The sequence below is a fragment of the Sulfuricurvum sp. genome, from assembly GCF_049587615.1.
Taxonomy (GTDB): Bacteria; Campylobacterota; Campylobacteria; order Campylobacterales; family Sulfurimonadaceae; genus Sulfuricurvum.
This window is the reverse complement of the sequence record NZ_JBAVEF010000053.1, coordinates 1-57671: the sequence shown is the minus strand read 5'-3', so window position 1 is coordinate 57671 and position 57671 is coordinate 1. Positions and strand designations below refer to the sequence as shown.

Sequence of the window (57671 nt, the reverse complement as noted above, 5' to 3'; positions counted from 1 at the left end):
CCTCTCGGCACTACTGCCTTCGGAACGGCTCTAGGTGTTGGATCACGGGGATTGTCTATTTATTTTCGCATTCTACGAAAATCATTCCATCAAATAATCTTTTGCCTTGCGACACCACACAGAGCAAGGTCGTTCCGCCATAGGGCGAAACGTACCGCCAGCGATTTGTCGCAAGGCGATTTTCTTTTCACAGAAACATTTTGCTTTGCAAAAGCGCTACGCTTGTTTTGGTACTTTTCTTATGAAAAAGAAAAGGACATCATTATTAATTATAAAGCCTCAATGTCTCCCCGACATTCACCCGCCCTGCTCTTTGTTCCATACTGATACTCTCACGCCACGGCATCGGACTCACTTCGGGAGACATAAGCCCTTTGCTCTTATGGACGCGGATAACATACTCGCCGCTTTGGACAAAATGGTCGTTGAATTCAGCGATATAGGGCATATCCCACACGATGCACCCCTCGCTAGGACACACATCGGCACATTTCGGTACGGCGGAGTCCACACACTCGATACATTTTTCGGGCTTGACATAGGTGTATTCCCCGCCGCTCAGCGGGGATTCATCGGCGCTGACGATAGCTGTCGCCGGGCACTCATCGATACAGGCGTCACAATTGATGCATAAATCCGTAATCAACACAGCCATAAATCACCTCTCCTATTTTGAGTTATAGTTGTCTTATACTATGCATAGTATGTTCTTATCTATATCAAAATTCCCGATCTAAAAAATCCGAATCGTTCAACACGTGCGCATTTGCGCTGTTCGGCATAGAGTGTTTCGGTACGGTTCCGAATCCTTCCAGCTTTCCGCAGTTAGGGCATTTCCCCCCGTCAAGTTCGGCTATCATCTCCACATCGATCACAAAATCACACGCTTGGCAAAAAAAATCCATCATAAACTCCTATACGGTTTTCTAACGTATACAATGCATTCCCTATTCTTATGGACTACATAAACGTAACGTTCTGTGCCTTTATCCTCTTCAAATCTTCTTCATCCAGCCCGTCGATGGCGTGGACGAAACAGCACGGTTTCTCTTTGATCTGTTTGTGAATCTCCCAAAACAACTCTCTATTCTCTACGACATAGACATTTTCAGCATACAGCGCTTTGAGAGGCAGACCGATACATCCGTGGGCAAGGGTGATCGTCAGCAGCTCCATCATCTCGTTGTTGATGGTGATCCCTCCGTTGCCTTTGAGTAAAATAATTTTTGGAGGAGCGCTTTTCTCTGCCATAATTTCCCTTTTACCCATATATATTCATTTAGTGTTCCAGCGATAGCACATCTTTTGCATTACACTCATAACCTTTTACCTGCCACGGGAGAGCACATGCACGAGATCGAAGATGTGGAATGGATTATCTGGAACAGCGCGATAGGGATTCGCGATTTTGTCACCATCGGATATATTAATGATGAGGAGAATGTCGCATGGCTCGAATCCCCCTATCAGATGGTGGGCCCTTTTTCGATCAAAGAACTGCTGGCTCAGGGTCAGATCAGCTTTGCCGAGTGTGTCGTCATGTCCAAACAAAAATGGCAGGAGGAACGCGAATCCCTCCTCACCATCTCGATGATGAGACGCCGTAAAGCCCAACAGGAATTTTTCGAAGAGCTCGAAAAACAAAACAAACGCAGGCAACATAACCATACTTATGAGCTAGAAGCGTATCGAACTGTGCTGGGTCTCCCCATAAGCGGTACACTGGAGATCACCCAGATTAAATCTGCCTACCGCAAAGCCGCCAAAAAAGCGCATCCCGACGCAGGAGGAACGCAAGAGATGTTTCTGCGGGTCAAAGAGGCTCATGATACTCTGCTGGAGTGGATCGAATCATAAAGTCATCTGTATCAAACTCTCTGCCCACATACTCAAATGATCTTTGGACAATGCACTGCTAAAACGGTTCATCTCTCTGCCGTTTTTAAAAGCAATAATCGTCGGAAGAGCATTCACTCCGTATTGACGTGCGATATCGGGATAATCCAAGGTGTTTATTTTAATAAAACGGACTTCGAGACCAAATGAAGATGCTGCATTTTCATAATCGGGAGCCATCTTCATGCACGGTGCACAATCAGGAGAATAAAAATCGACGAGAACGGGAATCTCATTTTCAGTAATATGTGCTGTGAATCCATCAAAATCGCACTCTATAGGGGTAGTGTCTGATAAAGATTTCTGACAGGTGTCGCACAAGACATCCACTTTTGTCACTTCGTTTTTAATACTGTTCACGCTATGGCAGTGCGGACAAACAATATGAAGAGCTTCCATATATATTCCTAATAATGATGATGTTCAACAAACTGCATAAATCATGCACAATATATGTTTCATTAGAATACTTTATGTATATTGCCCTAAAGAGTCACTCATTGGAGGAATTTTTTGGATCAATGTTTAGTACACATCTGCGAGAGATTTGAAAGATTAACCGATTTTCTCAGAGACAAATCGCCGGAAGAAGTGGAGATCGTTAGCAATCTTTTTTTGGATTTTATAGATTGTTTCTCCTCGTTGCGCTCAGAAAAGCTGGAGTATCCAAAAGAGTTTCAAAAAGATGTGAAATACTTTTCGCAAGATGAACCGATCATGAAAAAACAATTTGAAGACATAGAATTCCGCTATTTGATGCTAAGTGATTTTTACGATTTTTGTAAATTGACAAAAAGATATATTAAGTAATAGGGATCAGGTATTCAATCTTAACTTTTCGACTCCCCTTCCCGCACCCCACCTTTCAAAAACCAATAATTTACCCTACTTTTCTGTTTAGCCGAAAAGTAGCAAAACAAGCATAGCGCTCCCGAAGGGATGTTTCTCTGAAAAGAGCATACCGCGATCCAAGAACGCTCGTTCCTCTCGGCACTGCTGCCTTCGGAACGGCTCTTGGTATTGGATCACGGGAATTTTATAAAAACAATAATGCCATCACACCACACCAAGAGCAAGGCCGCGTGCCGCAGGGTGAAACATACCGCCAGCGATTTGTCGCAAGGCGATTTTCTTTTAGTACTTTTCTTATGAAAAAGAAAAGTATGATTAGACTTGCTAAAGAGATAACACCATAAACGCTATAATCTCCGTACAACATCAACCAAATACATATAGGTCCAGTATGAACAGTGATTATGATCAACGCGTATTAATCGATACCAATGCACTCTCCTGGGAACTTACGGAACAAACAGGAGTTTTCAAAAAACTCCTCTCTTCCCGCGATGACACCGAAACTGCCCTCATCGAACTAAAAGAGAATGCGGTGTTAAACCCCTCCTCCAAAATCAATAGTGTTGAATTGCTGGTACTCGAGGGGAGCTATATCAACGCATTCGGCGAGTTTCCGCAAGGCACCTATCTGCGTTTGGGCGCCGAAGACGAAGCCTCGGTACGAACCGATCATGGGTGTATCGTCTTTCGTAAAATCAACTATTTTGACACTGATAGCTCAGTGATGATCCACACCCCGACAACCGCATGGCTGAGCGGACAGGGAAACCTGCAGGTACTTCCGCTGCACGATCAAACCGCACTCGTCAAATGGCCCGCAAACGAACGCTTCCTCCCTCACAAACATTGGGGAGGGGAAGAGATATTGGTTCTCAGTGGAGTGTTTATGGATGAGCACGGAAAATACCCTCAAGGTTGCTGGATCCGCAGTCCGCACCTAAGCCACCATTATCCGTATGTTGAAGAAGAGACAATTATTTTAGTCAAGACAGGTCATCTGTAAATCGCCTCAATAATGTATACTTACACCTAAAAATAGAAGTGAGTTATCATGCAGTATATTGTTCAGGTAGATTTTCCCTATACGGGACCGTTTGGTGACGAGATGGCGCAAGCATTCACGGATCTGGCACACGATATCGCAAATGAATCGGGCCTGATCTGGAAAATTTGGACTGAAAATGCTCAAAACAACACAGCGGGAGGGATTTACCTCTTCGACAACGAAGCAGACGCCCGCCGCTATATCCAAAAACATACCCAGCGGCTCGAATCGTTCGGCCTCACCAACATCCGTGCCGCCCTCTTCGAAGCCAACCAAAAGCTGAGCCACATTACAAAAGCACCTCTCTAACCTACAGGGAAACGCTCCTTTGTGCTCAAAAGAGCGGGAGTTAATTGTATGCATTCCCAAGAGAAAAAGGGATAAAACATGAGCATAATCAATAAACGGCTATTTGCCCGTATAGGGTTGTACTCCGTGGCAGGAATCATTGCATTCACACTCTATGCCAGAGCCAACGTTCCCCCTGAGACGGATGCAGAGTATTGCCAAAGAACGGGAATGGTCAAAATACATAACCGGTTTTATCAATACAATGTGTATCAGCATGATGAAATGAAGCCTTTTGCGGATATGCTGACAAAAGGGTGCGAGGGTGATGCGTATTGCGAGGTTGATCGAGCGTATCAGTATGTTCTTAAAATCCCCTACAAAGAGAGCTCCGCCAACCGCAATCCATCCGACGTGATCAATCAAAACGGCGGTGATTGCGATGAAAAATCATTTTTACTGGCAACTTTACTCTTGCAAAATCACTATGAATGCCTTTTGATAACCACCAAAAATCATGGATTTATCGGCGTTCATATAGCCAACGAAAAAGAGATCACCCGCCCCTCCTCCTATGTGACATTTGAGGGAAAAAAATACTATTTTGCCGAGATAACCGTTCCGGCGGGATACATCGGTCAGGATAACGGCGTAAAAGAGCAAGAGATCGAAGGGGTATTTGACATGGTGGCAAAAAAAGAGATCCCGATGCAACAGGTAGATTTTTTCTTCGCTCCACGCACCTGAGAGGAGAATATAAGGCTGCTTCTGTTCATTCCCAAGCGAGAGCTTGGGAATCGGTGGGATGATTATTTAGATGCAGCCGCATACGCTTTTTCAAACGCTGCGAGATGGTTCACTGAACCCAATCTGAGATTTTCGAATACATCCACGACATCCGCAGGCATTCCTGCTTCATAGTCGAGAATATCTTTAATATCTTTTTCTTCAATCGCAATCCCGACACCCAGTCCATCCAAGAGGGATTTTGATCCCACCGCTACCAAATCATCGTACAGCTTTTGGAGTTCCGGCAAGACGAATACCCCCACTTCCCCTTCATTGACTCCTGAAATATTGACGCCGTATTTAATACACAGCTTTTCTACCGCATCCATGTGTTTTTGCTCCGAGAGCTGAATATTGGCAAACGTACTCGCACTCGGATACAGATTCCCCAGGGTGTAATAGACATCGCGTGCCACTTTCTCTTCCTGATACATAAAGAGCAGAGCCGCTTTCTGAGTGTCGCTCAGCACTGCCGTCGTTGTAGGTGTTGACGAGATGCTCGTCTGGATTTGTGCGATTTGGGTTGAGACATCCGTTGTATTGATATCTGTTACAAAATCAGTTTCATTATTTTCAGCATGGGTTTTGATAGCCTCTGCTTGTTCCCGAACCTGTTTGGCAGCTAGAAGACGAATCAATCGAGGCTCTGCATCGGTAGAAGCACTCAGATTCTGCTCCGTCTCTGCCAGTGAATGGGCAACGATTTTGGCCGCATTGTGCGCTTGCAGATTCCCTTTCACAATATAGTCATCTGTCACGGAGACGGTCATCCCCAATTCGTACTGCAGTGCTTCCATCGCCAACTCCGGTGTAAGCGACGGGTTCATCTCCATTTCCTGTGCAATCAGTGTGGTAAGTGGAGAAATAAAGCTGTGCTGAGCATTGATCGCTTTGAAATGCCATGCCTTCCCGATCGTTTGGTTGGTATCCAAATCGATGGTATCTGCGCCAGCTTCAACGATCACCGGAAAATTTTGAGCATCTGTACTGCTTACATTGAATGTATAGAGCCCTTTTTCATTGGTAAGAGCAAACGGCTCATCTGCATCACATACATCATTTTTATTTTTATCCAGACATACCTTCGCACCTACCAAATACCCATCGGCGACCATCCCGATCAGGGGGGTCGTCGCAGTAGAGGCAGTAGAGTCATCTCCTCCTCCGCATCCGTTCAATAACAATGTAGCCAAGAGTACAAACGGTACTGCAATTTGTTTGTAAGAGAGTCTCATTATATTCTTCCTTTTTATGTTTCATATAAGTATATTGTAACAATGAAGTATTAAGAGAGTGTTAAATGTCTTAGTAGATGTCGATTTTAGAGAAGATCTGATACTGATTTCATGTAGGAAACATAGACTAAAAATTGATGATTCTGCTACAATTCACTCAAAAACTGGATCATTTTAATCTATGCACGTTATCCCGATCACCGAAACCAATATCAATATCTATCACACCCTTGCACAGTATTATGAGGCGGAATTTTCACCTCTGACAGGGAAAAAACCGGATGCTTCAGGTATATTCGAACTCGATACCCATCTGGGGGAAGAGATCATGGGTTTTTTACTCAAAGTTGATCATCTCCCTGCCGGAACCGCTGCTATCGCGTTTAAAGGTAATAAAAGCTATGAAGTATGCGAGTTTTACGTACTCCCGTATTTTCGGAAAAACGCTATCGGAATGCGGTTCGCACACAAAATCTGGGAACTGTACCCTGGAGATTGGGAGATTAAACAGCTCCAAGGTGCCGAATATGCCACAAAGTTTTGGCGAAAAACGATAGAGCGATTCAATCAGACAGCCTATCGTGAAGAGCAATATCAAGATCCCTATTGGGGAACGGTTACCCGACAACAATTTACGGTAAGCTAATCAAGCTGAGTCATAGAAAAGTACGCTCATCTTTCCAACCTTCTCTTTAGACTGAGAACCTTAAAAGGGAACAGGCTATTTTTTCCCCTCCCTCATCATCACAGCGCCCCCCAAATCAATACTCAACCTGCGCGGTTTGAGAATAAAACGGTAATAAAGCAGATATAAAAACAACCCAAAATAGGTTAAGGCTCCCACCGAGATAAAAAGCACCCCGATATTGAAATGTTTTTTCTCGACGACGAGACCTGTATGTGAGCGCTCGATGCGGGTGTAGCCGTTTTTATAAAACATCTCATCGATACGATCCATTTTTGAGGTGTCCGGCAAATCCGTATGACTCATCTGCGAAATATAGTCCCGAAAAACCGTAAGGCTCTGGGCGTAATTACGGCGATCCCAGAAATAAATCAGTATCCCCAGCGGCAATATGAACATCATGATAATCGTGCTCATCCCTTACTCCTTACATCGGTATCAAAGCATTATAACATCGAAACAAGAACAGAAAAAAAAGCATAGCTATACAATCATTTATGAATATTTCTTATGTAAAACGGTGTAGAATCAATGATATGCTTTAAAGGGGAACGGATGCGTATTTTACTCACAGGGGCAAACGGATATATCGGACGACGCCTGAAACATGCCCTCATCCAAAAAGGGGATGTTACCCTCCGGTTGATGGTACGCAATCCCGACAGCCTCTCCGCAGCGGCCAAAGAAGCGTGCGAGATTGTCAAAGCCGACGTCATGCACCCCGAAACGCTCGATGAAGCGCTGTGGGATGTGGACGTCGCCTATTATCTCATTCACGGCCTTACCCATTCCAACTTCCGTGATTTGGATCGTCAAAGCGCCCAAAATTTTCTCGATGCGTGCATTCGCCAAAAGGTGAAAAAAATCATTTATCTGGGGGGACTGGGGGATAAACAGACGGGAAGCGAGCATCTGCTCAGCCGAATCGAGACGGGGGAGATCCTCAGTTCCCGGCCGGAGGAGGTTCAATGCATCTGGTTTCGTGCCGGAGTGATCATCGGTTCGGGAAGTGCCAGTTTTGAGATCATCCGAAATCTGGTTCAAAAACTGCCGGTGATGATCACCCCAAAATGGGTCTCGACCCTCATCACCCCTATCGGCGTAGAAGACATTGTCCGCTATCTGGTTGCGGCGCTTGAACTCGAAACGGGGGAAAACCGGATGATCGATTTGGGTGAAGAGGCGATGAGCTATGGCGATTTGATGCTCCGTGTGGCAGCGGGTATGGGGCTTAAACGGTATCTGATTCCGATCAATCTCCTGACGCCGAAACTCTCCTCCTACTGGCTGACGCTGTTTACTCCCGTACCCTACGGGGTGGCCAGCTCATTGATAGAAGGGCTGAAAAGTGAAGTGGTCACGACCAATACTCTTCGCCATGAGCTTTTTGATATCCGTCCCCATACGCTCGAAGAAGCGGTACATCATGCGGTTGAAGAGATCGAATCCAATCAGGTGATCAGCCGATGGAGCGACAGCGGTGCGGGCTCTGCACAGGCCGACTCTGCGGACAATATCGCCAATGCTATTTTCGTGGACCGCAGAATCGTCGATTTCGGCGAGATCCCGCCTCAGAACGTCTACCGCAGTTTCTGTATGATCGGCGGAGAATCGGGCTGGTTCGGATACGACTGGCTCTGGAAAATACGCGGAGTGATCGATAAACTCTTCGGAGGAGCCGGAATCAATCGGGGACGAAGGGATTCGCACCACCTTCGTATCGGAGACAGTGTCGATTTTTGGAAAGTCGTTGATCTGGTGGAGAATAAGAGGCTTCTCCTTTTTGCCCAGATGAAATTGCCCGGCAAAGCATGGCTGGAGTTTAAAATACAGGATCATCAGCTGATTCAAAGTGCCTATTTTTATCCCGACGGAGTCTCCGGACGGTTATACTGGTATGCACTGGTCCCTGTTCATCATCTCATTTTCGGCAATATGGCCTCGTCGATTCTTCAGCGCGCCAAAAATTTGAAAGATTAGCTATGTTGTCGATTGAATGAACCCTGCATCCCCGCAAATGGATACTGTACCAGCCGTATCGGCTGTTCAAGCGGATGTTCCGGAGATTGCGGGAGTGAATCAAACAGCGGAAGCCGTGGGGCTGCGACGGCGATTGATCTCACGCCGTTTTAAAATAAGAATGAGATCTTAACCGCGAGAATCGTACATCTCATGAAATATTTTCATGTGGGGATCTTTGTGGATAAACTGATTCGCTTCCAATACCCTCTCACAAACGGACTCAATCGTATCCCCTTTTTTAAATACGATCAGGCTCCCTCTCAAATGATAGTCCGGATAAAGGTTGACCAATTTTTCCAAAGCCGTGCGTGCGCCGACATAGTCCACAAATGTAAATAAAACAGCGATATAGTGTTCATTGATTTTTTTCCCGACATCGCTTTGGCGTACACTGTCTAAAAGATGCGCTTTATCCACATCGTAATCACTGCAGGCTACCAAGGCCAAATTGGCCTCAATATTATATCGCTCCAGTGTATAAAGAGCCATTTTAATATCTTGCTCGAACGCGAGTCTTAAATCAATTGCGTTCAACTCTTTCATATCATTCCTTGCATCGTATCATTTTTGAGTCTGTTAAAAAGATCGGTATTTTACCCAAAAACAGGGTATATCGGCATGTGGATATATGTTGCACAATAGTTAACAATAATAGGCTATAATGGTTTTATATCAAATCAAAAGGGGGAAATTATGAACCTGTTCAAACTAAAATCATCATCAGCTGCTCGAACGCTGGGGATGATCCTAATGGGTATGGCGGCCATCGTGATGTTTTCGGGCTTTTGGAGCGGTAAAACGCTCGATCAGCAACGCTCAGAACGTCTGCAATCCAGTAACGAGACGCTGCAGCTGCTGTACAAACACGCGCCGGAAGCCAAAGAGATGATTGCCAACTCCTACGGCTATGCGACATTCAGCAATGTCGGCGTAAACCTGGTCCTCCTCTCTGCGGAAGGGGGGATAGGGATGGCTCATGAGAACAAAACAGGAAAGAACACCTATATGAACATGGCTTCAGGCGGCGTGGGATTCGGTCTTGGAGTAAAAGATTTCCGAGCGGTATTTCTCTTTGAAAACAAAGCCGTATTCGACCGGTTCGTGAATGAAGGATGGGAAGCCAACGCACAGGCGGATGCCGCTGCAAAACTGGCAGACAAAGGGGATGCAATCAATCTGGCCATTACTGTCGAACCGGGAATCCGGCTTTATAAACTGACGCAAAACGGTTTAGCACTGCAGGCGACAATCCAAGGGACAAAGTATTGGAAAGACGGCGAGCTGAATAAATAGTATTGAAAAAGGGGGATGAGGCTATCCGCTAATCCTCTTTTCCCTATTGGATAATCCAATCGCGTATCGATCTTTTTTAGCAAAGTTCACTACAATACACTTATAAAACGGATTTCATACGATACTAAGGATTACCCATAAAACCGACTACTACCAACCGAAAAACAGCTCCGAAGCGGGACTACAAAAACCCTCCTCCAAACTTCGCACGTAAAGCAGCGCCGAAAAAAGAGAATATCGAAACGACCCAGAAAAACGAAATCAAAGCGATGTTTATGAACTGGTTCAAAAGCAGCCGTGCGGTTGCGGGTCACATCATGACCAAGCAAGATGTCATCAAAAATATTTTGAAAAAATTGGATGCAAAACAGGACCGTCCTTTTCAAATCGCCATGGATGAACTGAAAAACGAGGGTCTGATCGAAGTCAAAGAAGATGGAGTGACGTTGGTATTGACCCAAAAAGGGAGTGAACGTATTTAACGTTTATCTCCCGTTATCTAGCGATGAAGCATCTTGTAGAGGTACTCTTCGAGCTCGGCGGAATCGCTGATCCCCCGCTTTTCCAGCATCTGCCGTGAGAGATCGTCTTCTGCGAGCAGTTCGAAGATATCGTCGGGGTTTACAAAATTGTAAAAACTACGAATAAACTCCAGCAGCAGTTGAAAGTTATCAAGCCCCATCGGGTTTGGACGCTCTGATTTAAAATATTTGAATTGATTCCAGTTGATCTGTGCCATTGAGTGTCCATTTGTTTATCTTTCCCGCTATTATATAGAAATCCAGTTTTTCTTCAAAACAATAGAGTAAAATTCAATTCATCAAAGGAATAACCATGTTCAAAAAAATCACCTTACCCCTATTATTCACCCTTTCGCTCATCCCCTCGGCCCATGCCGCGGAAACGACGGCGTGGGAGCTGTTCGGATGGATGGAAGAGAGCCTCATCGGGGAGTGGAAACTCTCCTCCGCCGAGGCGCAAATCGGTACCGAATCGTACAAACACAAGGCGGTATTGCCCATCACCGGAACCGATGCGACGGGGATGGCGTTCAAACTCATCGGCGGAGAAGTGACGATCCAGGAAGATTTACTCCCCAATACGGCCAAGCAGATGGTAACGATGTACCACTGCAAAGATATCGCCTGCACCAACATCAAAGCGACCCATTACTGTTCCAAACAAAATCAGCCCGAATTCCTCGCCAATCTGCGTGAGAGCACCCCGGAGCGGATCGTGTTTGACTGCGATATGTCCACCGAGTTGTGCCAATCCGACGAAGATCATATCCATCAGATCATCCACGAACTCACAAATGACGGCAAGCACCTCAAAACCTCCTATTTTGCCTGGAAAGAGAAAAAACTCTCTTCAACCCATTCGATCTACCATTTCGACCGGAAATAGTGGATCGATGAGGAATCAAGGGTAAATAGCAATGGACTACCATGGCGCGCTTCTTCTTATCATAGTTGTTTTGGGAAGCACATTTTTTGCCCTTGTGTTTCTCAACGAATTTCGGAAAAAAACTCTTTTAGAGAAAATCAAAAAACTTCCTTTCACAAAAGAGTACGAAACATTCCTAGCCAGAACACCCCATTACGGCAAACTCTGCACGAACGATCAGACAAAACTCCAGCGTTCCATTCTACGCTTCATCCATACCAAAGAGTTTATCGGAGTCGGTTTGAACGTGAGTGACGAGATGAAAGTTGTGATCGCTTTTTACGCCTGCTTGTTATTGCTTCGCAAAAATACGGATAACTGCTACGACAATCTCAGAACAATCATCATTTATCCCCATGCAATCATGATAAAACAGATCCAATCACATGGAGGTATTTACGCCAAAGAACAGTTTGTGATTGAAGGGCAGTCGGCGAACGATACTGTCGTGATCACCTGGCATGAAGCCAAAAAAGAGTCCTATCATATGCGACACAGCAATGTCATACTCCACGAATTTGCCCATGAGATCGATTTTATGGACGGTGAGATCGACGGGATCCCTCCGATTGAAAACTCGAAATATGACGGATGGGTGAACATCCTCACCAAAGAGTTCAAGGCGCTCCATACGATCGTCCGTAAAAACCGTGAGTGGGGAAAATACAAACTCCTCGGAGCCTATGCGGCCGACAATGAAGCGGAGTTTTTTGCCGTCGTGACAGAGCGATTTTTCGAAACCCCCGCATCGCTGCAACGGCACTTTCCGGAACTCTACCATGAACTGAGAGATTTCTACCAAATGGATACGGCAGAACTTTTTTCATAAAACAAAGAAGCAGCTGTTTTCTCCCCTTCCCCATAGCCTTTAGGCTATAATACGGTAATTAAAACAAGGTTGCTTCCCCATGTCCAAACACCCGACACTCCTCCAACAATTCCGCTCATTTTGTTTTCAAAACAACGCCACAGACATCGAAAAAGCAATCGAGTATTTTGCCGTGTTCGGCGGTATGGGATGGAATGTCGATATGTCAAAATCTTTGGAGGAGCTGATCGAAGAGAAGGTGCTGGCAAACTACCGCTACATCCATGCCGATTTGACCAAAATCACCCAGAGTAATAAAGCGCATCACTCTCTTCTCACGGCACTTGCCGTAGGGGATCGACGGGAACACTCTGCATTCCGACGCGCCAATCTTAGTCGAAAAGAGGGGGAAGAATCGGCTGCTTTTTTGATAAAATTCGGGTTGCTGATTCGGGAAGCATCGCAAGAAGATCCGGCTGATGAGAACGAAGAGGTCTCGGATCGCCTCATCTTTACCGCCCCGTTCTTGCGCTTTTGGTTCTCCTCTGTCTCTCCCTACTACAAGGGGATCAAAGAGGGAGATTTTACCGAAATGAAAGAGCGGTGGGAGAATACCAAACAGACCTTTTTCGATTCGGTATACGAGGGGCTCGTAATCGCCCTTGTCAAACAAAGCTTCAAAGAGGACTGGGTGGCTAAAATCGGCTCTTATTGGGACAAAAGCGGTGAGATTGAGATATTGGGACAAACCAAGTCCGGCAAAGTTCTGGCGGGATCGTGCAAATATTCCAAAGCCAAAGCCAACAAAAGCGAACTCTCCAAACTGCAGGAGAAATGTGCCCGTGCGAAACTGAACCCCGATATGTTCGTCATTTTCTCGAAGAGCGGATTTTCAAGCGAGTTTAAAAAGGAAAAAAGTGAGACACTTAAACTCTACTCTCTTAAAAATCTGAAAACACTGATGGATGATCTCAACGAAAAAGACCTTCTTGTTAATACGAACAAAAAATATTGATGCCACTTTTTCATCTCGAGTCTCTGAATCGAGATGCCTATATCACTTCTATAGCTACGATCCAAGACTATGAAAGCATACGGTTTGCCGATCAGTCATTAGCATGGTGGGATCGTCATTTCAGCTGGAATACGCAAGGGTGTGCTGTGTTGTGCAATGAAAACAATGAGCATTTATGCTATTTATTCTCAAAGATCGATCGCTATAGCGAATATCTCACCCTCTACAATCTTTTTACACCTCTAATGAAACAGCACAAAGGATATGCTACACACATGCTTCGGCTGATACTCGATCAAGCCCTCAAGAAACATGTCAAACGAATTACATTTTCATCGGTTTCATCATCACTCGATTTTTATCAATTACTGGGATTTATCTATTGGGGCATCAATGATATCGGTGATTACTACTGCAATCTCCCTCTTCCCCAAAGTGGTCTGGATGGGATAATAGCAATGATCCAAGAATCGGACATTAAAACTCTGATTGGTTCAAATCTAACTAAAATAAATGCCAAAATTGACGAGAATGAACGCCGTCTCACTCCGGCACAAATTCTCATTTATGAAGCCGATATTGTCAAACTAGGAAAAAGCTATGTGCGTGAAGAACTAAAAATCCTCAAAGAATTATCGTAATCTCCAATGCATCTATAAAATAAGGGTCATTCCAGTACAGCACTTTAATTTTCTTCCTAAAACTGCTATAATTATCACATTATGAAACAATAAGGACTTAAATTTATGAATAATAATTTTATTTTTATTTTCGTAATCACCTTTTTTTTTACAATTCCTGCAGTTTTTGGAATGGCATTTGAAGCGTCGGAACCGGACGTGCCTCCAGCAGGACTTGACTATGTTTCATCAAATCAATCTGTATTTGAACACAATACGACTTTTCCTGATTACAGCAGTGCTGGAAATTGGGGAATTGATAGCTTTCAAGACTACTGGTCCCATAAAATACTCCGTTTTTCTTCCTATCTTGATCATGTACTCTCTACATTCTACATGGATGCAAATAATCTTTTAATATGCGACGCCAATGCAACAAACCAGCTGAACGTAAATGCGGATACCAATGTAATACCATGCTATACAATAAGTGAAATCGAACAAAAGAAAGCAAAAGAGACCTACCTTGCATCTATCTGGTTAGACGAATTTTTCAAGGATGGAAACTATTTGGATATGACCAATAGAAGCTACGTCTTAGTACGTGGAGGGTACGAGTATGATAGGAGGGGAGATTCTTCAATTTTTTATAACATCAAAGCCCGTATCAAGCTGCCAAAAACACAAGGTAAAGTTCAGCTCTTCATCGGCGATGATACGCCAGAGAGCATCAATCTCTCCAATGCACAGTATAGTTCAAATAATGAAGGGATTGGGCTAAAATATTACACACCTGGATTATTTGAGCACTTACATACCAGCGCAGCTATTGGTTTTTCACGTATTGACAACCCTTATGTTAAAACCCGTATCGAATCCCCTATCTTTAGCGGAAACTGGTTATTCAAACCGATACAAGAGTTTAAATTTTCCCATGAAAATGAGTTTGAAGAGTGGACAAATCTCTATTTTGACCGGAAGCTTTCCGACAGTGAAATACTCAGACTCCTGCTTCAGCGATCAACGAAAAGCGGAGTACGCGGGATGAACTACCTCGCACAACTCTCCTACATGAATACACTCAAATATGAAATCGGATTTAACCACTACATTGGCATGAGTGGTCGGACAAAAGATCAGAGCGGCACGGCATACATTGACGGCACAACTCCCCAAGAAGGGATATATGAGTATTCCGTAGGGACGATATGGCGACAAAAACTGTTGAACGACTACCTGTTTTATCAAATACAACCGATTGTCTCATTTCATGAGCAATATAACTTCAAGCCCGACTATATCTTTCGATTCAGCTTGGACTTCTATTTCGGCAGTCAGCGCTAGCTCTGACTAGGTAAGGCGGCCGCTGTAGGGGATACGATTTGTCTTTGATATCAACAATTTCCTGATCAGCTTTGACACCATCGGCATACAAAATAACGCCGTCTGCCGGCGCAATAAAACAAGAGCTGTTCCCTCTATCGATGGTTGTTGAGCGTTGAGGGGATCGTCTCAGCGCTCGCTTGCAACGCAATGGCTTCAGGATGGCGCTGATAGTGTTGACGAACGACATTGGCCAATGCCGCTTTCGTTGTTTCATCAACTAATATTTTCTCCCCTTCTCCCAACGTATCGACAATCGCCTGCAAAAGGTCATTTTGGACACCGTTTAGCTTTCCGACCCATGATTGCAACAACCTTTTATCGACGTGCGAAGGCAATGATCCCATAATCCCGACATCGTTTTGATCGTGTATCAACAATCCGGATGTCGTTCCGCGGTCCAGCGTCAGTACCTGCAGGAGATAGAGCGTATGATACGCCAGTTGTTGATTGCGGGCCTCATCATCAACATCCCGACGCTCTTGGATCGCGTTCCGGATAATCGTGATATAGGTATCAATGATCTTTTTACCGAAAGAAGAGGCAAAACGGAGATCCGCTTCTTCATCGCCGCTCGTGAAACTTTCCAGATAAAAATGCGAAACGCCTCTGTGCCGTCGCAGTGCAGGGATGTAAAAGTAGCGCTCCCCCTGCGTCCTCCCCTCATCATAATAAGCATGAGCTGCCTCCTTCAACGCATTTTCGAATACCTGAGTATCCAGCGGATCAGGATTGCTCGGATTCAGATCCGCCATGACCCTCCAATACCCGCTTCCATCACGCATTTCGGTCCAGCTGATATGCATGTGCATCGAGGGGACTAGCGGATTGGCCGGATGGATGATTGTCGAGATAGCTGTGGCGGAAGAGAGTTTTTTAGTCGGATCATCGTCATAATGGACTTGGGAATAATTGACCGAACCGCGGTTAAACAGCCGTTCATCCGCGGCTTCATACCTCACCCCTCCCCCATGGCGCCCTTCGTCACGGAACCATTCTACCGCCACAAACGGCTTATCGGATCCCAAGGTATGCGTAAGGTCATTGAGAGAATGTACAAAATACAATTGCAGCTCTGAGATTATTTGAGAAGCGGTGTGTGCGCGGGGAGATTGGGGATTGATTCGTTTCATTAAAGTTCACTTTGGATTGATTATGTCTATACAATAATACCCACATCCCTCTATAAAAAACTTGATCTAAAGGCGAAATTTTCGTCATTAGAATCGAGATAAGTCAAGCAATAATAAAGTAGAATTTCGAAAACAAAAAAGGATTATCATGGCCTGGGCAACCGCACGACATATTTTAGTAAGTACCGCAGATGAGTGCAACGCACTGAAAGCAGAGATTGAAAACGGAAGCTCTTTTGCTGAAGTAGCGGCAGAGCATTCACAATGTCCATCCGGCCGTAAAGGGGGAGATTTGGGACGATTCAGTCCGGGACAAATGGTCCCTGAATTTGACAAAGCGGTGTTCACCGGCGATGTCGGCGTTTTATACGGCCCTATCAAAACCCAATTCGGCTACCATCTTTTAGAAGTAACTGCCAGAGGTTAAACAAAAGGAGGTACCCCTCCTCCTTTAACCCATCAATGTTTTTTGAATAGATTCTTATTCTATTTAACTATTTAAAAAAATTATACAAAGCTAATCTTCTCTGCCCTATCATTTAACCATATTCATTCAAGGAGTCGGTTATGTTACGGACATTCACTTCTCTCATTGTAGCGGCCTTATTGTTTTCTTCGGCGAACGGTGTTGAATACGACGGTGAAAAAAGCATTATTTTCGAAACCAAATACGATGTATGCATCATCCCTCCTCAGGTTGACGACGCTATAGCCAAAGGGGTCAAAGTGGTGGATGTCGTAACGGCAAAAGCCCTGTTTGACCAAAAATCCCATTTTTACGATGCCCGTGAAAAACGCCATTACATCAAAGAACATATCAAAGGTGCCTATCCCGTATATTTTGATGTTTCCAAAGCCGAATACATCGTTATCGAGCTCCCCAAAGACAAAGAGGAAAAACTTCTGTTTTATTGCTACGGTGAAACGTGCGCCAACTCGTATGAAGCCGCTTTAGCGGTTCGAAAACTCGGGTATACCAATGTGTATTGGCTTCTCAACGGATTTTCCGAGTGGAAAGAGAAAAAATACCCCGTTGAATCAAAATAGCAAAGATCCTCTACAGCCATTTCAATGAAGGAAAATAATACTCTGGCTAAAAACGGCCGGAAGGGAAAGGGTAAAACAGTTATTTTGCCCTACTTCTTTCTCACGCTCTCAGAAAAAAAACCAGATCAGCAATGCCACACCGATACCGAGATTGAACCAACTTCCCCCCTCTTCAAAAAGCATCAAGAGCAGTTCATAGTATTGGCGTTCGACAGCCGATGTAGCGTTTAGCAATTCTCCCTTTGCGTAGGCGGTTATAGGGCTTCCCCAGATAAATGCGATAATCTCCGGTACGATTAAAAATAGGACTATTCCCAAAAATCCCCAAATCGATTTTTCCGGCTTCATCGCGGTAAAGACTTTTTGGGTTGTGGGATTTTGAACGAGTTGCTGTGCTTTAGTTTTGATTGTATGTTTCATGTGAATGGAATTATAATCAAACTCCTCTCCATTCGCCATACCTCTTCGGATTTATTTGTCCATCAGCGCAAGATAGTGTACAATAGTTTAAACGGTGCAAAAAACATCTCAGAGGGCCGAAAAGAGGGGAAAAATGGAGGTAACCAATCACGTCATTGCCGACGCTTTCAACGAGATTGCCGAACTGCTCGATATCGAGGGGGCAAACCCCTTTCGGATACGGGCCTACCGGAATGCGGCCCGCGCTATTTTTTCCTATCCCAAAGAGATGCAGAGCCTCGTAGAAGAAGGATTTGACCTTACGACCCTCAAAACCATCGGCAAAGATCTTGCCCAAAAAATTACGGAGATGGTACATACGGGTGAACTTCAATTTTTAAATGACCTCAAACGCCGTATTGCACCCGAACTCGAAGAACTTCTCAAAATCCCCGGTCTCGGTCCCAAAAGAGTCCATCTCCTGTATGAGCTTCTCCATATCCGATCGGTGCGAGACCTCCAAAGCACTTTGGAAAACGGCAGACTCTCAAACATCGCGGGGTTCGGCCCCAAACTCCTCGCAACACTCAAAAATGCCCTCGGTAAAAAACTTGCAGAAACAAAACGATACCGCCTCTACGACATCCGTCCCGTTGCCCGGAGCATTGCCGATCAGCTTTCTCACGCCCGGGGGGTCATCCGCCTTGAGATCGCCGGCAGCATCCGCCGCCGAAGGGATACGGCCAAAGACATTGATCTCGTCGCCGCCTGCGATGAAAAAAACGATATTATGGAGCGCTTTGTTACCCTTGAAAATCTTCACTCCATCGTCATGCATGGCCCTACCCGCTCTTCGATCATCCTTAAAAACGGTATCCATGTCGATCTTCGCGTCGTTTCCGAAAATGAATTCGGTGCGGCACTGCACCATTTGACGGGATCCAAAGCCCACAATATCGAACTGCGGACAATAGCCTCCAAAAAGGGGATAAAAATCAATGAATACGGCGTTTTCAAAGGGGAGGAAAACATTGCGTCCAAAAGCGAAACGGAACTCTATCAAGCGCTCGGGATGCCCTACATTGTCCCCGAACTGCGTGAAAACCGAGGCGAAATCGAAGCCGCATTCAACAATCTCCTCCCCCGCCTCATCGAACCTTCCCAGATTCGCGGTGACCTCCACGCCCATACGACCTATACCGACGGTCTAAACACCCTCGAAGAGATGGCATTGGCCGCCCAAGCCCGAGGGTATGAGTATCTCGCCATTACCGACCACACACAGCATCTGCGTATCGCTCACGGTCTGGGAGAAGAGAAACTGCTCGAACAGCTTGATGCGATAGACCGGCTCAATTCCACCCTTAAAGGGATCACCCTCCTCAAATCGGCCGAAGTCGATATCCTCTCAGATGGAACACTCGATCTTCCCGACACCGTTCTCAAACAGTTGGATTTCACCGTCTGCGCCGTTCATTACCGTTTCAACCTCTCGGCCAAAGAGCAAACGGCACGTATCCTCAAAGCGATGGAAAATCCCTATTTTACGATCCTCGCTCATCCCACCGGTCGCCTTTTGGGACTGCGCGAACCCTATGCGCTGGAGATGGAAGTCCTCCTCCGTGCATGTGCCGATTACGGCACTGTTTTGGAACTCAATGCACAACCCGACCGGCTCGATATCAATGATCTGCATTGCCGGATGGCCAAAGAAGCCGGTGTCAAAGTGGCCATATCCACCGATGCCCACTCGATTACCGATCTGGAACTCATGGAGATGGGAATCGGTCAGGCACGGCGCGGATGGCTCGGAAAAGAGGATGTCCTCAATACCCGAAGCCTCCCGGAACTGTTGAAATTGCTCCGCCAACGCCATTGACACCGTTTCGTTTATCCCCCTTCTCTTTTGATTTTCTCCTGCAGCGCCGCTATAATGGCGTATGCAAAACTCCTCTGAAACCTCTTATGATCTCATCGTCGTCGGTGCCGGTGCGGCAGGGATGATGGCCGCCATCACCGCCGCACGCCGGGGCAAAAAAGTCCTTCTGCTCGAAAAACTTTCCAAAATCGGTTCAAAACTCAAGGCAACCGGAGGGGGACGGTGTAATCTCACCAATACCCTCTCCAACGAAGCCTTTATGTCACGATTCGGCCGAGAGGGTAAATTTATGACCCAAGCACTCGAAGCACTCGATCACAAAGCGCTAATCGCTTTTTTTGGTGAAATCGGGGTGGAAAGCCACGCTCCCGACGGATACCGTGTATTTCCGGTCTCCCACAGTGCCCTGAGCATTATCGCCGCGCTTGAAGAGGAGATGACGCGGTTGGGAGTCACCCTCATCTGCTCCGCACGGGTGGAAGGGGTGGAACACAACGGTACCCACGTTACCGGTGTCAGTACGGCGCAACAGAGCTATACGGCACCTGACATCATCATTGCTACCGGGGGGCTGGGATATCCCCAGCTGGGAGCCGAAGGGGACGGTTTTACAATTGCTTCTTCCATCGGACACAAAGTCACCGAACTCTACCCCGCCATGATGCCGCTGCGGACTCGGGAGACATGGGTCGCCTCGTGCCGCGCCGATACTATCCCTAAAGTAGAGATCCGTATCGATCTGCCCAAAGCGAAAAATATCCGCGCTACAGGGGACCTTATTTTCACCCAAAACGGCATCCGAGGCCCCGTCGTCCTCGATGTAGCCCGAGAGATCACCCCCCTGATCGAAAAATACGGCACAGTCCCGCTTCTCATCAACATGACAAAAGGGCTCAACGAAGAACAGATTCGTGCTCATATCAAAGACGCCATTCATAAAAATCCCGAACAATCCGTATTGACCCATATGATGACGCTCCTGCCGGAGTCTGTTTCCCGTGAGCTCTGTACCCTGGCCGATGCCGATCCGGAGACGGGATTCAACCGCCTTCCAGGCATCGTGCGCGATCGGCTTGTCAAGCTTCTGGCATGGACACCGCTCAGCGTCATCGGGCATGACGGTTTTAAAATGGCGATGATTACCCGCGGCGGCGTATCGCTAAAAGAGATCCGTCCCGAAAGCATGGAAAGCAAAATCCTCAGCGGTCTCTATTTTTGCGGCGAGGTGATGAACCTCGACGGCCCTTGCGGCGGATACAACCTCCAATGGTCATTTGCCAGCGGCTATCTCGCAGGGCACCTCTTCAAAAAAGAGCACCCCTAATGGCGACTGTGCAAAGCACTCCCCGCATCGTTGCGTTATAATGGCACTTATTTTTGATTTAACCATGAAATGTTTGTATGAAAAAACTGTTTGTCTTACTCCTCGCTATTGTCCAATTTTCGTTTTTTACGGGATGTGCACCGCTTTATGAAATCCGGGGGGAATCGCCTCTGCTGGATGCGAATCTCACCCGCTTTTTGCACCAATGGCGTGAAGATACCGTCCGTCCGATAGCGGAGGGAGACTACGCCAATATCTATCTGCGCGGAAATGGTGCAAAAGGGAAAACACTCGCACTTACCTTCGATGATTCACCCGATGAGAACAATACCGACAAAGTCTTGGATATTTTAAAACACTATGGAATCAAAGCGAGCTTTTTTATGATCGGATCACCCATGGTGGAGAGTAATGCCACCGTAACGAAACGGGCATTCGATGAGGGACATTTGGTCCTCAATCACAGCTTTAATCATCCCCATTTCACAAAGCTTACCCATGAAGAGATCACTCAAGAGCTGCAAACTGCTTCAGCGAGAATCGAAAACGTGACCGGATGCGCTCCGCGCTTCTTCCGTCCCCCTTACGGTGCGATCAACCAACAGGTGATGGATACGCTCAACGCACAAGGGTATATCACACTCCTCTGGTCACTCGACTCCCTCGACTGGGCGATAAAAGATAAAGATGCGATTATTGAAAATGTTACCACCCATATACAACCCGGAGATATTCTCCTCATGCACAGCAGCCGATCCAATCACGCAAGCGTAGAGGCACTGCCGCAAATCATCGAACGGCTCCAAAATCGCGGGTATCGATTTCAGCGCCTTGATGAAATGCTGGAGATGAAAGCTTACAGATAAAACAGGCAGCTTTACGCTATAATGTTTTTACCATTCGCGCTCTCGATCACGCGTTAGAGACTTCTTTTTTGATCGCTTATCCCCCCTCTTTAATGAGGCCTATGTACCCAAGGACTTTTTATGTCATCGACACCCATCAAACGCCAGAACCATCGTATCCACCCATGTAATCGCCCACGTAAAAACGAACTCATCCATTTTTTAATCGAACGGAATGCCGGCAAAAAAATTCTCATCGTCACCTCGTATGATGCCGATCCCCTTCAAACAATCTTCCCAGGCAACAATATCACGGTTTTAAGTGATGCTGCTTTAGCAGAAACTCCCGATCTGCGTTGCGAAGTTCTCATCAGTTATGATCTTCCGGAAAAAGCGATTGTTTACATGTCACGCTTTGCCAGAGCAAGCGAATATGCCCTCATCACACTCGATGAAGAAGATCAAAAACGGCTCTATCCCATCGAACTGCTCAACGGACGAACCATCACCCAAGAGATCGTCAAAGGGTTTGAACCGGATTTCGGTATCGCCGTAGACAATCAACAAAAAGCCGAAGCAAAAGCACGCCGTGAAGAACGTGAAGCTCGTGATGCACAAGACCCGAGAAATCGTGATAAAAAACCGGTCCGTGACACCCGCCCTGAACGCCATCGCGATGATGCACCACGCAGTGATCGACGCCCGCCACGCAATGAGGGTGACGGTTTTATGTCTAAAAAACAGCACAGCAGCAAACCCCGTTTTGTCGGTAAAGATGAGAATGGAAAACCGATCTTCGAAGGGAAAACCCGTGAGCGGAACCACTATATCGACGGAACACCGCGAAGCGATACCGAAAAAGCGACCCGAACTCCCTACAGCAGCAAACCGAAATTTTTCGGAGACAAGCAAAAAAGCTCAGACGACAAACGTGCAGAAGGGGAGAAAAAACCATACGGTGACAAAAAGCCTTACGGTGACAAACCCGCTTTCGGAGACAAAAAGCCGTATGGAGAAAAAAAAGCCTATGGGGAGAAGAAACCTTTTGGCGAGAAAAAACCTTTCGGCGACAAAAAGCCCTACGGAGACAAATCTGCATTCGGTGACAAAAAACCGTATGGAGAAAAAAAAGCCTATGGAGAGAAGAAACCTTTTGGCGAGAAAAAGCCCTACGGAGACAAACCCGCATTCGGTGACAAAAAGCCGTATGGTGATAAGAAACCTTTTGGCGACAAAAAACCTTATGCAGACCGAAAACCTTCCGAAGCGCCTGCCGCTCCAAAGCGTCCACCTCGCCGTATCGACGTCAAATCATTCAAATCACCGAAAGAGAGTGAATAGCCCCTTCTAAGAAAGAGTTAAGCAAGGGGGATTAAAATTCCCGTTTTGCTAAAAACTTACCTTTAGAGTCCCCTTTATGCTACGATACGAAAAAAGTTTCAGAAGGTACTCATGGCTATCATCTCTATCGCATCGACAAAAGGGGGAGTCGGCAAAACCTCTCTTGCCTTTTCTCTTGCCAAAGACCTCCGCTATCGATATGCTACCAACGATATGTCGGTCGTCCTCAACAAATACAAAAATGCCCGCTATTATCCGAACAAGATTCCTCTCTATCCCGATACGGTTTACGATTTCGGAGGTTTTGAAAACCCGCATGCCAATGAAATACTTCGTGAATCGGACATCATTATCCTCCCGACGACCAACGATTTGAACTCCATTATGAAAAGTCTTATTTTTATTAAACATTTTAGAGAGAAGACGATCCTTGTGTTTGCCAACATGATCGATAATCCGAATGATGCGGTCAATATCCGTGAAAAAATACATGAGCATTTTCCGAACCTTGCCTTCACCTATCTGCGGCGGACAAAATTACTGAAAAATGCATTGGAGAGCGGATTGAGTGCAACGGAGCTGTATGAAAGCAATAACCACACCCAACATCTATACAAACAGGCGTTCGGAGAATATTCGAAGATTCTTAAACTTTTTACGGAAGATGGAAAGAGCTGAAAATATCCCATTTTGTTCTATAATCTAATTAGAAAATTATCCGTTATATAAAGGATTAGAGATGGAAGAACAGGCTATCGTTTCAGCCTATCGGCGATCACAATGGATAAAACTGATTGCTTGGACCGCTTTAGTCACCATCGCGGCACTCTTTTATCACCATGAACATTCCAAAGAAATTATTGAACTTGCCAAAAATACCGCTAAAACAGCCCTCAACAAAGATCTTGCAACACGTGAATGGATTATTTCACATGGGGGAGTATATGTCCCGATCAATGATAGAACCCCATCCAGTCCTTGGCTCTCTCACGTTCCTGAACAAGATATTCAAACCCCGTCAAAAAAATCACTTACCCTGATGAATTCTTCCTACGTGTTGCGACAAATGATGGAGAGCTACGGAACACTCTACGGTGAAAAAACAAGGATATCCTCTCTGAAACCGCTCAATCCTGGAAATATGGCCAATGATTGGGAGAAGAAAGCACTCCGTTATTTTCAAACCAATCCAACAAAAACTTATTTTTATGAGCTACATCAGAGTAATGAGGGTGAATATATCCGCATGATGATTCCGATGTTTGTCGAAAAGAGCTGTCTAAAATGCCATAATCCCTTAGAAAATAAAATCGGTGATATACGAGGCGGTATCTCTATCTCTGTCCCGTTAAAAGCATTTATTGATATGACCAAACAAGCATTGATTAATGCCTATATCTGGTTCACTCTCATTTGGCTGGTGGTCTGTGCCGCGATTATTGCCGCGTCAAAAGCAATGGAGAAAAAATCGATTCAACTTCACGCGACTGAGCGCGAAAAAATCAAAAATTATCAAAGTATGATTTCTTTAATCATTGATTTAATAGACAAACGGGACTCCTACACAGCCGGACATTCTCAAAGGGTATCGCATTACTGTGAAATCATCACAAGAGCCATGTACCATGATGAATCCCTCGTGAACAAAATCAAAGAGGCGGCAGTCTTACACGATGTAGGTAAAATCGCCATTCCCGATTCAATACTGCTGAAACCGGAGAAACTCACCCCGACTGAAAAAGAGTTGATCAATTACCATCTTACCGCAGGGTACGATCTCCTGTCCAAAGTAGATATGTACAAAGAACTCGCCGAAATCATACGCTATCATCACGAACGCTATGACGGAGCGGGGTATCCGCAAGGAGTTTCAGGTAAGCAGATTCCACCGCTTGCCCGAATTATGATTGTGGCTGATGCTTTTGATGCAATGACAACTGATCGTATTTATAAACCGCGTAAAAGTGTTGATGAAGCGCTCAAAGAACTCGAATTGCACAAAGGTTCGCAATTTGATCCTGATGTTATTGATATAGCAACCGCCGTTTTAAAAGATATCACCATCAATGCCGCCGAACAATTCCCGAAAACAAGCTTGGAAGAAGAACGGTTTGCCTACTATCTTAAAGACCAGTTAACCGGGTTAAACAATCACTGGGCACTTGAATCCATTCTGAAAATCAATCAGCATACTTTCGAATATCGATTTGCAACAGTCATCACACTGGAAAATTTGATGGTATTCAATCGTGCAAACGGATGGCACAATGGGAATATTCTGATTGAAACCTTTAGTGATCTACTCAAAAATCGTTACCAACATTACCATATTTACCGCATTTTTGGAGATACTTTCATTATACTCAGCCAAGAGTATCTCGATTTATCCGCAACTATTCCCATTGCAACCAAATTCCTTGAAGAAAAAAATATCACCTTGTCAATTACTGTTATCCATCTTATCGAAGAAAAAATCGACAGTATCAACAAACTCGAAGAGATAATCAATTCACAACAAAGTTCTACACTCTAGGAAATGCTCCTATGAGTTAAGCAGCGAGCCTTTTTTGACTTCCAGCCGATCGTACATTGCGAGCATATTCTGATAATCGCGGTCTAAAGCGGTACTAACAAAAAGCTGTTCACCGCTGACAATACGTACCGCTTTATCAACCCGTTCACGCGTATAAAGATCATAAAGCGCATGGACATAATCGCTAAATTCAAGCCCAAACTCCGCCATGTGGATCAATTCAGCCACCAATACACTCATAGGTGAAGTACTGAACTCCAAATAGCTAAGCGCCTCTTCGATATTTCCTAACGACAGATGTAGCTGTGCTTTGAGCTCCCCTATCGTAAAATTCTCCTCGAAAATCACCCCGATAAACTTCTCGACATTCAGATGATCTTCAAGGGCTTCGATCTCATCGAGTACCGCTTCAGGATCATAATCGGCAAAGTTCAAAATCACCTCACGATACACCTTGCCGCGATTACGATTGTTATAGACCAAATCATCGATCGGATAGACCTCAGAGACTCCAGGAACAATCATCTGGCATGAGTAAAACCCCAAATAATTATAGTCACGAATATAGACCTCTTTCCCCATCGACGCGAATATCCCCCTGAGGTAGGCAAATTCTTCCTCCGTACTCTCACCCGCGTACACCCACGGAGCAAGATCAAAGCTCTTTTTGGCACTCAGAAACTGTATCCCCATCTTGCCGTTGGAATCGATAAAATGAGATTCCAGATTAAAGCTCTCCGAGACAATACTCATATCAAACGTCGGTACTTCAAAACTCTCCAAATTTTCAAGCCCACGCCCCTGCATAAGCTCCGTCATCGTCCGCTCCAGTGACACCTCCAAAATCGGATGGGCACCGAAAGAGACAAAGAGGGTCGCGTTGGCGGGGTTGATAAACGAAATCGCCGTTACGGGATATTTCCCTCCCAACGAAGCGTCTAAGACATTGACGATATAGCCCAGTTCTCGTAACTTCACCAGATCACTGTAAAGACGTTCAAACTGCTGCAAAAATTCATCACTGTAAGGCGGAAGGGCATACCCCTCTTTAATAATTTCAATTTTGGCGTACCGTTCCAAAATTTCGCTCATTGCCTGCACTTGCGCTTCTTGAGCCGTATTCCCCGTCGCCAAACCGTTACTTACGTAGAGATTGCTGAGGATATTGATCGGAAAATAGACCACCTCATCCGAGGAGAGTTTATGAAACGGCAATGCGACGATTTTATCCTCGTAGTCACTGTTAAAATCAATCAGTTCCTCCATATTCAATTCACCGTTAGGGTCATAAATACCCATCAACTCAGAGTTAAGATACCCTTCCCCGAATTCAAACGCCACCTCATCGGGATAATACTTTCGTTCAGGGAGATGAAAATCAATAAAAAAGTTATTGGTTTGAAGACGTTCGATGTATTCACCCAACGCACTCGCCGTAGAGGCCTCTGAATAGATCCCCTTCCCGTTGGAATAAATATGGTTGGGGGCTTCTACCGAAGCGAGATTGACGGAATAGCAGTGATTGAGAGGATGTTTTTCACTCGAATAGGTGACGTTGCATTCCATATCACTTAATATATGCTCCATCTTTTTGATGGATTCTTCGACCGGAGCACTTTTGGATATAAGATTCATAGATTCACCTCTAGAGAAATTGTGCAGTGAATCGGATAAACCAAAACCCCTACGCTAATACCGAAAGTATAGCCAAAAGAATCAATCGATCATTATTGTATAGATATTAACTTTCTTATTTTACTTTCATAAAAATCATTCTAAATATTCACGAAAATCTTCTTTACCAACATTGCAGATCGGACATACCCAATCATCAGGGACATCTTCAAAAGCGGTTCCGGGGGCAATACCGCTATCAGGGTCTCCTACTATCGGATCATAAATGTATCCGCATACATTGCATTCGTATTTTTTCATCTTCTACTCCTTTATTAAATGTATTTATCCATTTCTGCATTAAGCCGCTGAAAATCAACTTCGTGCAGATACAACGGATTACTTCCTATGTTGCTTTCATCCCGAAGCGCATCTTCCAAAATCGCTTTTTGCGCACTTTTATAGATAACCCCTATCGGGAACGGATGGCTCTCTAGCGATTTTTCAAACGCCTTGACCTTATCCTCTGGGTTATAGTCACTCGGTAATACATACACATTCTCTTTGAACCATTTAAACGTATTGGTTTTATTGAACGTAACGCACGGCTGAAAAATATCGATCAATACATACCCTTTGTGCTCAATCGCGATTTTAAGCATTGCCTTACAGTGTTCTTTATTCCCCGAAAAGGTTCGAATCACGAGCGACGCATCGAGCGATATCGCCGTCGCGATCGGATTAAACGGCTCTACGTGAACCCCCTCCGTCTGTACAGGTGTTTTAAACCCTCTTTGCGATGTCGGAGAGGCTTGACCTTTGGTGAGGCCGTAGACCATATTGTTATGGACGATGTTGATGATGTCGGCATTTCGTCGGATCGCAGACAAAAAGTGGTTACCCCCCTCCCCGTACATATCACCATCCCCCCCCTCGGCAATTACCGTAAGAGAGGGATTAGAGACCCTCAACCCCTGTGCCACAGGCAATGCCCTGCCGTGGAGTCCGTTGAACATATGGACACTCATGTATTGAGGTGTTTTCGCCGCCTGCCCTATCCCTGAAACGACTACGCTCTGAAGCGGGTCAAGTCCCATTTCCTCTAATGCCTCTTTTAAGTGCAAAAGAATGGAAAAATTCCCGCATCCGGGACACCATGCGTTATCCTCTACAATTCTATCAAACCGTGTACTCATCGGATCTCCTTTAACAGCAGTGCGATTTTTTCAGAGAGTTCATCGACAAAAAAACTCAGTCCGTCGGATTTTAGTATCTGCGCATCGACACTGACCCCGTGCAGTCGTAAAAGTTTTGCGAACTGCCCCGTGGCGTTGTTTTCGATGACAATAATGCGTTTGGCTTTTCGAAGCGGTGCAAGCTGAGATTCGCTAAGAGGGTAAACCCACGAAAAATGGACGGTAGAGAGCCTCTTATCCGCTATCCTCTCAACCGCTTCACTGATAATATATTTTGTACTTCCCCATCCGACAACAGCGATATCCCCATCTCCGTCAACTTCGGGTGTGATAGCTTCTTCCTTTATCAATTCGAATTTTTGAAGCCGTTTAGTGTGTTGCTCGTTCCGCACAGACATACTCTCGGTGATCAACCCCTCCTCGGTATGTTCATCCGAATCGACCAGTACCAACCCCTCGCCGTATCCGGGAATCCCGCGAGGGCTGATCCCCTCTTGGGTGAGAAGGTAGCGTTTGTAATCCGCATCCGTTTTTACGATGTGATGAGGAAGCGATATAGGATCGATTTCAAACCGCTCGACAGTGAAATAGCTGTCCGCCAAAGACTGATCGCTCATCAGTATCACGGGAACCTGATACGCATCGGCGAGTTCAAACGCTTTTCGTGCAAGTTCAAAACACTCTTTAGGATCACCGGGAGCCAATACGATCCTCGGAAATTCTCCGTGCCCACTGTAGATGGCGAGTTCCAAATCTCCCTGCTCCATCCGTGTCGGAAGACCCGTCGCTGGGCCCGGACGTTGCGCCAGATAGACAACCATCGGCGTTTCGGTTATTCCGCTGAGACTAAGTCCCTCACCCATCAGGGCAAATCCGCCGCCGCTCGTCGTCGTGATCGCTCTTCCACCGCCGTACCAAACCCCTAAACCCATCTGAAAGGCGGCGATTTCATCTTCGGCCTGCTCGACACAAATCCCGAAGTTTCGGCTCTGCTTCGCCAAAAAGGTCAACACCCCCGTAGAGGGGCTCATCGGATAACTGGAGATGAAATTACACCCCCCCGCAATCGCTCCGAATCCAACCCCGTCCGTACCGCTTAAAAACAAATCAATCTTTGGGCTCATGGAAGAGTTTGGTGCGATGCAGTAGCGACAATTCCCGTTCTCACGTGCCAGTTCTGCTCCTATCTCTAATGCTTTGAGATTCACCTCAAGCATCTCATCGGTATAGGACTCCGAAACAATCTCCCTCAGCACCGCACCATCGCACCCGAGCAATCCGAAGATAAACGCCGCCGCAATCGTATTGGAGACGATGGGATTACCTATCTCTTTCGCCAAACTCTCCAAATCATAATTATAGAGGACACAGTCGCACTCATAATCCCCTTTTTTGGCAACCACAAACGTCTCATTAGTCATCCGTTCTTGGGCATGAAAAAAAGCATTTGTATCGAGCGGTACGAAAATATCGACCTTAAAATCGGGTGCATTGACGGGCTTATCGGAGATCCGTATCAAGGTCGTGTTACTCCCCCCGCGAACTCTGGACATAAACTCTTTGGTCGAAAAGGTATAAAATCCCCCTCTCTTGAACCCTTTGGTTAAAAGAGTCTCGATGCTCGCGATCCCCTGCCCCGCACTCCCCCCGATCAATACCGAAACTGAACTTCTCATTTTTTCGCCCCCCAGGTAATTTTTCCGCCATAATAGCCGACGATCGTGATCGAGATAACCGTGATAAAAATAACGGCATGATAGGTTATCCCATCCGCTCCCGGGCTAAATGCCACATCAGGATTCTGCAGTTTCTGACTCAGCGGAATAAACCCGATGATAAGGGTGAACAGTGCCCCGATGAGTTTAATAACGAACGGTTTAGAGGTTGAAAAATCATAATTGACCCACCAGCTGAAAACACCGGTGACCAAAGCCAATAATCCCATCACGGTAGCAATCAAAAAGGATAAAAATACCGCTGTGTCGTATTCTCTGGAAGGGTTGGCTAAAAACAAAAGATCGGCAAAGGCACTGAAATAGTGCAACGCTATCGGAAAATGAACGGCTGCAGGGTGAGGATGATATTTGGCGTACCATAGACGGTAGCACTCTTTTTTATCTACCGTAGTTATTGCAGGAGAGGAGATGTATACGCCGACACACGGATAATTTGCAAATACCTCATCGCTGTGAGGTGCATTCGCCATTTCAGCGCTCAGGTCACACCCCGCAAAATGCTTTTTAAAGTGAGTGCCCTCTTTCCAAAACTTGGACGAAGTGACATCGTATACTTGCCCCTTATAGGCGATATAGGCAGGCATACCATCCCGACCGTTGTATTCTCGAAGCTCTTCCGCACTAAATTGTTGCATAGATTCCTGCTTCCATTACGTGAATGCTTATGCCACACAAGCATTTATATCCTCAAAACATCTACACAAAACTCCCTATTCGTTCCAGATACTTTAGTCCAACTTGGTAAATACAAAAATATAAATTCAAATTAATTGGAAAATTTATTGTTTAGCCTCAAACTCACTCACGACCTGTCTCATTTTCAACAACGAATCGGGATTGAGAGAAATTGAATCAATCCCCTCTTCAACCAAAAATTTGGTGATTTCAGGATAGTCCGAGGGGGCCTGACCGCAGATACCGATATATTTTCCCCGCTCTTTACACGCACGGATAGCCATCGAAATCATTCGCGTTACCGCTTCGTTACGCTCATCGAATACGGCAGAGACCGAAGCACTGTCCCGATCAACCCCGAGAGTAAGCTGCGTGAGGTCATTCGAGCCGATACTGTAGCCGTCAAAAATTTCCAAAAACTGGTCGGCGAGAATCACGTTGGCCGGGATTTCACACATCGCGTACACGTCTAAATCATTTTCCCCCTGTACCAATCCCGCCTCGTTCATCACCGCAATCGCTCGACGTCCCTCTTCGGGAGTACGGACGAAAGGGAGCATCACTTTCACATTATCCAGTCCCATCTCATCCCGTACCCGTTTCAGCGCTTCACATTCCCATTTGAATGCCTCTTTGTACTGGGGAGAATAATAGCGGCTTGCACCCCGAAACCCGATCATCGGGTTCTCCTCGTCACTTTCATATAGCATACCGCCGACCATATTTTTGTATTCATTGGATTTAAAATCACTGGTACGGACAATCACCGGTTTGGGATAAAATGCCGCAGCAATCATCCCTACCCCCTCGGCAATTTTGTCGATAAAAAAGGTTTTAGGATCATCGTATCCACGCATCGCTTCTCTCACTGCCGCATGCTGTTGCACGGGTTTACCCTGAGAAAGTTCTACCAATGCCATCGGATGTGCACCCACATAATGGGTTATAATAAACTCCATCCGCGCCAGCCCTACTCCATCATTGGGGAGTTTTGCCACCTTAAATGCAATATCCGGATTACCGACATTCATATAGAGCTTTGTATGGGTTGTTTTGAACTGACCCAAATCAATTTTATTGATTTTGTAATCAAGGATCCCTGCGTATACTCTACCGCTTTCTCCATCCGCACAGCTAACCGTCACTTCATCACCGTCACGGAGCAGTTCTGTTGCATTCACTGTCCCTACAATCGCCGGAACGCCGATCTCCCGTGCTACAATTGCGGCGTGACACGTCCGCCCTCCGCGATTGGTGATCACCGCGGAAGCCTTTTTCATAATCGGCTCCCAATCCGGATCGGTAATATCGGCAACCAGAATATCCCCTGCCATAAATTTCTCCCCTTCATGAGGAGAATGGATAATTTTGACACGACCGGAACCGATTTTCTCACCGATCGCTTTACCGCTCAAGAGTATTTTTGCCTCATCCTCTGCTTGGAGCTCATACTGTTCCAAACTATTGTCACTGAGTTTACGGCTTTGTACGGTCTCAGGACGAGCCTGAACGATAAAAAGTTCTCCGCTTAGCCCATCTTTCGCCCATTCGATATCCATTGGACGATAGACTCCTGCTTTCGTGCTGTAATGCTCTTCTATAATCAGTGCATAACGAGCCAGTGTCACTACCTCTTCATCGGTAATCGAAAAACGGTTTTGAAGCGATTTAGGAGTGGCGAGATTAATCGTGTGATGACGTTCATCATAACGCATTGTGAGGGCTTTGGAACCGATTTGACGTTTCAATATCGTTGCTTTCCCCTCTTTGAGCGTCGGTTTAAAGACATAAAATTCATCCGGGTTTACCCGCCCGCCGACGATATTCTCTCCCAATCCATAAATGGAGTTAATCAGGATCAAATTTTCCGAACCGTTTTCGGTATCGATGGTAAACATTACCCCGCTGCTCGCACTATCGCTGCGCACCATTTTCTGTACCGTCACCGAGAGTGCCACCGAAAAATGATCATACTCACGGCTGTTACGGTAACTGATCGCACGATCGGTAAAAAGCGAGGCAAAACACCGCTTGACATGCTCAACCAGCATTTCTTCACCGCGAACGTTGAGATAGCTCTCCTGCTGACCGGCGAAACTCGCATCGGGTAAATCTTCTGCCGTTGCCGAGGAACGTACCGCGACATCGACTGAGGCAAGCGCATATTCTTCTTCCATAAGACGGTAATTTTCTATAATTTGTGTTTTCAAAGACTCCGGCATTTCACCAGTGAGCATCAGTGAGCGTATCGCTTCCCCGCATCGATTCAACGCTTCAATATTGCTCAAATCAACACCTGCAAAAAATTGCCGGATTTTCGGCTCAAAATTATTATGTGCGATAAACGCTCGATACCCATCAGCAGTTACCGCAAATCCTTCAGGGACTTTTACTCCCAGAGATTTAAGTGAAGCGATCATCTCTCCCAATGAAGCATTTTTACCACCTACTAAGGCAACATCATCAATTCCCAATGAATCCAATCGTCGAATATAGTTCATAAAAACTCCTTTAGAAACAACACATTAGGATAGAATACCATACTATTATCAATATCGTATCGGAAATTCTTATGATCTCTATCGTCCTCACTACTCTCAACGCCCGTTATGCCCACACTGCCTTAGGGCTACGCTACCTCTATGCCAACCTGAACGAGCTGCAAAGCGAGGCAAAAATCGTCGAATTTACGATGAATGAGCAGATTCAGAGCATTGCCGAAGATCTGTTAAAGCATCAGCCGAAAATTATCGGAATCGGTGTCTATATTTGGAATGCCGCGCAAAGTGCGGAACTGATCCAAACGATTAAAAAAGTCTCCCCGAACACTATCATCGTCTTAGGAGGCCCGGAAGCGGGATACCTGCCCCATCGCGTCGATTTCTCGAAAGCCGATTACATTATCAGCGGTGAGGGAGAGATTGCATTTTATGAGTTGTGTAAAGAGATACTATCTACTCGTCATTGCGGACTTGATCCGCAATCTAAGATCCTGAATCAAGTTCAGGATGACAAACAGCCCCATTTTATCAAAGCCCCTCTCCCAGCCTTGAAAGCCATCAACCTCCCCTACACCGCCTATAACGACGAAGACGTAGCCCATCGCTATATCTACGTCGAGGCTTCACGCGGATGCCCGTTCGAATGTGAGTTCTGCCTCTCCTCCATCGATGAGAAGGTACGTAACTTTCCTCTCGACCAACTGCTCGAAGAATTCGAAGTTCTATGGCAGAGGGGAGCACGGAGTTTTAAATTCATCGACCGTACCTTCAATCTCAACATGACCTTTGCCAACCGCATCCTCGATTTCTTCCTCTCCAAAGAGCCACCGTATTTTGCCCATTTCGAAGTGATCCCCGATCATTTTCCCGATATTCTGAAAGAGAAAATCAAACAATTTCCGGCCGGATCGCTGCAGCTCGAGATCGGTATTCAAACCCTCGATCCGATTATCGCCAAAGGGATCAACCGACCGCTCAAACTCGAAAAGATATTTGAGAATTTACGCTTTTTGGAAAACGAAACTTCCGCACACATGCACCTGGACCTTATCGTCGGATTGCCGGGAGAAACGTTAGAGGGGTTCGGTCGTAATCTCGACTTACTTGTCTCCCTCACTCACAGTGAAATCCAGATTGGCATCCTCAAAAACCTCTCCGGTACGACCCTTTCACGGCATGACAAAGAGCACGGAATGATCTACAGCGATACACCACCGTATGACATTCTCCAAAATAATCTATTGAGCTTTGCCCAAATACAGAAAATGAAACGGTTCGCACGCTTTTGGGATATTTTTTATAACAGCGGGAGTTTTACTAAAACGGTTCCGTTGCTATGGACTTCTGCCTATATCGGTCATTGCGGACTCGATCCGCAATCTGAGATCCTGAATCAAGTTCAGGATGACGCATTAGCACTTCAGGATGACCAAATAACAAGCGTTTTTAGTAGCTTCTACGCTTTCAGCGAATGGATTTACACCCAAACCCTCTCAACATGGAAAATATCGCTGGAACGGCAAATCGCACTGCTTCACGCCTATCTGATAGAACGTTACGATAAAGAGAGTGTAGAAGCGGCATTGATAGAGGACCTCTCAGCGCGACCGGAAAAAACCATTCCGTTCTTTTTACGCCAATCGACACAAGAGAAAAAAATTAAAGAGATTAAATCGGTTACCCCGAAACGGCAAGTAAAGAGAATTTAGAGGTTCAAGAGTTGTTGAGAGTGCTAGAGGGTGACGAATCCTCTAGCGAAAAGCTTAACATAAGGAGAATAAAAAGGGCCCGAAGGCCCTGAAGAAAAAAAATTTTCTAATACCCTGCAGGGGATTAGAAAGGCAATACAGCGATTAAGCGGATAGTGTCGCGATCTAAACCGCTATAGTTACCAGAAGCAACTTCATTATCAACCATTGTATAGATTGCTTGAAGGTTCAATGGACCTGCTTTTCCACTTACAGAAAGGTCAATACCAGAGATATCGTTATCAGCACCATCTACACTACAATCTGTGTAAGCTGCAGCAAGTTTAACACCTGCTAACGCAGCGGATGCACCAACTTTAATAGTGTCCGTACCCGGGCGGGTTACGATACCATCCATGTAAATTGAATCAAGACCGGTATAAATTTTTGTTTTATCTCCAGTTGCTGTATTGGCGAAACCCAGTACACCATCTTTATCAGCTGAAGAGTATGCCGCATAAAGATTCACACCAGAAACATCCACCGCACCTTTAACAGCCCAGATGGTAGAATCATTAAGATTTCCGAATCTTGAATCAGGATCCATTCCAGCGTATTGCGCACCCAAATTAACCATACCTGCAACTTTTGTATCTGCTTGCAACCAGTAAGCAGTCGCAAGATCAACTACGTTGTAATACCAACCTTGCAAAGTTGTGCTTGGAAGTGAGTTATTGATAGCCCCAGCTGCATAGGCACCTTTCGCACCAAAGGTATCAAATCCTGCACTAAGAGATGCTGTTTGCCCTGTACTGTTGATCAAAGTAGGTGCAGTATTTCCTGGTGATGTAGTTACAGTAGATGCACCCATACCATTATCTTTACCAACCCATGCACCAACAAGAGTTGTGTTTGGGAGATCTGTATTGATAGCAACCGCCGCATCAAATGTGTTGTACACAACGTTCCATTTTTCAGTGAATGCTAATGGAGTATCCAATTCTTGACGACCGACTTTAACGGTTGTTTTACCCAAAGTTCCAGCCAACCATGCTTGTGACATAGAAGATTGATCATCAACACTTCCTGTAGCCATAACAGCACTTACAAGATTATTTTCCAATCCAAGTGTTGTAAACCCTTGTGCTTGAACTCCTGCACTCACACCTGATATCAAATCAGCAGTAGCCCCTACTCGAATACCGACACCAGCCGCCGAAGCATCTTTATCGAACATATCCGATGTAGAATTTTGAACATCATTTGATTGATAAATAATTTTTACATCACCGTTTACTTTTACATTATCAATCGCAAACGCGCTTGTTCCTAGAGCCAATACAGCGACTAGACTAAGTTTTCCTAATTTCATTCATTCTCCTTCAAGAAACCGTTCGAGATAAGATTTACTTATTTCGAATCATGCGACAATCATAACAATTAATTCTTAAAGATTTCTTGATTTTTATTGGTATTTCTAATATATTAACAAATTTGTTATCCTGTGAGACAAAATTGTGATAAAAAGCGTCATTTATGTAACACTCCTATCAAGAAGCAGTGAGATAGATGAGAAAAAGAAATGATTTATTACTATAGAAAAATAGGATAGAGTCCCAAGCAAGCGCTTGGGAAAAAGAAAGTCGAAGGTGTAATAAGCGGAAAGTAATTGCTTACCAGTTGCGGATACGCATATGACACGACGTACATTGCTTGAGAAGCTGGGTATAGTCATCCAACGCATTATCCATACGGCCCGCTTCGATCGATACGATCATGTCATCGGAGTACATACGAAGCATTTGAGCGGTTTTTTGGGCAAACTTATAGGCATACACCTGATCTTTTGGCAAGATTGCTTTTACCTCTTCACCCTCCAGCGAGGAAAGTGTCCCCTGAAGTTTTTTCACCCCGAGCTTCATATCTTCCGTTGAACTGTACAAACCGCCGCGCTGGATTTGCTCCATCGCGTCCATCATCGTACGCATATCTTTCATCAGCTCCAAACGCGGATCTTTTGTTTGTGCCGCGTTCGCTGAACCGACCAATACCATTCCGACAAATGCTGCTGCTACTATTTTTTTCATAAATACCCCTTTATTTAGTATTGGATGACTTCTTTGGTAAATTCGGTCAATTTGACCGTTTTTGCCGAAATGGAAACCAATTTCTTAGCTTCCGCCGGTCCGCCGTAAAACTCTTTGAACTCAGGACGGAACTCTTTGAAATAGTCATGGAACTTGTCTTGTCCTAAAATTCCGACAGCCCACAGGGTATCATCTGCCGCATGTTCTAAAACAACTGCGCATAAAGGCTGTGTCGCAGCACCGCCGAGGACTTTGGCACCGGCTCCGGCATCAAATGCCGAGAGGTGGGATGAACAGACAATAATTCCGCTTTTATCGTATGCCATTGTTTTTTTCGCTTTCGGCACATACGTAATAAAGCTGTCATTTGGGGTCGGATGGGTCATCTGATGGGTACAGATTGCTACGTACGCTACGATAGTACGCTCTTTACCGACACCACTTTTCCAAACATACGATTCTCCGCTGTCCGATTTCAAAGCAACCTCTTTTTCGGTTGGCTGAGGAAGGTTAATCAACATACACGGCGTTGATGCGTACGGATAGTTGAAAATATAAGTCACTTCTTTTGCGAGGGCAGAAGCTTTGATTGGTTTTCCGGCAGCATCTACCAGTTGGGTCTTTTCATACGATTTATAAAGTGTACCGTCGTTTGCATAGAGATTCCCGCGAATCAAGGATGGGTTAACCGCAACAACTGTCGCACCAGCCGCAACAACTTTTAAAAAATTTCTTCTATCCATAATATTTTCCGTGTGAATGATTTTGAGTAGTTAGTGTAGCAGATTTTGCATTTTATTCCAAAGGGACATACATGGGCACTCACAGAGTAGCCCTACCGTCATTGCGAGAAGTGAAACGGCGAAACAATCCATAGCAGACTGCCGCGCTTCACTCGCAGTGACAAAACAGGTATGTCTATACGCGTTAAAATTAATTAAAAAGGTCGCGCATTGCACCTTTATACCAGTCGTGCGTCGCTTTTGCCAATCCGGTTGAACGGAATTTATTATTGACTTCGTCACCTTTAGGGACACTTCCTTTAGAACCGATAACGGGACCTGCAACCATAAACTCATGGTTAACCATAATCGCTTCTTCAGGGTTTTCTCCAACCATTGAGTAACAAACGTTCGCACTTTTGTACGGCAGTGCTGAGGCAACACTGTACGATTTGCCATGAAGAACGTGAGCGATCTCTTTCGCACACTCTTTACCTGACCAGATCGCTGATTGACCGCTTGGAGGAATAGCGTGCCCGACAACGTCACCGACGGCGTAAACACTTGCATCGCTAGCTGTTTGGAAAGATACCGGTTTTTCAGGAGTAGAAGCCATTTTGACTTTTTTGAATCCGTCTTTGGTTGTCTCAACCCCTGACATTTCGATGACCGGATTCGACATATTGTGAGGAATAAAGTTAAAAACACCGTATTTGATAGTTTTAGTCGTTTTAGTTCCTTCCGTATCATCTTTGTCTTTGAATACTGTTTGAACGTACGTGATCTCTTTTTTATCAAAATCAACATCAGAAATTTTGCAGTTACTTTCGTGTACTACGGAACCTTTGTTGATTTCAGCCCATGCTTCTTTGAAAGCTGCACCTTTAGCAATTTCAGCGGTTTCATTAAGGATAATAACTTTACCGCTTAATCCCTCTTTTTTCATGTGATTCGCAATCATACTCGCACGCTCGAACGGAGCCGGAGGACAACGATACTTACCTGCTGGAACCGTGATAACAACATCGCCTTCATCCATTGTTTTTACCAGACGATCAAGAGAAACGTGCTCACCGCCCGGAACCAACGCTGCCGGTGCTACACGACGAGCTTTTGCGATTTTCGCATCAGACCATGTCGGGAACTGTCCTTTATAGTTGTAATCGATACCAGGAGCCATTACTAAGATATCATAACCCACTCCACCTTTAGACGTGTGAACTACTTTGTTGGCACGGTCAATTCCGGTAACCACTGCGGTAAGCATTCCATAGCCGTTTTTCTCAACCGCTTGAGAATAGTCATGGGTCAAGGTGCTAAGACTGACACCTTTGAGTCCACCGAGGTTACAGTTTGAAAACGGGCAAGACATAAAGCTGTCATTTTTTTCGATAATCGCAACATCGAATTTTGGATCAATTTTTTTCAATTCTTTGGCAACGGTCAAGCCGCCCCAACCTCCACCAATGATAACAACTTGATGCTTACCGAGCATTTTACCCGCAGCTGATTGTGCACCTGGAGCTGCACCTGTCGCAGTAGTACAACCGGTTACGGCAGCAGCAGCTGCGCTGAGACCGGCAAATTTAAGTAAGTCACGTCTTGAAATGTTCATAATGAGTCTCCTTCATCGTATGCAATATCGATTGCGAAATCTGAATTATCGCTGTGGACATCATAATAGTCTTAATCTTAAATATTTATAAGAAATAGTGAAATATATCAAAAAAACCCAAATAAGATATTATTATATGATTTTAGGTGATATAAATGTGATAGATAGAGAGAAAGACTATTATATGGTATCATATCGTTATGTTTGCAAGGGAGATTCTGAATGAAAATTGAAGAGTGCCATTCTTTAGAGGAAGTTCGTAACCATATCGACCGGCTGGATGATCAAATCGTCGAAATTATTGCTGCGCGTAACGGCTATGTCAAACAAGCGGCTAATTTTAAACACTCCATTGAAGAGATCAAAGCCAATGAGAGAATGGAAGCGGTTATGGATCGTGTGCGGTCTCGTGCCATGGAGTTCGGTGTTTCGCCGAACCTTCTTACAAAACTCTACACCATTATGATCGACGAAATGGTTGAAGCGGAAATTTCAGAATTTAGGAATGCAAAATCGCTTTAATGCTCTATTAACGTCATTCCCGCGTAGGCGGGAATCTAGCTGGATTCCCGATCAGGTCGGGAATGACGAAAATTTAAAACTTTGTTACTTCGCCTCGGCAAATGGCCATAACCACTTTGCCCTGCAGCGTATCATTTTTATAGAGGCTGTGATGATGCGTTACCTGCGTCGTCTGTGCCGGATCAAATAAAATACAATCAATCTTTGATCCTACCGAGATCTCCCCTGATTTAATCCCTATCTGTTCCGCCGGAGCACGTGAAGCCAAATCAACCAATTTTGCCATAGTTATAATGCCGTTTTTGATTAGATACGTATACATAAGCGGTAAATATTCGGCAATCGACGTTGTCCCTACATTGGCATCATAAAAAGTGATATCTTTGTGTACATCGGAGTTAGGCTGGTGAAGTGAGGTGAGGGAGTGAATATCCCCTCTTTGAAGTGCATTAATAAGTTCAAGACGCTTGGATTCGCTGACCAAAGGCGGATTGATTTTTGCATCGGTATCAAATCCCAAACATGCCGAATCATTTTTAAACAAATGGTGAATGGCCACTTCACACTGGACATCTATCCCACTCTTGCGTGCTTCGGCGATCAATGCAATCGATCGAGGTTCCGTAACACTTTTGAAAACGATTCTGATCCCAAAATGACGCGCAATTTCGATCATCGAAGCAACATGGACAACTTCACACATCGGTGATACCCCCGGTAACCCGAGTTGAGATGCAACCGTGCCATCTGCCATGACACCGCTTTCAAAGAGGCTTTTATCTTCGGCTTTGTACAACAACGCTTTATTGGCCATTTTAAGATACTGTGCGATTCGATTGATCAGATTGTAATCTTGGATTGTCGAAGTGTGTACCGCACGTGAACCTTTTTTCAGCATGATCGCGATGTTGCTAAGAACCCCCGATTCATTCAATGCGCTGACCGCTGTCTCGATGGTCGCTCCGTTAAGTAAATAGCGGTGCTGTTGAACAAATTCCAAGGTTATCTCATTATCAATACGCGGAGTAGAATCACTTGCAAGAAGTGCGGTAGTAACGCCTCCACTGAGAGAGCGGCGTGAAAGTTTTTCAAGATTCGTACGATTCAGCTGAGAGTCTTTGAGCCGTACGTCCGTATCGACAAGACCTGGAATCAAGTAATACCCATCCGCCGCAATGATCTCATCCCCCTTTAGATTTTCACCGATTTGAGTTATCACCCCCTCTTCAATTCGAACATCACCACGTCGTTCTCCATTGATATCACAGATAATTGCGCCCGATATGATCATAATCGCTCCCGTTAGGTATAATTACGCAATTTTAGTCTAAGAAATGTTATAAAAAGGGTACATGTGTCTAAAATCATCCTTTTTTTGCTTCCACTCCTTCTTTACGGCGGTTCTGATCTTTACTCGATGGGGAAAAAACTTTATTTTGCCAAAGGGTGTAACGGATGTCACGGGATCTCAGCCACCGGATCGAACCTTTATCCTGCTCTCGCTTTTCGACGCAAACCGTTTTTGATCTACAAACTCAAAGAATACCGAGCAAAACGCGGAAATACGCAGCAATCGCAGCTCATGATCCCTTTTGCCTCCGAGCTCTCCGACAAAGAGATTGATGCTTTGACAACCTTTTTAAGCGATTATCATGAAAATAAAAGTAACTATAAAATGGATACCAGCACTCGAGGAGACGGAGGATCATGAAACTATTAGTCAGTGCACTTGAGCACTCTGCGAATATCCATTTATCGTATTTACTAAAAGAATTGGGAAACGATGTCGTGTTATCAGGAATATTTGACAACACTCTAGGAAAAAGTATCGTTGATCTCCGCGCCACCTCGGTCATGGGATTTGTGGATGCACTCCTCAAACTCCCTTTTTTCTTTCGTCTTAAAGACCAAATGGTAGAATTGGCGGAACATGCCGATAAAGTACTGCTCATCGATTCATCCGGATTTAATCTCCCCCTGGCCAAAGCGATTCGTAAACGCTATCCTGAAAAAGAGATTATCTACTATATCCTCCCACAAGCATGGGCATGGAAGAAAAAACGGATTCCGGTACTCGAAAAAACCATTACAAAACTCTGCTCCATCCTCCCATTTGAGCCATCATACTACTCCCCCGATGCTCCCATCGAATATGTCGGCCATCCCCTGCTTGATGAGATCACCCTGCGCAAAACGGATCTTTCCCCCAGCGGAAAAATCACTTTTATGCCGGGAAGCCGCCCCGGAGAGATAAAGCGGCTGATGCCGGTGTTCCGAGAGCTCCGGTCCATGCTCGATGCCCATTCCCTTCTTGTTATCCCCCCTCATTTTACATCTGAAAAGATCAAAGAACTTTACGGTGATATTTCTGCGTTTGAGGTTGCCCATGCGGCACATCAAAGTTTGGCAGAGTCCGATTTTGCTTTTATCTGCAGCGGTACGGCAACGCTGGAAGCGGCCCTAATCGGAACACCGTTTCTCCTGGCCTATATCGCCAAACCTCTCGATTACGCGATTGCTTCACGTCTTGTCAAACTTGATTACGTAGGGTTGGGCAATATTTTATTCTCCCATGCGTACGGACGTAAACTGCATCCTGAATACCTGCAAAACGACGTATTTGCCCAAAATCTGTATAATGGCTATCAAGAAATGGACAAAAACGCTTTTTTCAGCGATGCCGGACGTTTACGTGAACTCTTACAACATGGGAGTGCGGCACGTGTCAGTAACATTATCAAGGATCACAATGCTTAGAATTTTTTCATGGACAAAATCCTCTATTCGCAATCTAACTGATCAGAAGATCATCCCCTATGTCTTTGCCCTCAGTGATGGGCCGATGCTTTTTCGCGATCTTTTAAAAACGAATAAAATGTATCAGGAGGGGTTGAAACTGGAAGGGAAAATCCCCGGGTTCCGTCTCAGTATCGGGAGAAGCTATCTCGTTTTTATCGCCCTTTGGCACCTGATTCTTCTCCCCGCATCGGCACTTTTTCATACCGTTTTGGCAAAAATCGATTGCCATCTTTTGATTTTAATGGCGATATTGTTTACGGGGATGTTTTTTGCGACCTACGCGATTTTTAAAGAGTACCTCATCGATACGGTTGCACTGCGTATCATCCGAACCGCATGGGAAAACCATTTTCCCCATTTTGATTATAATTTGCATGCCAAAGAGGTGGCGAAGATCTATTCTGAAGCGTTAGAAAAAGAGATACCGCATAAAAATATGCAGCTTTATATTTTAGACAGATTGGTAGAAAAGTAATTTTTAGAATACATGGAAATACCCATTCCCTGTTCCTGCCTCATTTGAGGCAGAGCGTTTCGTTTGCACCCTACTTTTTCATCTTTCCTAAAATGCCGAGGAATGTCGGAATATTCGCCCCACCGTCATGTCGACCGATCTTTTTTCCGGATGCAGTTAGAAAATGAAATGTCGGAGTACCGATATATCCCAACCCTTCCGGGATGAAATCTTTGTGAATATCCAAATACACCGGAATAAAGTTGTTGTGAATTTCGTTGGCAACCGCTTTTTCTTCAAAAACGATATCTTTCATGTATTCGCATGCCGGGCACTCTTCACGTGAGAGCATCACTATCACTTTCTTCTTCTCTTTGGCTGCTTGTGCCAATGCCGCATCATACGACGGCGCCCATTTGAGTTCGGCGAAAGCGCATGTTGCCAAAATTGACAATGCCAAAATTATTTTTCCCATTAGAATGCTCCTAAATGATTTAAAAATTCTTTCGGTTCTTTAAAACCGACGATATCAGCACTTTTTATACGCTCTGACTTCTCGTCAAAAAACAAAATAGCCGGAGGACCGAAGATACCGTATTTTGAACTGATCGCTTTTGCAGCCTCATCGTTCGCGGTCAAATCGACCTGAACAAGAACATAGTTGTCCATCGCCGTTTTTACCGTTTCATCACTGAAGGTTTTCTCTTCGAGTTCTTTACATGCCGTGCACCAATCGGCGTAAAAATCCACCATCACCCGCTTACCTTTGTTCTCGGACAGAATCGCGTCTAACTCTTCGATGGAGGTAATCTTCTCGAATTTTTTATGTTGATCCGACACTGCTGCAACCGCTTCTTTGTTCGGTAAGAACGGATCAAGTGGATGCAGCGGATTGGTAGCACCGCTCATACCGCCTAACAACAACGACATTCCATAGAGGAAGATGATAATCCCCAGCGCTTTTTTATTGGCTCTATGGCATCGGATACACCGTCCCCGAATCGGCTCCAGCGCTCCAATATTAACCGCTACAAATATTGCCAATCCGCCCCATAGCATCATCGAAATATTCTCATCCAGGATGCGGCTGATCATCCAAATCGATACGCCGATGAGCATCACCCCGAAAATCGATTTGACGTTGTCCATCCAGACACCCGGTTTCGGCATGAATTTTCCGGCACTCGTCCCAACAGCAACCAGAGGAATCCCCATACCGATACTCAGTGCGAACAAGGCCACACCCCCCAGCAACGCATCTCCCGTTTGGCCGATGTAAATCAGTGCTCCGGCTAACGGGGCGGCAACACACGGTCCGACAATAAGGGCCGATAAGAATCCCATAATCGCAACCCCGACAATACCGCTCCGTTTCCCGCTGATTTGTGTAATACGCGATTGTATGGCATTAGGAATCTGAAGTTCAAACAGATCAAACATCGACATTGCCAGAACCACAAAGATGAGGGAAAAGAGGGTAATAATCCACGGCGTTTGAAATGCCGCTTGAAGATTCGCTCCAAAAAGCCCTGCCAATATGCCCGCTATCGTATAGGCTATTGCCATCGAAAGAACATAGACCACAGAGAGCCAAAACGCTTTTTTCGTACCTAAACCGGCACCCTGTGAAACAATCACCGAAGAGATAATGGGAATCATCGGAAATACGCACGGGGTTAACGCCAACAGTAAACCGAAGCCGAAAAAGCTCAAAATAATAAACCAGAGACTTCCCCCTTCGATTACACTAGCGATACGATCCGTTTCAGAAGTTTTTGGCTCCTCTTTTGGAGAGATCACATCTACATTTGCAGTATCCACGGCAGGAGCTTGTAGGATCGACGAACTTGCTTCACTTCCAGTTTTCAAGTTATCTGCATTGACCGTAATTTGCAAAGTCGTCTCTATCGGTTCATAGCATAATCCCGCAGAAGAGCACCCCTGATAAGAAAGGTTCACTTTGACGGGGTGTTCACCGCGGATATCGCCGCTTTTCGTGAGCTTGACACGAATAGCCGGAGATCTTTCAAAAACGGCTTCACCTTCATGATCGACCGCTTCTGCCATGTTGACTGACGCAAAATCAATCCCGTCTTCAGGATCGGCATCGACAACGCTCACTTTCTCTTTATAGAGATAAATTTTCTCACCCAACTCTATCTCGATACCGATCGTACTTTCATCAATCAGCGTGATGGAAGGTTTAAATGCCTCTTCAGGCTGTAAAAAACCGACCCCCCAGACATTTAATGAAATAAGTAAAAAAAACAGCCAACGCATATAGGAACCTCATCTAAATTTCTTCTCTATTTTACCGCATTTAACTGTGAGCTTCCTCACAGAGCAACATTGTTAACATTTTTCAGCTTACTCATAGCCTTAAATGCTACACTACACGACACTGTTTTTGAACGCCGAAGAGATAAAATTCCTAGAAGATCGAAGTCTAAAATTTACACGGAGCCTATCATGTCCAATCGTCTCGCATTTGAGGATTCTCCCTACCTCCAACAACATAAAGAGAATCCGCTGGAGTGGTATCCATGGTGCGATGAGGCATTTGATCGGGCCAAGCGTGAGCACAAAGCAATATTTATCTCCATCGGCTACAGCAGCTGCCACTGGTGTCATGTCATGGAACATGAAGTATTCGAAAATCCCGAGATTGCCGAATTTGTCAATCAGCATTTTATCTGTATCAAAGTCGATCGTGAAGAACGCCCCGACATCGACAAACATTACCAGGAGCTTCATATGCTCCTTAATCGTCGAAGCGGGGGATGGCCTCTCTCGATTTTCTGCACCCCCGAGAACAAACCCTTTTATGCCGCCACCTATATCCCTCCGTACAATCAAGAGCGGATGATGGGCTTTAGCGAACTTACCGCCATTATCGCCGATAAAATCGCCCAAAACGATGAAAAGCTGTTCCAAAACGCCGATGAGATCACCGGATACCTCCGTCCTAAAAACGAACCCGTTCAGGCAACCGCTCTGAATGCAAAAATCATCCCCCAATTTACCCAGCAAGCCGGACACAATTACGATGAGAACAACGGCGGTTTTTCAAAATCCCCGAAATTCCCGCATGCCTCTACCCTGCGAACCTTAATGACGATTGATCGCCTTGAACCTGACGAAAAAATAAAAGCGATCCTTACCCATACACTCGATTCAATGGCATTGGGAGGGATGTATGACCTCATCGACGGAGGATTTTGCCGTTACAGTACCGATGAGGCATGGCTCGTTCCCCATTTTGAAAAAATGACCTACGACAATGCCCTTCTCTGCACCCTTTATGCCGAAGCAGGAGTGCTTTACAAAGATGAAAACTATATTCGTATCGCCCGTGAAACTGCCGATTTTATGATCCGATTTATGATGGAGGATGATCTGTTTTACAGCGCCAGCGACGCGGACACGGAGGGTGAAGAGGGAAAATATTTTGTCTATTCTTATGATGAAATCGCAGCCGCTATCGTAAAATGCCACGTCGACAATCCACAGGAAGCAGCGCGTGTGATCGGAGCGACACCGGAAGGAAATTTTGAGGGACATTGCATTATCCGTCTCTCCTCACCGAAACGTCCCGAATGGTTTGAAGCGTTTCGGCAAGAGCTGCGCATTCTGCGCCAAACACGGACGTATCCCTTTATCGACCGCAAAGTGATCAGCGCATGGAATGCCATGATGATCAAAGCGTTATTTGTTTTGGGAAAAGTCGACAATGCTTACACCACACAAGCAATCCATTCTCTGGAAAAGCTCAAATCAACAATGTTCTCAAACGACCAACTCAAACACTCTACCCTCATCCATAAAACACCTAAAATCGACGCCTTTTTAGAAGATTACGCTTATGTGTGCAATGCTCTCCTCGAAGGGTATCAAGCAACACAAAATGAACACTACCTGATTGATGCACAGCGTTTTGCCAATAAGGCGTTAGAACACTTTTATGAAGAGGGGAAATTGTATTTCAGCCGCGGAGCCTTTACTACGGTTGCCGAGCTCGATGATGGTACCTATCCCAGTGCAATGGCAATTATGATCAATGTATTACTGAGTCTTGGGATTTTGGTCGATTCCAAATATCGCCATTTCGCATTCAAAAGTCTCGAATACGTATCGATTAAACTGATGAAAACACCTATCTATTATCCTACCCTTACCGCAGAGGTGATCCGTTATCTGAGCGAACAGCGGGTTGTTAAAAACAAATCTGAAAATCTTGCCCGGCTAGAACTTCCTTTTCACTATCCCTTTGTTCTCCTCAAAAATGACGAGACTCTCAATGAATTTACCATTTGCGGCGAAAACTCATGCTTTGCGGCGACAGAAGATGCCGCTCAACTTGAAGCTTTGATCGCTTCAACGTTATAACTAAAAAAGGAGTCGGTATGGGCGCAAAACACGCTATGGCAACGGAAGAAATCAACAAAGCCGAAACACTTTCAGAAATTATCCATCAAGAGCGGCGAAAAGAGATAAAAGATCCCGTCAAAGAGCAACGAAAAGAAAGCCATAAAGAAGAACGCCTTCCTATTTGGGTCAAAAAATCGGTCTTAGAATACGAAGAGGAGCTGAAAAAACTCCAAATCGAACTCCTCAAACTTCAAAATCACGTCAAAGACAAAGGGTTAAAAGTTTTGATGATTTTTGAAGGACGTGATGCTGCCGGGAAAGGGGGGACGATTAAACGGATCACCGAACATCTCAACCCCCGAGGTGCCCGTATCGTTGCTCTGGACAAACCCTCTGATGTTGAAAAAACCCAATGGTACTTTCAACGCTATACCCAGTACCTCCCCAGTGCAGGAGAAATGGTCTTTTTCGATCGCAGCTGGTATAACCGTGCCGGAGTCGAACCGGTCATGGGGTTTTGTAATGAAGCGGAACATAAAGAGTTTTTACACGAAGTTCCCGAGTTTGAACGTATGCTGGTGAATTCGGATATTCTTTTATTCAAATTTTATTTTTCGGTCTCTAAAAATGAGCAGGCGGCCCGGTTTAAAGAACGAAAAACCGATCCCCTTAAACAATTCAAGCTCTCTCCTATCGATGCCAAGTCTCAGGAAATGTGGGACAAATATACCATTGCCAAATATTCGATGCTGCTTGCATCTCATACCGATCATGCGCCATGGATTATTATCCGATCCGACAACAAGAAAAAAGCGCGTATCAACTGTATCCGTCATATCCTTGCTCGTGTCGAATATCCCAAAAAACCAAAACTCACCCATCTGGAAACATCCGATAAAATTCTATTGAGCGGCGATCAAGAAATAAAACTGATGGAATCGAGTATGTCACTGAAAAAAAATGAAGAGATGAATGAAAGAGGATAACCTCCAAAGAGGTTAGAGAAATTTGAGGATTTCGGCTTCGATATTCTCTTTTTCGATGACAATCGGTTGGGCAATCGGTTTCGTAAACAATCCCTTGATCATCGCAGGAATTTCTACCTTTGCCGTTGCCGCAATCGATGCAAGCGCATCAAGGTCATTTGCACCTTTCTCTCCGGTGAGGGCATTGGCAATCGTCGGAGAAAATTTGGTCCACTCCGCCGTCGAATAGACGATGGTTTTAAGGGATTTGGTCGCACAACAATCGTAAGCCTTAAAACATGTTGCGGTGTGCGGATCCATTAAATAACCGCTGTCAAACGCTTCTTTGATATACCCTTTTCCCTCTGCGCCGTTGCAGTAATCCGCAGAAAAGAAGTTTTGGAGTTTGATCGTCTCATCATCGTTCAACGCATAGAACCGCTCTGTTTCCAATCCACTCATCAACTCTTTCGTACGCTGATCTCCAAACAGGTCAAACAAGATACGCTCAACATTACTCGAGATCAAAATATCCATCGCAGGCGATGTCGTCGCAACAACATGCTCGCCGCGCAAATCGTAGCGCCCGGTATTGATGAGACGGGTAAGGACATTGTTCTCATTCGAAGCAATGATGATTTTCTCAACCGGAAGCCCCATTTTGTAAGCATAATACCCGCCCAATGCATTTCCGAAGTTTCCGCTCGGAACATCAAGATACACTTTTTCGCCCATTGTAATGACATTTTGGCGTACCAACTCAAGATAACTGTGGATATGGTAGATGATCTGAAAAATTATCCGTCCGAAGTTCACCGAATTGGCCGCTGAGAGAGAGATATGTTTTGCTTTCAGCGCATCTTTGAAAGTAGCAGAACCAAGCAGACGCTTGAGAGCACTTTGGGCATCGTCAAAATCCCCTTTGATTCCGATCACTTTAAGATTTGCCGCATCTTCCGTCACCATTTGAAGGCGCTGAACATCCGAAGTTCCCCCATCAGGATAGAGACACACTACACGAACATTGGATCTGTTTTTGAATGTTTCCAATGCTGCTGGCCCCGTATCTCCGCTCGTTGCCGCCAAAATCAGATACTCTTCATCCCGTTTTTGGGCAATGGAAGAGAGGACCACACCAAAAGGCTGCAATGCCATGTCTTTAAAAGCTCTCGTCGGCCCGTGATAGAGTTCACTCACATACAAATCATCGCGCACTTTCACTACCGGTACCGGATGGGAAGGATCATCGAATTTATCGTATAAAGATAATGCTTCATCAATCACCGACGGATCGATATCGATCGCAAGGGTTGTGAGTAAATCTTTTGCCAACACTTTGTACGAAGAGTTCAGATGCTTAATGAGAAATGCTTCGCCTAAATTTGGAAGTTCACTGGGAACGTACAATCCTCCAAATGAAGCGATGGGGCTTAAAATCGCCTCCGAAAAGGTGATCTCCTGTGGATGGATTCCGTCATTTCCGCGTGTTTCTATAAATTTCATCGTACCACTTTGTAAAATTTTCGTGATTATAACAAAGAGGGTATCACGTAACGCTTAGAGGGAGAAAACAAAAAGAAGAAAATGGGGATCACAATGTAATCTGTGTCCCAACGCCTTCAGAGGTGAAGAGTTCGAGCAAGATCGCGTGTTCGATACGTCCATCGATGATGTGGGCTTTTTGAACCCCCGCATCGACCGCTTCGAGACATGAATCGACTTTCGGAACCATCCCGCCGCTAATCGTACCGTCTGCTTTGAGCGCTTCGACCTGTGCTTCGGTGAGGGTTGAGAAAAGCTCTTTATCTTTGTTGAGCACTCCCGAAGTATCGGTCATAAAGATCACTTTGCACGCGCCGATAGCCGCCGCGATAGCCGATGCGGCAAGGTCGGCGTTGATGTTGTACCCCGGATGACCGACGATAGGATCACACCCGATAGGGGCGATGACAGGGATGAAACCCTCTTGCAAAAGATTATGGATGACCGAGCCGTTCACACTCTCGACCCGCCCCGTAAGACCGAATTTCGCTTCGTCTTTGGGCTTGGCACGCAAGAAATGGGCATCTTTACCGCTGATACCGATCGCTTTGGCACCGTAGGAGTTGAGGAGTGAGGTGATCTCTTTGTTGATCTCCCCGCTGAGTACCATCTCGACAATCCGCATCACTTCAGGGGTACTGACCCGCTCACCGTTGATAAACTCGGTCGGGATTTTCAGATCGGACAAGAGCTGAGAGATACGGCTTCCGCCGCCGTGTACGATCACCACTTTCACCCCGACGAGGTGAAGCAGTACGATGTCTTGGGCGAATTTGGCTTTGAGTTCATCGGAGGTTTGAGCCGACCCGCCGTATTTAATGACAACGATCTCATCACGGAACTCTTTGATGAACGGCATCGCATCCATCAGAGTTTTAACGGTATCAATTTTTCGCTGCATTTACATAATCCTTCACTGTAGTAATTATCGTCTCATTTAACTCAATAGAGAGTTCCAAAACCGAGATATTGAGTTTAAAAGACGACATTTTAACCAAGTCTTTTGAAGTTACCAAGAGGCTCGTAGCACCCGTGCGCTCCACAATCATTTCGAGTTCCCCTTGGGTAAAGAAATGGTGATCTTCAAAATAGACCTTCTCTATCACTTCCGGTAAAAAAGGATCAAGCCGCTGCGGGCGTGCAATCGCGGTTACCAAGACCATTTTTTCGGTCGGATTTTGGATCGTGACGGAACGTTTAAACGTTCTCCCCTCCTGCAGCATTACCACGCGTTTATCACTCCACAGCTTTTCCCGATACGCTCCGGAGGGGAGACAAAAACGGTTAGGGGTTACGACATCGATCACCAAATCCAGTTTATCAATGGAATGCTTCCCGTATCCATCATCGAGGAGTACCACTTCGCATCCCATGGATGCAGCCTCGGCGATCCCCCTCTCCCGGATTTCGCTTACAATAACCGTGGCATGAGGAAGTAACTGTGCATACAACATCGCTTCATCACCGCTTTTGATGACGTCACACAGGATCGTCGATTTATCTTTGACAACCACCATTCCATGACTTTTACGGCCGTACCCGCGCAGTACAATCGCCGGCTTATCGAATTGTTTGGCCAATTCGATGACGACCGGGGTTTTTCCACTCCCGCCGACAGTGAGGTTCCCGACACTTACGACCGGAATTCCAAAAGATTTCGGCACACTGCGGCGATATCGCAGGTATGCGATCCAACAATAAAGCCAGCTTAGGGGTAAAAGGAAAAAAGAGAGGATTTTTTGTACCCAAGAGGGGTGATAGAGATACCCCTCACCCCATTGCACCCAAAAACGTTTCAAACGCGTGTTGAAGCTACATCCAAAATTGCATCGCAAATCTCTTCGACCTGATCGTCACTGAGCGCCGCATAGTTCGGAATGGAGAGAACTTGCTGATAATTACGAAGGGCGATGGGGAAATCATTAACCCGCAATGAATATTTTGACTTATAATAGCTCAATAAATGGAGGGGAATGTAATGGAGACCGCACTCGATTCCCCGAGCGGCTAGCTCACGTGCAAACGAGTCACGATTTTTATCAACTTTGATAATGTAGAGCGAATAGGCATGTTCCTCATTGGCTACGGGAAGTTTGATGTGCGGTGCATCGGCAAGACGCTCGTTAAAAACTTCAGCGATTTGACGCTGACGGTCAATATTATCATCTTGTTTTTCCAGCTGAACCAAGATAGTTGCCGCATCCAGAGGGCTCATCATATACTGGCTTCCGATATCGGTTACATCATAAATGTATCCCAACCCTTCATCCTCGATCATCATCGCGTGGTTGCGCAGCAATTTTGCCCGTTCCATAATCTCTTCATCATCACACACTAACATTCCGCCGTTGCAAACGTTGCGGCGTAAATGGGGACTGAAATCGAAACAGGTGATGTCAGCGCCCGTAGAACCTATTTTTTGTCCATTGTAGCTTGCACCTAACGCATCCGATGCATCTTCGACGATTTTTACATCGTAGAGCTTTGCAATACCGTAAAGACGATCCAAATCCACACTTTGACCTGCTACATGCGAAACGATTACCGCTTTGAGTTTTTTGGATTTGTTTTCACTCAAATAGGCTTCAAGTTTGTCCAGATCGATCGTAAAGGTATCGGGATTGATATCAATAAATATCGGTTCTGCATCAAAATGGCGTACCACTTCAGGAACAGAAGGATACGCATTGATCGAACAGAGCACTTTATCACCCCGTTTCAGATCAATCGCCAACATCGCCAAATGCAAGGCTGCCGTTCCGTGAGAGGTTGCCAACGCATAAGAGGCACCGACATACGATTCAAATGCCGCTTCCAAATCTTCGATAATATTCGGCGCCTCTCCGTCGAATACTTCATCGATTTTTTCACGTTCATCTCCGCCGACTTCGACACGGTAAAATGGGATACTCATATTTTCTTCCTTCATAAGGTTATATCTCTGGGATAATTAAAATCATGATTGACCGTTCGTGAGGTCAATTTCGCGATAACGGGCATTTTACGCTTAAACTGGTTTTTGTAAATACGATTTACGATCATATCGACCAATTGAGGATTTTCTCCACCTGCTATCATCTCTTCGGAGGTATGCCGTTCTTCGACATAACGCTTTAATACACGATCCAGTTCGCTATAGGGATACCCGATTTCCGCTTCATCACTCTGCCCTGCCCACAAATCCGCAGAAGGGGGTTTGGAAACAATCGAGTCAGGGAGCCCCAAATAACGTGCCAGCTCGAACACCTCTGTTTTGTACAGATCACCGATAGGATTGATCGCACTCGCTAAATCCCCATACAGTGTCCCATAACCGAGCATCAGCTCACTTTTGTTACTGGTTCCCAGTACCAAAGCCCTCTCGCGTGCCGAAATATCGAAAAGTGTTACCATTCGTAACCTAGCAGAAAGGTTACCGATCCGAAGCGGCGACATATCGGGATGTTCATACGCACGGAGCATCGGTTCGATACTGCAGGTCTCGGAACGAAGATCAAATGCGGCGCATAGCGCATCGGCATCATCCAACGAGCTTCGAGATGAATAGTGCGATGGCATTTTGACACACAGCAGATCGTTGCCAAATGCACGGTGAGCCAACACCGCTACAACGGCGGAATCGATCCCTCCGCTCAACCCGATAACTACTTTTTGCAGACCGGTTTTGCGAACTTCCTGACTCAAAAATTCGCTCAGATACCGGCTGATCAGCTCGTATTTACCCACCGCTTAACCTTATTTTTGTATTAACAATTTGTATTATAACTAATTTCGGTAACGAAGTTATCAACACTTGGTTAATGAAATACGTTCCAATTCACTCTTATCAAATCCGGCCTGCTCCCTTGCCGTGCAGTTTATATCAATTCTGCGGGGAAAACTGTTCGGATAATGTTTTTCGATGATCTCAAAATAACTCGAAGGCTTTTTCCCCTCACGTGCACAAGCGTATTCAAACCACACATCCCCTTTTCGGACATGATCGACCTCTTCATCTAAAATAATATGAAGTGCTGCCATGATTTTTTGTACCATCGGATACGATGCATGCGGTTGAAGTTTCTTCAAAATCAGCGGAGTAGCATCCAATCCGTTGGCTTCGAGGTATCTGGGTACCACCGCCATCCGCTCATGCAGATCCAGTGTCCGCATGGAAGCTTCAAACAGCGCATCATGGACCGGATACTCTCCATAAAAACTCCCCAGTTCTCGCAACAAAGCCTCAATCATCTCAAAATGACGCACCTCATCGTCCGCCACCGAGAGCCAATCACGCTCGTAAGCCTCACCGCAGTCACGGAAACGATATACCGCATCGAGAGCCAAATCGATGGCACTGTATTCAATATGAGCAATCGCGTGCAAAAGCAGCATCTGACCCTGCGGCGTATTGAGTTTCGTTCGTCTGGGAACTTCTTTAGGATCGATGACCGTACAAAAATCGCGATAGGAGGGGGAAGAAAAAACGGCAGGAGGCGTTTGCGTGTCGCGAATCACTGTACCGTTTTGGTAGAGATGGTAAAAATCCCTAAATGCCGCTATTTTTTCGCTCGGTGTCGGAGTGGTCAAAATCGATTCAAGGGTTTCATAGAGTTTCATAGTTGCAATTATATCTTGTCCATTCATCAAATCGTTTGCTCATTTTGATTCAGCTTTCCCCCGTTTTTCAGAAAATATATCTTCTTCGCTAATCATAAATTTTTAAGGGAGATTTTCTCTAAATATATTAACGATCTCAACCCGTGATTTAGTTTCATTGATACGGTAAAGAATCGAATATCCCTGATAAACAAGTTTTCGAATTGCTTTGCCATACTCTTCGGCTTTACGTCCGGACTCAGGAAATTGTGTAAGAATGTTGAAGATATATTGTTTTAATCTCGCCATATAAGCAAGTGCAATCGTATCCGATTGGCTTTGGTTATAAATAAAATCAGTAATTTTTGTTAATCTATAGGTTGCTTTTTTAGAAAAAACGATACTTTTAATGTTGTACATACTTTGCCGTAGCCATCTCAAATGCTTCGTCAAGTCCTATAAACTCATCACGATCCAGTTCTTCAATCGATGTTTTAACTTCATGTTTAATTTTTTGAAATTGTAAAAATTCAACAAATTGTCTCATGAGAGTGTTTTCATCACCTCGATATTCGTCTTGGATAAAACTTTCGAGTTCAGGATTATTTAACTGTATTGATAACATTATAATTCCTTCATGTGTTTTGGCTTATTGTATCATATCAATGGTTTTTATCTCTCCGCTTTCGTTTTGATAAATCAACATCTCCCTCATCTGTTTTCTCCCTCAAACATAATCTCATAAAATCGTTTGCTCATTTTAATTCAGCCTGTTCCCAATTATCTCAATCAATTGCCGCTTTAGTAGTATGTCTTAATGTGTCGCTCATTAAAAACTTATCCATTAAATCCAGTATACCTATTTTCTTTTCATCCGATTTTGTTCTAGTATTCAACTCTAATATAAACTCGATCAACGGTCTTGAATCATAATAACCCATCTCTTTATTTGCATCAATATTATGTATGAGTACATCTAAAAGTTCAAATATTTTTTCAGAAAGATTAGTATCTAAATAATACTCATTTTGTAAATATTCAATAAAACTTTTGACTTCTTTTCTTATATTAAGAGATTCTGCTAAACTTTTAATAAATCCAAAATCATCTTTTATAAAATTCAATCCTTTCATTTTTGCTAAATCAAACGTATAAAAGTAGTCATTCTCTTCATCATTTTTAAATTTTAAAATAAATTGCTTTGATTTTTCAACTTTTTCTTGATCTTTTGAATGTAACTCTTCTTCAAAAATTTGACGTAATACTCCATGAATAATTTGGCTATTAGAACTAATCGCTTCATTCAGCAGCTCTTCAAATATTTTATCTTTTTCTGTTACGTGATAGTAAAATAAAAACATTCCTAAATTATTTATATAATGAGCATCTTCTTTATCTTTTACAATTTTTGCAAAAGATATACACTTTTTAATATATACGAGCAATTGTTCTTTTGAGACATACTCATTCAGATATAAATAATGAAAATTGTGTAACGAAAATATTGAAACTTGTCCGATTTCATCTTTTTCTATAAGGTCAACTAGAAGCTTTGCAAATAAAATTTTATCGACAGATTCAATATTTCCTAAAGTTCTTAATAATCCAAAAATAACAAAATCTACATTTTTATCAATAACATTATTAATAAGGCGTATAACCCTTTTTGTACTATTTTCATCATTAACTACATTTTTATAAACTAACGGGAGTAGTTCTGCGAAATCACCTTCAAAAGAATTAATTGAACTAGACATATAATCATGAATAGTCTGAAACTTATCCGTATCCCTTATTAAACCTTCATACTTAACATCTCTATTCACTTCCAAAATAGTTATTAAGCTATCATCAAATTTATCCCGATGTATTAAATGTTTCATACCTTTTAAAAGAGTCCGTTTTAACCAGCTATCATCAACATCCGAATACAAATGGATAATCGCTAAAATTTTCTCTTCATTGTAGTTAGCTGCAATAACCCCATTCAGCCCAGCAGACAAATAATCAGGATGGACGTTTTCTGACTTGATTCTCAGCAAAAAATCATAAAACTTATCTGGATTTTCTGTAACTTCTTTTTCAAATTGCCTATAATGTTCAGTTTTACCGCCTCTTGAAAAATTTTTTACACTATTTCTTGATACAGTGCCATCAAATACTTTCATTGATTGAAGCCAGTGTCCCAAATTCATTTTCTTGTAAACCTCTTCATCTAAAGGTGCTCCAACCCAACCACCTTCAACTTTATGAGGTTTTTTTAATTTATACCAATAAAATTTTCTTTGCAACTCTTGAAACGCTCTTAGATAACCGATTTTTTTTATATCTTCTATATCAAGTTGAAATAAAAGTTCATATTTTTGTAATCCAATGTACGTTCCGTGGCACTTTCCTACATAATAGGTTCTTTCCCATTTTGGATTTACCTGAAGAATAGACGTAAATATACTTTCTTTTTCTATTTCACTGTATGAGTTAAATAACCTATTTAACAGTGTTAGCAATTCATATCCAATATCTTGATCAAAAGACAACTCTTCCAAAAGTTTTACATTTGTCAATAAGGACAATATTGCATTTTTATATTCTTCTGGATTTTTTGAATAACCAAATATTAAAAATGTAATCAGCGAAAGATGGTGAGTATCTCGATAGGGTTCAATAAGTTCTAAAAAAATATCTTTTTCATCAAAAGCGAATTGAGATACTTTTTGAAGCGTTTTCC

61 protein-coding genes are annotated in these 57671 nt (G+C 44.6%); 28 read left to right on the top strand and 33 right to left on the bottom strand.

What is annotated here, in order from left to right; all coding sequences use genetic code 11:
- Positions 1-265: 265 nt before the first annotated feature.
- From WB308_RS10415 to WB308_RS10405, 3 genes are all read right to left on the bottom strand, one after another.
- A complete protein-coding gene (locus tag WB308_RS10415; protein WP_424191226.1) occupies positions 266-655 on the bottom strand; it encodes a 4Fe-4S dicluster domain-containing protein in 390 nt (129 codons plus the stop codon).
- A 64-nt stretch (positions 656-719) separates the two neighbouring features.
- Positions 720-905: a hypothetical protein gene (locus WB308_RS10410; RefSeq protein WP_424191224.1), complete on the bottom strand. Its 186-nt coding sequence runs from the start codon at positions 903-905 to the stop codon at positions 720-722.
- A 55-nt stretch (positions 906-960) separates the two neighbouring features.
- The gene (locus WB308_RS10405) at positions 961-1251 is read right to left on the bottom strand and encodes a hypothetical protein (RefSeq protein ID WP_424191222.1); all 291 of its coding nucleotides are present in this window, start codon (positions 1249-1251) and stop codon (positions 961-963) included.
- Between the two features lie 96 nt (positions 1252-1347).
- On the opposite strand from WB308_RS10405, the gene WB308_RS10400 reads away from it, so the two are divergent.
- A complete protein-coding gene (locus WB308_RS10400; protein ID WP_424191220.1) occupies positions 1348-1857 on the top strand; it encodes a J domain-containing protein in 510 nt (169 codons plus the stop codon).
- Here WB308_RS10400 and WB308_RS10395 read toward each other — a convergent pair.
- Complete coding sequence (locus WB308_RS10395) at positions 1852-2295, bottom strand: thioredoxin domain-containing protein (protein ID WP_424191218.1); 444 nt, start codon at positions 2293-2295, stop codon at positions 1852-1854. The two genes, WB308_RS10400 and WB308_RS10395, sit on opposite strands and share 6 nt — an antisense overlap.
- A gap of 844 nt (positions 2296-3139) precedes the next feature.
- On the opposite strand from WB308_RS10395, the gene WB308_RS10390 reads away from it, so the two are divergent.
- The 3 genes from WB308_RS10390 (at position 3140) to WB308_RS10380 (ending at position 4831) form a co-directional block, all read left to right on the top strand.
- Positions 3140-3754, top strand: coding sequence for a cupin domain-containing protein (locus WB308_RS10390; protein WP_424191216.1), 615 nt, complete (start codon positions 3140-3142; stop codon positions 3752-3754).
- Between the two features lie 48 nt (positions 3755-3802).
- On the top strand, positions 3803-4105 hold the full coding sequence (locus WB308_RS10385; RefSeq protein WP_424191214.1) for a monooxygenase: 303 nt from the start codon (positions 3803-3805) through the stop codon (positions 4103-4105).
- Positions 4106-4183: 78 nt separating this feature from the next.
- Positions 4184-4831: a hypothetical protein gene (locus tag WB308_RS10380; protein WP_424191211.1), complete on the top strand. Its 648-nt coding sequence runs from the start codon at positions 4184-4186 to the stop codon at positions 4829-4831.
- A gap of 62 nt (positions 4832-4893) precedes the next feature.
- Here WB308_RS10380 and WB308_RS10375 read toward each other — a convergent pair whose 3' ends face one another.
- Complete coding sequence (locus WB308_RS10375) at positions 4894-6108, bottom strand: DUF2202 domain-containing protein (protein WP_424191209.1); 1215 nt, start codon at positions 6106-6108, stop codon at positions 4894-4896.
- Positions 6109-6289: 181 nt separating this feature from the next.
- Between WB308_RS10375 and WB308_RS10370 the strand changes: the two genes are divergently transcribed.
- Positions 6290-6754 carry a GNAT family N-acetyltransferase gene (locus WB308_RS10370; protein ID WP_424191207.1) on the top strand — a complete coding sequence of 155 codons (465 nt, stop codon included), beginning with the start codon at positions 6290-6292 and terminating at the stop codon, positions 6752-6754.
- A gap of 75 nt (positions 6755-6829) precedes the next feature.
- Here the strand turns inward: WB308_RS10370 and WB308_RS10365 are convergent, their stop codons facing one another.
- The gene (locus WB308_RS10365; RefSeq protein WP_424191205.1) at positions 6830-7210 is read right to left on the bottom strand and encodes a hypothetical protein; all 381 of its coding nucleotides are present in this window, start codon (positions 7208-7210) and stop codon (positions 6830-6832) included.
- A 138-nt stretch (positions 7211-7348) separates the two neighbouring features.
- Between WB308_RS10365 and WB308_RS10360 the strand changes: the two genes are divergently transcribed.
- The gene (locus WB308_RS10360) at positions 7349-8773 is read left to right on the top strand and encodes an SDR family oxidoreductase (RefSeq protein WP_424191203.1); all 1425 of its coding nucleotides are present in this window, start codon (positions 7349-7351) and stop codon (positions 8771-8773) included.
- Here the strand turns inward: WB308_RS10360 and WB308_RS10355 are convergent.
- Entirely contained in the window at positions 8770-8916 is a 147-nt protein-coding gene (locus WB308_RS10355; protein ID WP_424191201.1) for a hypothetical protein, read from the bottom strand. The two genes, WB308_RS10360 and WB308_RS10355, sit on opposite strands and share 4 nt — an antisense overlap.
- A 25-nt stretch (positions 8917-8941) precedes the next feature.
- Positions 8942-9358: a hypothetical protein gene (locus WB308_RS10350; protein WP_424191199.1), complete on the bottom strand. Its 417-nt coding sequence runs from the start codon at positions 9356-9358 to the stop codon at positions 8942-8944.
- Between the two features lie 150 nt (positions 9359-9508).
- Here WB308_RS10350 and WB308_RS10345 point away from each other — a divergent pair, with 150 nt between their 5' ends.
- Both WB308_RS10345 and WB308_RS10340 read left to right on the top strand, forming a co-directional pair.
- On the top strand, positions 9509-10108 hold the full coding sequence (locus WB308_RS10345; protein WP_424191197.1) for a hypothetical protein: 600 nt from the start codon (positions 9509-9511) through the stop codon (positions 10106-10108).
- Positions 10109-10383: 275 nt separating this feature from the next.
- Positions 10384-10590, top strand: a complete 207-nt coding sequence (locus tag WB308_RS10340) for a hypothetical protein (RefSeq protein WP_424191195.1) — start codon at positions 10384-10386, stop codon at positions 10588-10590.
- A 17-nt stretch (positions 10591-10607) separates the two neighbouring features.
- Here WB308_RS10340 and WB308_RS10335 read toward each other — a convergent pair whose 3' ends face one another.
- Positions 10608-10847, bottom strand: a complete 240-nt coding sequence (locus WB308_RS10335) for a hypothetical protein (protein ID WP_424191193.1) — start codon at positions 10845-10847, stop codon at positions 10608-10610.
- Between the two features lie 95 nt (positions 10848-10942).
- Between WB308_RS10335 and WB308_RS10330 the strand changes: the two genes are divergently transcribed.
- The 5 genes from WB308_RS10330 to WB308_RS10310 all read left to right on the top strand — a co-directional run bounded on the left by WB308_RS10330 (position 10943) and on the right by WB308_RS10310 (position 15341).
- The gene (locus WB308_RS10330) at positions 10943-11515 is read left to right on the top strand and encodes a hypothetical protein (RefSeq protein ID WP_424191191.1); all 573 of its coding nucleotides are present in this window, start codon (positions 10943-10945) and stop codon (positions 11513-11515) included.
- Between the two features lie 31 nt (positions 11516-11546).
- Positions 11547-12383 (top strand): zinc-dependent peptidase, encoded by an 837-nt coding sequence (locus WB308_RS10325; protein WP_424191189.1) that lies wholly within the window; start codon positions 11547-11549, stop codon positions 12381-12383.
- Between the two features lie 79 nt (positions 12384-12462).
- Positions 12463-13377 carry a DUF234 domain-containing protein gene (locus tag WB308_RS10320; protein ID WP_424191187.1) on the top strand — a complete coding sequence of 305 codons (915 nt, stop codon included), beginning with the start codon at positions 12463-12465 and terminating at the stop codon, positions 13375-13377.
- Positions 13377-14018: a GNAT family N-acetyltransferase gene (locus tag WB308_RS10315; RefSeq protein ID WP_424191185.1), complete on the top strand. Its 642-nt coding sequence runs from the start codon at positions 13377-13379 to the stop codon at positions 14016-14018. The genes WB308_RS10320 and WB308_RS10315 overlap by 1 nt, the downstream gene beginning before the upstream one ends.
- A 105-nt stretch (positions 14019-14123) precedes the next feature.
- Positions 14124-15341: a hypothetical protein gene (locus tag WB308_RS10310; RefSeq protein ID WP_424191183.1), complete on the top strand. Its 1218-nt coding sequence runs from the start codon at positions 14124-14126 to the stop codon at positions 15339-15341.
- A gap of 134 nt (positions 15342-15475) precedes the next feature.
- Here WB308_RS10310 and WB308_RS10305 read toward each other — a convergent pair whose 3' ends face one another.
- Positions 15476-16513, bottom strand: coding sequence for a coproporphyrinogen III oxidase (locus tag WB308_RS10305; protein ID WP_424191181.1), 1038 nt, complete (start codon positions 16511-16513; stop codon positions 15476-15478).
- A gap of 148 nt (positions 16514-16661) precedes the next feature.
- Here WB308_RS10305 and WB308_RS10300 point away from each other — a divergent pair, with 148 nt between their 5' ends.
- The gene (locus tag WB308_RS10300) at positions 16662-16940 is read left to right on the top strand and encodes a peptidylprolyl isomerase (RefSeq protein WP_424191179.1); all 279 of its coding nucleotides are present in this window, start codon (positions 16662-16664) and stop codon (positions 16938-16940) included.
- Between the two features lie 140 nt (positions 16941-17080).
- Positions 17081-17560 (top strand): rhodanese-like domain-containing protein, encoded by a 480-nt coding sequence (locus WB308_RS10295; RefSeq protein ID WP_424191177.1) that lies wholly within the window; start codon positions 17081-17083, stop codon positions 17558-17560.
- Between the two features lie 108 nt (positions 17561-17668).
- On the opposite strand, the gene WB308_RS10290 is transcribed toward WB308_RS10295, so the two are convergent.
- A complete protein-coding gene (locus WB308_RS10290; protein ID WP_424191175.1) occupies positions 17669-17980 on the bottom strand; it encodes a hypothetical protein in 312 nt (103 codons plus the stop codon).
- A gap of 133 nt (positions 17981-18113) precedes the next feature.
- Here WB308_RS10290 and polX point away from each other — a divergent pair, with 133 nt between their 5' ends.
- From polX to WB308_RS10260, 6 genes are all read left to right on the top strand, one after another.
- Positions 18114-19838 carry a DNA polymerase/3'-5' exonuclease PolX gene (gene polX / locus WB308_RS10285; protein ID WP_424191173.1) on the top strand — a complete coding sequence of 575 codons (1725 nt, stop codon included), beginning with the start codon at positions 18114-18116 and terminating at the stop codon, positions 19836-19838.
- A gap of 61 nt (positions 19839-19899) precedes the next feature.
- Positions 19900-21162, top strand: a complete 1263-nt coding sequence (locus tag WB308_RS10280; RefSeq protein ID WP_424191171.1) for an NAD(P)/FAD-dependent oxidoreductase — start codon at positions 19900-19902, stop codon at positions 21160-21162.
- 77 nt (positions 21163-21239) lie between these two features.
- Complete coding sequence (locus tag WB308_RS10275; RefSeq protein ID WP_424191169.1) at positions 21240-22028, top strand: polysaccharide deacetylase family protein; 789 nt, start codon at positions 21240-21242, stop codon at positions 22026-22028.
- A 120-nt stretch (positions 22029-22148) separates the two neighbouring features.
- Positions 22149-23348 carry a hypothetical protein gene (locus WB308_RS10270; RefSeq protein ID WP_424191167.1) on the top strand — a complete coding sequence of 400 codons (1200 nt, stop codon included), beginning with the start codon at positions 22149-22151 and terminating at the stop codon, positions 23346-23348.
- A gap of 111 nt (positions 23349-23459) precedes the next feature.
- On the top strand, positions 23460-24026 hold the full coding sequence (locus tag WB308_RS10265) for a hypothetical protein (RefSeq protein ID WP_424191165.1): 567 nt from the start codon (positions 23460-23462) through the stop codon (positions 24024-24026).
- Positions 24027-24087: 61 nt separating this feature from the next.
- Complete coding sequence (locus WB308_RS10260; protein ID WP_424191163.1) at positions 24088-25881, top strand: HD domain-containing phosphohydrolase; 1794 nt, start codon at positions 24088-24090, stop codon at positions 25879-25881.
- A gap of 9 nt (positions 25882-25890) precedes the next feature.
- Here the strand turns inward: WB308_RS10260 and WB308_RS10255 are convergent, their stop codons facing one another.
- From WB308_RS10255 to ppsA, 6 genes are all read right to left on the bottom strand, one after another.
- A complete protein-coding gene (locus WB308_RS10255) occupies positions 25891-27516 on the bottom strand; it encodes a YcaO-like family protein (RefSeq protein WP_424191161.1) in 1626 nt (541 codons plus the stop codon).
- A 135-nt stretch (positions 27517-27651) separates the two neighbouring features.
- Positions 27652-27816, bottom strand: coding sequence for a rubredoxin (gene rd, locus WB308_RS10250; RefSeq protein ID WP_424191159.1), 165 nt, complete (start codon positions 27814-27816; stop codon positions 27652-27654).
- 14 nt (positions 27817-27830) lie between these two features.
- Positions 27831-28691, bottom strand: a complete 861-nt coding sequence (locus tag WB308_RS10245; RefSeq protein ID WP_424191157.1) for a thiamine pyrophosphate-dependent enzyme — start codon at positions 28689-28691, stop codon at positions 27831-27833.
- Complete coding sequence (locus WB308_RS10240; RefSeq protein WP_424191155.1) at positions 28688-30367, bottom strand: 2-oxoacid:acceptor oxidoreductase subunit alpha; 1680 nt, start codon at positions 30365-30367, stop codon at positions 28688-28690. The genes WB308_RS10245 and WB308_RS10240 overlap by 4 nt, the downstream gene beginning before the upstream one ends.
- Complete coding sequence (locus WB308_RS10235; RefSeq protein WP_424191153.1) at positions 30364-31062, bottom strand: DUF2231 domain-containing protein; 699 nt, start codon at positions 31060-31062, stop codon at positions 30364-30366. Before WB308_RS10235 ends, WB308_RS10240 begins: the two co-directional genes overlap by 4 nt.
- 144 nt (positions 31063-31206) lie before the next feature.
- On the bottom strand, positions 31207-33603 hold the full coding sequence (ppsA, locus tag WB308_RS10230) for a phosphoenolpyruvate synthase (RefSeq protein ID WP_424191151.1): 2397 nt from the start codon (positions 33601-33603) through the stop codon (positions 31207-31209).
- Between the two features lie 71 nt (positions 33604-33674).
- Between ppsA and WB308_RS10225 the strand changes: the two genes are divergently transcribed.
- The gene (locus WB308_RS10225) at positions 33675-35312 is read left to right on the top strand and encodes a DUF4080 domain-containing protein (RefSeq protein ID WP_424191150.1); all 1638 of its coding nucleotides are present in this window, start codon (positions 33675-33677) and stop codon (positions 35310-35312) included.
- Between the two features lie 124 nt (positions 35313-35436).
- Here the strand turns inward: WB308_RS10225 and WB308_RS10220 are convergent, their stop codons facing one another.
- The 4 genes from WB308_RS10220 to WB308_RS10205 all read right to left on the bottom strand — a co-directional run bounded on the left by WB308_RS10220 (position 35437) and on the right by WB308_RS10205 (position 39715).
- A complete protein-coding gene (locus WB308_RS10220) occupies positions 35437-36663 on the bottom strand; it encodes a hypothetical protein (protein WP_424191149.1) in 1227 nt (408 codons plus the stop codon).
- 301 nt (positions 36664-36964) lie between these two features.
- A complete protein-coding gene (locus tag WB308_RS10215) occupies positions 36965-37378 on the bottom strand; it encodes a hypothetical protein (protein WP_424191148.1) in 414 nt (137 codons plus the stop codon).
- Positions 37379-37392: 14 nt separating this feature from the next.
- Positions 37393-38121, bottom strand: coding sequence for a sulfur oxidation protein (locus WB308_RS10210; protein ID WP_424191147.1), 729 nt, complete (start codon positions 38119-38121; stop codon positions 37393-37395).
- Positions 38122-38311: 190 nt separating this feature from the next.
- A complete protein-coding gene (locus WB308_RS10205; RefSeq protein ID WP_424191146.1) occupies positions 38312-39715 on the bottom strand; it encodes an FAD-dependent oxidoreductase in 1404 nt (467 codons plus the stop codon).
- Between the two features lie 222 nt (positions 39716-39937).
- Between WB308_RS10205 and WB308_RS10200 the strand changes: the two genes are divergently transcribed.
- Positions 39938-40237, top strand: coding sequence for a chorismate mutase (locus tag WB308_RS10200; RefSeq protein ID WP_424191145.1), 300 nt, complete (start codon positions 39938-39940; stop codon positions 40235-40237).
- Between the two features lie 73 nt (positions 40238-40310).
- Here the strand turns inward: WB308_RS10200 and WB308_RS10195 are convergent, their stop codons facing one another.
- Complete coding sequence (locus WB308_RS10195) at positions 40311-41528, bottom strand: amidohydrolase family protein (protein ID WP_424191144.1); 1218 nt, start codon at positions 41526-41528, stop codon at positions 40311-40313.
- A 63-nt stretch (positions 41529-41591) separates the two neighbouring features.
- Between WB308_RS10195 and WB308_RS10190 the strand changes: the two genes are divergently transcribed.
- Genes WB308_RS10190 through WB308_RS10180 form a run of 3 tightly spaced genes read left to right on the top strand, consistent with a single transcriptional unit; the run spans position 41592 to position 43511 of the window.
- Positions 41592-41948, top strand: a complete 357-nt coding sequence (locus WB308_RS10190) for a c-type cytochrome (RefSeq protein ID WP_424191143.1) — start codon at positions 41592-41594, stop codon at positions 41946-41948.
- Entirely contained in the window at positions 41945-42994 is a 1050-nt protein-coding gene (gene lpxB, locus WB308_RS10185; RefSeq protein WP_424191142.1) for a lipid-A-disaccharide synthase, read from the top strand. Before WB308_RS10190 ends, lpxB begins: the two co-directional genes overlap by 4 nt.
- Positions 42987-43511, top strand: coding sequence for a hypothetical protein (locus WB308_RS10180; RefSeq protein ID WP_424191141.1), 525 nt, complete (start codon positions 42987-42989; stop codon positions 43509-43511). The genes lpxB and WB308_RS10180 overlap by 8 nt, the downstream gene beginning before the upstream one ends.
- Before the next feature lie 70 nt (positions 43512-43581).
- Here WB308_RS10180 and WB308_RS10175 read toward each other — a convergent pair whose 3' ends face one another.
- Entirely contained in the window at positions 43582-43965 is a 384-nt protein-coding gene (locus tag WB308_RS10175; protein ID WP_424191140.1) for a thioredoxin family protein, read from the bottom strand.
- A complete protein-coding gene (gene dsbD / locus WB308_RS10170) occupies positions 43965-45770 on the bottom strand; it encodes a protein-disulfide reductase DsbD (RefSeq protein ID WP_424191139.1) in 1806 nt (601 codons plus the stop codon). The genes WB308_RS10175 and dsbD overlap by 1 nt, the downstream gene beginning before the upstream one ends.
- Positions 45771-45959: 189 nt before the next feature.
- On the opposite strand from dsbD, the gene WB308_RS10165 reads away from it, so the two are divergent.
- Together WB308_RS10165 and ppk2 are read left to right on the top strand one after the other, a co-directional pair.
- The gene (locus WB308_RS10165; protein WP_424191138.1) at positions 45960-47876 is read left to right on the top strand and encodes a thioredoxin domain-containing protein; all 1917 of its coding nucleotides are present in this window, start codon (positions 45960-45962) and stop codon (positions 47874-47876) included.
- 35 nt (positions 47877-47911) lie between these two features.
- Complete coding sequence (gene ppk2 / locus WB308_RS10160) at positions 47912-48844, top strand: polyphosphate kinase 2 (protein ID WP_424191461.1); 933 nt, start codon at positions 47912-47914, stop codon at positions 48842-48844.
- A 12-nt stretch (positions 48845-48856) separates the two neighbouring features.
- Here the strand turns inward: ppk2 and thrC are convergent, their stop codons facing one another.
- The 9 genes from thrC to WB308_RS10115 all read right to left on the bottom strand — a co-directional run.
- Positions 48857-50326, bottom strand: coding sequence for a threonine synthase (thrC, locus tag WB308_RS10155; RefSeq protein WP_424191137.1), 1470 nt, complete (start codon positions 50324-50326; stop codon positions 48857-48859).
- An 88-nt stretch (positions 50327-50414) separates the two neighbouring features.
- Positions 50415-51266: an acetylglutamate kinase gene (gene argB, locus WB308_RS10150; protein ID WP_424191136.1), complete on the bottom strand. Its 852-nt coding sequence runs from the start codon at positions 51264-51266 to the stop codon at positions 50415-50417.
- On the bottom strand, positions 51250-52164 hold the full coding sequence (locus tag WB308_RS10145; RefSeq protein ID WP_424191135.1) for a tetraacyldisaccharide 4'-kinase: 915 nt from the start codon (positions 52162-52164) through the stop codon (positions 51250-51252). The genes argB and WB308_RS10145 overlap by 17 nt, the downstream gene beginning before the upstream one ends.
- A complete protein-coding gene (locus WB308_RS10140; protein ID WP_424191134.1) occupies positions 52161-53279 on the bottom strand; it encodes a DegT/DnrJ/EryC1/StrS family aminotransferase in 1119 nt (372 codons plus the stop codon). The genes WB308_RS10145 and WB308_RS10140 overlap by 4 nt, the downstream gene beginning before the upstream one ends.
- 11 nt (positions 53280-53290) lie before the next feature.
- Positions 53291-54091, bottom strand: coding sequence for an NAD+ synthase (locus WB308_RS10135; protein ID WP_424191133.1), 801 nt, complete (start codon positions 54089-54091; stop codon positions 53291-53293).
- Between the two features lie 60 nt (positions 54092-54151).
- Positions 54152-54964, bottom strand: a complete 813-nt coding sequence (locus WB308_RS10130) for a ferritin-like domain-containing protein (protein ID WP_424191132.1) — start codon at positions 54962-54964, stop codon at positions 54152-54154.
- Between the two features lie 102 nt (positions 54965-55066).
- Positions 55067-55363: a type II toxin-antitoxin system RelE/ParE family toxin gene (locus WB308_RS10125; RefSeq protein ID WP_424191131.1), complete on the bottom strand. Its 297-nt coding sequence runs from the start codon at positions 55361-55363 to the stop codon at positions 55067-55069.
- The gene (locus WB308_RS10120) at positions 55350-55568 is read right to left on the bottom strand and encodes a hypothetical protein (protein WP_424191130.1); all 219 of its coding nucleotides are present in this window, start codon (positions 55566-55568) and stop codon (positions 55350-55352) included. Before WB308_RS10120 ends, WB308_RS10125 begins: the two co-directional genes overlap by 14 nt.
- Before the next feature lie 160 nt (positions 55569-55728).
- On the bottom strand, positions 55729-57671 hold a 1943-nt coding region (locus WB308_RS10115), incomplete at its 5' end, for a hypothetical protein (protein ID WP_424191129.1).

What these genes read in the sequence shown, in the direction of transcription:
- WB308_RS10415 (WP_424191226.1), bottom strand. Translation starts at nt 655, where the DNA reads ATGGCTGTGTTGATTACGGATTTATGCATCAATTGTGACGCCTGTATC.
- WB308_RS10410 (WP_424191224.1), bottom strand. Translation starts at nt 905, where the DNA reads ATGGATTTTTTTTGCCAAGCGTGTGATTTTGTGATCGATGTGGAGATG.
- WB308_RS10405 (WP_424191222.1), bottom strand. Translation starts at nt 1,251, where the DNA reads ATGGCAGAGAAAAGCGCTCCTCCAAAAATTATTTTACTCAAAGGCAAC.
- WB308_RS10400 (WP_424191220.1), top strand. Translation starts at nt 1,348, where the DNA reads ATGCACGAGATCGAAGATGTGGAATGGATTATCTGGAACAGCGCGATA.
- WB308_RS10395 (WP_424191218.1), bottom strand. Translation starts at nt 2,295, where the DNA reads ATGGAAGCTCTTCATATTGTTTGTCCGCACTGCCATAGCGTGAACAGT.
- WB308_RS10390 (WP_424191216.1), top strand. Translation starts at nt 3,140, where the DNA reads ATGAACAGTGATTATGATCAACGCGTATTAATCGATACCAATGCACTC.
- WB308_RS10385 (WP_424191214.1), top strand. Translation starts at nt 3,803, where the DNA reads ATGCAGTATATTGTTCAGGTAGATTTTCCCTATACGGGACCGTTTGGT.
- WB308_RS10380 (WP_424191211.1), top strand. Translation starts at nt 4,184, where the DNA reads ATGAGCATAATCAATAAACGGCTATTTGCCCGTATAGGGTTGTACTCC.
- WB308_RS10375 (WP_424191209.1), bottom strand. Translation starts at nt 6,108, where the DNA reads ATGAGACTCTCTTACAAACAAATTGCAGTACCGTTTGTACTCTTGGCT.
- WB308_RS10370 (WP_424191207.1), top strand. Translation starts at nt 6,290, where the DNA reads ATGCACGTTATCCCGATCACCGAAACCAATATCAATATCTATCACACC.
- WB308_RS10365 (WP_424191205.1), bottom strand. Translation starts at nt 7,210, where the DNA reads ATGAGCACGATTATCATGATGTTCATATTGCCGCTGGGGATACTGATT.
- WB308_RS10360 (WP_424191203.1), top strand. Translation starts at nt 7,349, where the DNA reads ATGCGTATTTTACTCACAGGGGCAAACGGATATATCGGACGACGCCTG.
- WB308_RS10350 (WP_424191199.1), bottom strand. Translation starts at nt 9,358, where the DNA reads ATGAAAGAGTTGAACGCAATTGATTTAAGACTCGCGTTCGAGCAAGAT.
- WB308_RS10345 (WP_424191197.1), top strand. Translation starts at nt 9,509, where the DNA reads ATGAACCTGTTCAAACTAAAATCATCATCAGCTGCTCGAACGCTGGGG.
- WB308_RS10340 (WP_424191195.1), top strand. Translation starts at nt 10,384, where the DNA reads ATGAACTGGTTCAAAAGCAGCCGTGCGGTTGCGGGTCACATCATGACC.
- WB308_RS10335 (WP_424191193.1), bottom strand. Translation starts at nt 10,847, where the DNA reads ATGGCACAGATCAACTGGAATCAATTCAAATATTTTAAATCAGAGCGT.
- WB308_RS10330 (WP_424191191.1), top strand. Translation starts at nt 10,943, where the DNA reads ATGTTCAAAAAAATCACCTTACCCCTATTATTCACCCTTTCGCTCATC.
- WB308_RS10325 (WP_424191189.1), top strand. Translation starts at nt 11,547, where the DNA reads ATGGACTACCATGGCGCGCTTCTTCTTATCATAGTTGTTTTGGGAAGC.
- WB308_RS10320 (WP_424191187.1), top strand. Translation starts at nt 12,463, where the DNA reads ATGTCCAAACACCCGACACTCCTCCAACAATTCCGCTCATTTTGTTTT.
- WB308_RS10315 (WP_424191185.1), top strand. Translation starts at nt 13,377, where the DNA reads ATGCCACTTTTTCATCTCGAGTCTCTGAATCGAGATGCCTATATCACT.
- WB308_RS10310 (WP_424191183.1), top strand. Translation starts at nt 14,124, where the DNA reads ATGAATAATAATTTTATTTTTATTTTCGTAATCACCTTTTTTTTTACA.
- WB308_RS10305 (WP_424191181.1), bottom strand. Translation starts at nt 16,513, where the DNA reads ATGAAACGAATCAATCCCCAATCTCCCCGCGCACACACCGCTTCTCAA.
- WB308_RS10300 (WP_424191179.1), top strand. Translation starts at nt 16,662, where the DNA reads ATGGCCTGGGCAACCGCACGACATATTTTAGTAAGTACCGCAGATGAG.
- WB308_RS10295 (WP_424191177.1), top strand. Translation starts at nt 17,081, where the DNA reads ATGTTACGGACATTCACTTCTCTCATTGTAGCGGCCTTATTGTTTTCT.
- WB308_RS10290 (WP_424191175.1), bottom strand. Translation starts at nt 17,980, where the DNA reads ATGAAACATACAATCAAAACTAAAGCACAGCAACTCGTTCAAAATCCC.
- polX (WP_424191173.1), top strand. Translation starts at nt 18,114, where the DNA reads ATGGAGGTAACCAATCACGTCATTGCCGACGCTTTCAACGAGATTGCC.
- WB308_RS10280 (WP_424191171.1), top strand. Translation starts at nt 19,900, where the DNA reads ATGCAAAACTCCTCTGAAACCTCTTATGATCTCATCGTCGTCGGTGCC.
- WB308_RS10275 (WP_424191169.1), top strand. Translation starts at nt 21,240, where the DNA reads ATGAAAAAACTGTTTGTCTTACTCCTCGCTATTGTCCAATTTTCGTTT.
- WB308_RS10270 (WP_424191167.1), top strand. Translation starts at nt 22,149, where the DNA reads ATGTCATCGACACCCATCAAACGCCAGAACCATCGTATCCACCCATGT.
- WB308_RS10265 (WP_424191165.1), top strand. Translation starts at nt 23,460, where the DNA reads ATGGCTATCATCTCTATCGCATCGACAAAAGGGGGAGTCGGCAAAACC.
- WB308_RS10260 (WP_424191163.1), top strand. Translation starts at nt 24,088, where the DNA reads ATGGAAGAACAGGCTATCGTTTCAGCCTATCGGCGATCACAATGGATA.
- WB308_RS10255 (WP_424191161.1), bottom strand. Translation starts at nt 27,516, where the DNA reads ATGAATCTTATATCCAAAAGTGCTCCGGTCGAAGAATCCATCAAAAAG.
- rd (WP_424191159.1), bottom strand. Translation starts at nt 27,816, where the DNA reads ATGAAAAAATACGAATGCAATGTATGCGGATACATTTATGATCCGATA.
- WB308_RS10245 (WP_424191157.1), bottom strand. Translation starts at nt 28,691, where the DNA reads ATGAGTACACGGTTTGATAGAATTGTAGAGGATAACGCATGGTGTCCC.
- WB308_RS10240 (WP_424191155.1), bottom strand. Translation starts at nt 30,367, where the DNA reads ATGAGAAGTTCAGTTTCGGTATTGATCGGGGGGAGTGCGGGGCAGGGG.
- WB308_RS10235 (WP_424191153.1), bottom strand. Translation starts at nt 31,062, where the DNA reads ATGCAACAATTTAGTGCGGAAGAGCTTCGAGAATACAACGGTCGGGAT.
- ppsA (WP_424191151.1), bottom strand. Translation starts at nt 33,603, where the DNA reads ATGAACTATATTCGACGATTGGATTCATTGGGAATTGATGATGTTGCC.
- WB308_RS10225 (WP_424191150.1), top strand. Translation starts at nt 33,675, where the DNA reads ATGATCTCTATCGTCCTCACTACTCTCAACGCCCGTTATGCCCACACT.
- WB308_RS10220 (WP_424191149.1), bottom strand. Translation starts at nt 36,663, where the DNA reads ATGAAATTAGGAAAACTTAGTCTAGTCGCTGTATTGGCTCTAGGAACA.
- WB308_RS10215 (WP_424191148.1), bottom strand. Translation starts at nt 37,378, where the DNA reads ATGAAAAAAATAGTAGCAGCAGCATTTGTCGGAATGGTATTGGTCGGT.
- WB308_RS10210 (WP_424191147.1), bottom strand. Translation starts at nt 38,121, where the DNA reads ATGGATAGAAGAAATTTTTTAAAAGTTGTTGCGGCTGGTGCGACAGTT.
- WB308_RS10205 (WP_424191146.1), bottom strand. Translation starts at nt 39,715, where the DNA reads ATGAACATTTCAAGACGTGACTTACTTAAATTTGCCGGTCTCAGCGCA.
- WB308_RS10200 (WP_424191145.1), top strand. Translation starts at nt 39,938, where the DNA reads ATGAAAATTGAAGAGTGCCATTCTTTAGAGGAAGTTCGTAACCATATC.
- WB308_RS10195 (WP_424191144.1), bottom strand. Translation starts at nt 41,528, where the DNA reads ATGATCATATCGGGCGCAATTATCTGTGATATCAATGGAGAACGACGT.
- lpxB (WP_424191142.1), top strand. Translation starts at nt 41,945, where the DNA reads ATGAAACTATTAGTCAGTGCACTTGAGCACTCTGCGAATATCCATTTA.
- WB308_RS10180 (WP_424191141.1), top strand. Translation starts at nt 42,987, where the DNA reads ATGCTTAGAATTTTTTCATGGACAAAATCCTCTATTCGCAATCTAACT.
- WB308_RS10175 (WP_424191140.1), bottom strand. Translation starts at nt 43,965, where the DNA reads ATGGGAAAAATAATTTTGGCATTGTCAATTTTGGCAACATGCGCTTTC.
- dsbD (WP_424191139.1), bottom strand. Translation starts at nt 45,770, where the DNA reads ATGCGTTGGCTGTTTTTTTTACTTATTTCATTAAATGTCTGGGGGGTC.
- WB308_RS10165 (WP_424191138.1), top strand. Translation starts at nt 45,960, where the DNA reads ATGTCCAATCGTCTCGCATTTGAGGATTCTCCCTACCTCCAACAACAT.
- ppk2 (WP_424191461.1), top strand. Translation starts at nt 47,912, where the DNA reads ATGGCAACGGAAGAAATCAACAAAGCCGAAACACTTTCAGAAATTATC.
- thrC (WP_424191137.1), bottom strand. Translation starts at nt 50,326, where the DNA reads ATGAAATTTATAGAAACACGCGGAAATGACGGAATCCATCCACAGGAG.
- argB (WP_424191136.1), bottom strand. Translation starts at nt 51,266, where the DNA reads ATGCAGCGAAAAATTGATACCGTTAAAACTCTGATGGATGCGATGCCG.
- WB308_RS10140 (WP_424191134.1), bottom strand. Translation starts at nt 53,279, where the DNA reads ATGAGTATCCCATTTTACCGTGTCGAAGTCGGCGGAGATGAACGTGAA.
- WB308_RS10130 (WP_424191132.1), bottom strand. Translation starts at nt 54,964, where the DNA reads ATGAAACTCTATGAAACCCTTGAATCGATTTTGACCACTCCGACACCG.
- WB308_RS10125 (WP_424191131.1), bottom strand. Translation starts at nt 55,363, where the DNA reads ATGTACAACATTAAAAGTATCGTTTTTTCTAAAAAAGCAACCTATAGA.
- WB308_RS10120 (WP_424191130.1), bottom strand. Translation starts at nt 55,568, where the DNA reads ATGTTATCAATACAGTTAAATAATCCTGAACTCGAAAGTTTTATCCAA.